Source organism: Lentzea tibetensis, from assembly GCF_007845675.1.
Classification (GTDB): domain Bacteria; phylum Actinomycetota; class Actinomycetes; order Mycobacteriales; family Pseudonocardiaceae; genus Lentzea; species Lentzea tibetensis.
In genome coordinates this window covers 167579-223525 of sequence record NZ_VOBR01000015.1, presented here as the reverse complement: position 1 = coordinate 223525, position 55947 = coordinate 167579, and the positions used below count along the sequence as shown (strand labels likewise).

At 70.4% G+C, this 55947-nt stretch carries 57 protein-coding genes and 1 pseudogene (2 of these 58 only partly in view); 30 read left to right on the top strand and 28 right to left on the bottom strand.

Annotated features, from left to right (window positions below):
- The 4 genes from FKR81_RS24215 to FKR81_RS24200 all read right to left on the bottom strand — a co-directional run.
- Nucleotides 1-94, bottom strand: the beginning of a protein-coding gene (locus FKR81_RS24215) for a GGDEF domain-containing protein (protein ID WP_235921734.1). 1160 nt of this gene lie to the left of the window's left edge; 94 of the gene's 1254 nt are visible here — the first part of the coding sequence; the start codon lies at nt 92-94; its stop codon lies beyond the left edge, outside the window.
- A 204-nt stretch (nt 95-298) separates the two neighbouring features.
- Complete coding sequence (locus tag FKR81_RS24210; protein ID WP_146354648.1) at nt 299-1504, bottom strand: MFS transporter; 1206 nt, start codon at nt 1502-1504, stop codon at nt 299-301.
- Nucleotides 1505-1507: 3 nt separating this feature from the next.
- A complete protein-coding gene (locus FKR81_RS24205; protein WP_146354646.1) occupies nt 1508-2995 on the bottom strand; it encodes a carboxylesterase/lipase family protein in 1488 nt (495 codons plus the stop codon).
- Nucleotides 2995-4467 (bottom strand): carboxylesterase/lipase family protein, encoded by a 1473-nt coding sequence (locus FKR81_RS24200; protein WP_146354644.1) that lies wholly within the window; start codon nt 4465-4467, stop codon nt 2995-2997. Before FKR81_RS24200 ends, FKR81_RS24205 begins: the two co-directional genes overlap by 1 nt.
- A 154-nt stretch (nt 4468-4621) precedes the next feature.
- Here FKR81_RS24200 and FKR81_RS24195 point away from each other — a divergent pair, with 154 nt between their 5' ends.
- The 3 genes from FKR81_RS24195 to FKR81_RS24185 are packed head-to-tail and all read left to right on the top strand — an operon-like array spanning nt 4622 to nt 7478.
- Nucleotides 4622-5269, top strand: coding sequence for an HAD family hydrolase (locus FKR81_RS24195; RefSeq protein WP_235921733.1), 648 nt, complete (start codon nt 4622-4624; stop codon nt 5267-5269).
- On the top strand, nt 5266-6267 hold the full coding sequence (locus FKR81_RS24190) for a phosphotransferase family protein (RefSeq protein ID WP_146354642.1): 1002 nt from the start codon (nt 5266-5268) through the stop codon (nt 6265-6267). Before FKR81_RS24195 ends, FKR81_RS24190 begins: the two co-directional genes overlap by 4 nt.
- A 2-nt stretch (nt 6268-6269) precedes the next feature.
- Entirely contained in the window at nt 6270-7478 is a 1209-nt protein-coding gene (locus tag FKR81_RS24185) for an acyl-CoA dehydrogenase family protein (protein ID WP_146354640.1), read from the top strand.
- 53 nt (nt 7479-7531) lie between these two features.
- Here FKR81_RS24185 and FKR81_RS24180 read toward each other — a convergent pair whose 3' ends face one another.
- On the bottom strand, nt 7532-8038 hold the full coding sequence (locus tag FKR81_RS24180) for a hypothetical protein (protein WP_146354638.1): 507 nt from the start codon (nt 8036-8038) through the stop codon (nt 7532-7534).
- Nucleotides 8039-8137: 99 nt separating this feature from the next.
- Nucleotides 8138-8779: a poly-gamma-glutamate hydrolase family protein gene (locus tag FKR81_RS24175; protein ID WP_235921732.1), complete on the bottom strand. Its 642-nt coding sequence runs from the start codon at nt 8777-8779 to the stop codon at nt 8138-8140.
- Nucleotides 8780-8998: 219 nt separating this feature from the next.
- Here FKR81_RS24175 and FKR81_RS24170 point away from each other — a divergent pair, with 219 nt between their 5' ends.
- Nucleotides 8999-10540, top strand: coding sequence for an outer membrane protein assembly factor BamB family protein (locus FKR81_RS24170; RefSeq protein ID WP_146354634.1), 1542 nt, complete (start codon nt 8999-9001; stop codon nt 10538-10540).
- A gap of 65 nt (nt 10541-10605) precedes the next feature.
- On the opposite strand, the gene rph is transcribed toward FKR81_RS24170, so the two are convergent.
- The 3 genes from rph to FKR81_RS24155 all read right to left on the bottom strand — a co-directional run bounded on the left by rph (nt 10606) and on the right by FKR81_RS24155 (nt 16245).
- A complete protein-coding gene (gene rph, locus FKR81_RS24165; RefSeq protein WP_146354632.1) occupies nt 10606-13200 on the bottom strand; it encodes a rifamycin-inactivating phosphotransferase in 2595 nt (864 codons plus the stop codon).
- 170 nt (nt 13201-13370) lie between these two features.
- Nucleotides 13371-14228, bottom strand: a complete 858-nt coding sequence (locus FKR81_RS24160; protein WP_146354631.1) for a S66 peptidase family protein — start codon at nt 14226-14228, stop codon at nt 13371-13373.
- A 130-nt stretch (nt 14229-14358) separates the two neighbouring features.
- Nucleotides 14359-16245, bottom strand: a complete 1887-nt coding sequence (locus tag FKR81_RS24155) for a dipeptidyl-peptidase 5 (protein ID WP_146354630.1) — start codon at nt 16243-16245, stop codon at nt 14359-14361.
- A gap of 79 nt (nt 16246-16324) precedes the next feature.
- Between FKR81_RS24155 and FKR81_RS24150 the strand changes: the two genes are divergently transcribed.
- Both FKR81_RS24150 and FKR81_RS24145 read left to right on the top strand, forming a co-directional pair.
- Nucleotides 16325-16891, top strand: coding sequence for a DUF3090 domain-containing protein (locus tag FKR81_RS24150; protein ID WP_146354629.1), 567 nt, complete (start codon nt 16325-16327; stop codon nt 16889-16891).
- 3 nt (nt 16892-16894) lie between these two features.
- The gene (locus tag FKR81_RS24145) at nt 16895-17680 is read left to right on the top strand and encodes an SCO1664 family protein (protein ID WP_146354628.1); all 786 of its coding nucleotides are present in this window, start codon (nt 16895-16897) and stop codon (nt 17678-17680) included.
- Between the two features lie 38 nt (nt 17681-17718).
- Here the strand turns inward: FKR81_RS24145 and FKR81_RS24140 are convergent, their stop codons facing one another.
- Nucleotides 17719-18129, bottom strand: coding sequence for a hypothetical protein (locus FKR81_RS24140; protein WP_146354627.1), 411 nt, complete (start codon nt 18127-18129; stop codon nt 17719-17721).
- A 296-nt stretch (nt 18130-18425) separates the two neighbouring features.
- On the opposite strand from FKR81_RS24140, the gene FKR81_RS24135 reads away from it, so the two are divergent.
- The 6 genes from FKR81_RS24135 to FKR81_RS24110 all read left to right on the top strand — a co-directional run bounded on the left by FKR81_RS24135 (nt 18426) and on the right by FKR81_RS24110 (nt 23231).
- The gene (locus tag FKR81_RS24135; protein ID WP_222598384.1) at nt 18426-18803 is read left to right on the top strand and encodes a hypothetical protein; all 378 of its coding nucleotides are present in this window, start codon (nt 18426-18428) and stop codon (nt 18801-18803) included.
- A gap of 5 nt (nt 18804-18808) precedes the next feature.
- On the top strand, nt 18809-19546 hold the full coding sequence (locus tag FKR81_RS24130; RefSeq protein WP_186763142.1) for an aminoglycoside phosphotransferase family protein: 738 nt from the start codon (nt 18809-18811) through the stop codon (nt 19544-19546).
- 66 nt (nt 19547-19612) lie between these two features.
- The gene (locus tag FKR81_RS24125; protein ID WP_146354624.1) at nt 19613-20422 is read left to right on the top strand and encodes a DUF3097 domain-containing protein; all 810 of its coding nucleotides are present in this window, start codon (nt 19613-19615) and stop codon (nt 20420-20422) included.
- A gap of 42 nt (nt 20423-20464) precedes the next feature.
- Nucleotides 20465-20890: an NfeD family protein gene (locus tag FKR81_RS24120; RefSeq protein WP_146354623.1), complete on the top strand. Its 426-nt coding sequence runs from the start codon at nt 20465-20467 to the stop codon at nt 20888-20890.
- 17 nt (nt 20891-20907) lie between these two features.
- Nucleotides 20908-22059, top strand: coding sequence for an SPFH domain-containing protein (locus tag FKR81_RS24115; RefSeq protein ID WP_235921731.1), 1152 nt, complete (start codon nt 20908-20910; stop codon nt 22057-22059).
- 101 nt (nt 22060-22160) lie between these two features.
- The gene (locus FKR81_RS24110; RefSeq protein ID WP_146354621.1) at nt 22161-23231 is read left to right on the top strand and encodes a hypothetical protein; all 1071 of its coding nucleotides are present in this window, start codon (nt 22161-22163) and stop codon (nt 23229-23231) included.
- Between the two features lie 57 nt (nt 23232-23288).
- Here the strand turns inward: FKR81_RS24110 and FKR81_RS24105 are convergent, their stop codons facing one another.
- Nucleotides 23289-24728: an amidase gene (locus tag FKR81_RS24105; RefSeq protein WP_146354620.1), complete on the bottom strand. Its 1440-nt coding sequence runs from the start codon at nt 24726-24728 to the stop codon at nt 23289-23291.
- Nucleotides 24729-24779: 51 nt separating this feature from the next.
- Between FKR81_RS24105 and FKR81_RS24100 the strand changes: the two genes are divergently transcribed.
- The gene (locus tag FKR81_RS24100; RefSeq protein ID WP_222598383.1) at nt 24780-25280 is read left to right on the top strand and encodes a hypothetical protein; all 501 of its coding nucleotides are present in this window, start codon (nt 24780-24782) and stop codon (nt 25278-25280) included.
- Here FKR81_RS24100 and FKR81_RS24095 read toward each other — a convergent pair.
- Entirely contained in the window at nt 25267-25773 is a 507-nt protein-coding gene (locus FKR81_RS24095; RefSeq protein WP_146354618.1) for a CGNR zinc finger domain-containing protein, read from the bottom strand. The genes FKR81_RS24100 and FKR81_RS24095 overlap by 14 nt on opposite strands.
- A gap of 219 nt (nt 25774-25992) precedes the next feature.
- On the opposite strand from FKR81_RS24095, the gene FKR81_RS24085 reads away from it, so the two are divergent.
- Entirely contained in the window at nt 25993-26613 is a 621-nt protein-coding gene (locus tag FKR81_RS24085; RefSeq protein WP_146354616.1) for a TetR/AcrR family transcriptional regulator, read from the top strand.
- Here FKR81_RS24085 and FKR81_RS24080 read toward each other — a convergent pair.
- Genes FKR81_RS24080 through FKR81_RS24070 form a run of 3 tightly spaced genes read right to left on the bottom strand, consistent with a single transcriptional unit; the run spans nt 26597 to nt 28395 of the window.
- Nucleotides 26597-27463 (bottom strand): sucrase ferredoxin, encoded by an 867-nt coding sequence (locus tag FKR81_RS24080; RefSeq protein WP_146354615.1) that lies wholly within the window; start codon nt 27461-27463, stop codon nt 26597-26599. The two genes, FKR81_RS24085 and FKR81_RS24080, sit on opposite strands and share 17 nt — an antisense overlap.
- Nucleotides 27464-27811: a hypothetical protein gene (locus tag FKR81_RS24075; RefSeq protein ID WP_146354614.1), complete on the bottom strand. Its 348-nt coding sequence runs from the start codon at nt 27809-27811 to the stop codon at nt 27464-27466. It lies immediately after the preceding gene.
- Nucleotides 27808-28395, bottom strand: a complete 588-nt coding sequence (locus tag FKR81_RS24070) for a PadR family transcriptional regulator (protein ID WP_146354612.1) — start codon at nt 28393-28395, stop codon at nt 27808-27810. Before FKR81_RS24070 ends, FKR81_RS24075 begins: the two co-directional genes overlap by 4 nt.
- 41 nt (nt 28396-28436) lie before the next feature.
- On the opposite strand from FKR81_RS24070, the gene FKR81_RS24065 reads away from it, so the two are divergent.
- Nucleotides 28437-29132, top strand: a complete 696-nt coding sequence (locus FKR81_RS24065; protein ID WP_146354610.1) for an SDR family NAD(P)-dependent oxidoreductase — start codon at nt 28437-28439, stop codon at nt 29130-29132.
- Here the strand turns inward: FKR81_RS24065 and map are convergent, their stop codons facing one another.
- Nucleotides 29133-29897, bottom strand: coding sequence for a type I methionyl aminopeptidase (map, locus tag FKR81_RS24060; RefSeq protein ID WP_146354608.1), 765 nt, complete (start codon nt 29895-29897; stop codon nt 29133-29135).
- A 19-nt stretch (nt 29898-29916) separates the two neighbouring features.
- Between map and FKR81_RS24055 the strand changes: the two genes are divergently transcribed.
- Complete coding sequence (locus FKR81_RS24055; RefSeq protein ID WP_146354606.1) at nt 29917-30537, top strand: class I SAM-dependent methyltransferase; 621 nt, start codon at nt 29917-29919, stop codon at nt 30535-30537.
- Between the two features lie 56 nt (nt 30538-30593).
- Nucleotides 30594-31130 carry a hypothetical protein gene (locus tag FKR81_RS24050; RefSeq protein ID WP_146354604.1) on the top strand — a complete coding sequence of 179 codons (537 nt, stop codon included), beginning with the start codon at nt 30594-30596 and terminating at the stop codon, nt 31128-31130.
- On the opposite strand, the gene FKR81_RS24045 is transcribed toward FKR81_RS24050, so the two are convergent.
- Complete coding sequence (locus FKR81_RS24045; protein ID WP_146354602.1) at nt 31127-32047, bottom strand: isopenicillin N synthase family dioxygenase; 921 nt, start codon at nt 32045-32047, stop codon at nt 31127-31129. The two genes, FKR81_RS24050 and FKR81_RS24045, sit on opposite strands and share 4 nt — an antisense overlap.
- 110 nt (nt 32048-32157) lie before the next feature.
- On the opposite strand from FKR81_RS24045, the gene FKR81_RS24040 reads away from it, so the two are divergent.
- Genes FKR81_RS24040 through FKR81_RS24025 form a run of 4 tightly spaced genes read left to right on the top strand, consistent with a single transcriptional unit; the run spans nt 32158 to nt 34824 of the window.
- Nucleotides 32158-32583 (top strand): YbaB/EbfC family nucleoid-associated protein, encoded by a 426-nt coding sequence (locus FKR81_RS24040; protein WP_186763141.1) that lies wholly within the window; start codon nt 32158-32160, stop codon nt 32581-32583.
- Nucleotides 32580-32882, top strand: a complete 303-nt coding sequence (locus FKR81_RS24035) for a hypothetical protein (RefSeq protein WP_146354598.1) — start codon at nt 32580-32582, stop codon at nt 32880-32882. The genes FKR81_RS24040 and FKR81_RS24035 overlap by 4 nt, the downstream gene beginning before the upstream one ends.
- Nucleotides 32879-34207: a WXG100-like domain-containing protein gene (locus tag FKR81_RS24030; protein WP_146354596.1), complete on the top strand. Its 1329-nt coding sequence runs from the start codon at nt 32879-32881 to the stop codon at nt 34205-34207. The genes FKR81_RS24035 and FKR81_RS24030 overlap by 4 nt, the downstream gene beginning before the upstream one ends.
- A complete protein-coding gene (locus FKR81_RS24025) occupies nt 34207-34824 on the top strand; it encodes a hypothetical protein (RefSeq protein WP_146354594.1) in 618 nt (205 codons plus the stop codon). The genes FKR81_RS24030 and FKR81_RS24025 overlap by 1 nt, the downstream gene beginning before the upstream one ends.
- Here FKR81_RS24025 and FKR81_RS24020 read toward each other — a convergent pair.
- The gene (locus tag FKR81_RS24020) at nt 34801-35211 is read right to left on the bottom strand and encodes an HIT family protein (protein ID WP_146354592.1); all 411 of its coding nucleotides are present in this window, start codon (nt 35209-35211) and stop codon (nt 34801-34803) included. The genes FKR81_RS24025 and FKR81_RS24020 overlap by 24 nt on opposite strands.
- A complete protein-coding gene (locus tag FKR81_RS24015) occupies nt 35211-35372 on the bottom strand; it encodes a hypothetical protein (RefSeq protein WP_328593155.1) in 162 nt (53 codons plus the stop codon). The genes FKR81_RS24020 and FKR81_RS24015 overlap by 1 nt, the downstream gene beginning before the upstream one ends.
- Nucleotides 35373-35382: 10 nt before the next feature.
- Between FKR81_RS24015 and FKR81_RS24010 the strand changes: the two are divergent.
- A pseudogene (locus FKR81_RS24010) lies at nt 35383-35916 on the top strand (WYL domain-containing protein); the annotation flags it as partial.
- Here FKR81_RS24010 and FKR81_RS24005 read toward each other — a convergent pair.
- The 3 genes from FKR81_RS24005 to FKR81_RS23995 are packed head-to-tail and all read right to left on the bottom strand — an operon-like array spanning nt 35900 to nt 37936.
- Nucleotides 35900-36586 carry a class I SAM-dependent methyltransferase gene (locus FKR81_RS24005; protein ID WP_146354588.1) on the bottom strand — a complete coding sequence of 229 codons (687 nt, stop codon included), beginning with the start codon at nt 36584-36586 and terminating at the stop codon, nt 35900-35902. The pseudogene FKR81_RS24010 and the gene FKR81_RS24005 overlap by 17 nt on opposite strands.
- A gap of 10 nt (nt 36587-36596) precedes the next feature.
- Entirely contained in the window at nt 36597-37142 is a 546-nt protein-coding gene (locus tag FKR81_RS24000) for a cadmium resistance transporter (protein ID WP_146354586.1), read from the bottom strand.
- Nucleotides 37139-37936, bottom strand: coding sequence for an LLM class flavin-dependent oxidoreductase (locus FKR81_RS23995; protein ID WP_146354584.1), 798 nt, complete (start codon nt 37934-37936; stop codon nt 37139-37141). Before FKR81_RS23995 ends, FKR81_RS24000 begins: the two co-directional genes overlap by 4 nt.
- 72 nt (nt 37937-38008) lie before the next feature.
- Between FKR81_RS23995 and FKR81_RS23990 the strand changes: the two genes are divergently transcribed.
- Nucleotides 38009-39277, top strand: a complete 1269-nt coding sequence (locus tag FKR81_RS23990) for a glycosyltransferase (RefSeq protein ID WP_146354582.1) — start codon at nt 38009-38011, stop codon at nt 39275-39277.
- Nucleotides 39278-39745: 468 nt separating this feature from the next.
- Here FKR81_RS23990 and FKR81_RS23985 read toward each other — a convergent pair whose 3' ends face one another.
- The gene (locus FKR81_RS23985; protein ID WP_146354580.1) at nt 39746-40243 is read right to left on the bottom strand and encodes an HdeD family acid-resistance protein; all 498 of its coding nucleotides are present in this window, start codon (nt 40241-40243) and stop codon (nt 39746-39748) included.
- 104 nt (nt 40244-40347) lie between these two features.
- On the opposite strand from FKR81_RS23985, the gene FKR81_RS23980 reads away from it, so the two are divergent.
- The 7 genes from FKR81_RS23980 (at nt 40348) to FKR81_RS23950 (ending at nt 50717) form a co-directional block, all read left to right on the top strand.
- Nucleotides 40348-41337, top strand: a complete 990-nt coding sequence (locus FKR81_RS23980; protein WP_146354578.1) for a tyrosine-type recombinase/integrase — start codon at nt 40348-40350, stop codon at nt 41335-41337.
- A gap of 62 nt (nt 41338-41399) precedes the next feature.
- A complete protein-coding gene (ku, locus tag FKR81_RS23975) occupies nt 41400-42212 on the top strand; it encodes a non-homologous end joining protein Ku (protein WP_146354576.1) in 813 nt (270 codons plus the stop codon).
- A complete protein-coding gene (gene ligD, locus FKR81_RS23970) occupies nt 42213-43670 on the top strand; it encodes a non-homologous end-joining DNA ligase (protein WP_146354574.1) in 1458 nt (485 codons plus the stop codon).
- A complete protein-coding gene (gene ligD, locus FKR81_RS23965; RefSeq protein ID WP_146354686.1) occupies nt 43657-44514 on the top strand; it encodes a non-homologous end-joining DNA ligase in 858 nt (285 codons plus the stop codon). Before ligD (FKR81_RS23970) ends, ligD (FKR81_RS23965) begins: the two co-directional genes overlap by 14 nt.
- Before the next feature lie 36 nt (nt 44515-44550).
- Entirely contained in the window at nt 44551-45633 is a 1083-nt protein-coding gene (locus FKR81_RS45165) for a GrpB family protein (protein ID WP_235921730.1), read from the top strand.
- Nucleotides 45634-45916: 283 nt separating this feature from the next.
- Nucleotides 45917-47410, top strand: a complete 1494-nt coding sequence (locus tag FKR81_RS23955) for a SulP family inorganic anion transporter (RefSeq protein ID WP_146354572.1) — start codon at nt 45917-45919, stop codon at nt 47408-47410.
- A gap of 16 nt (nt 47411-47426) precedes the next feature.
- Complete coding sequence (locus FKR81_RS23950; RefSeq protein WP_146354570.1) at nt 47427-50717, top strand: GNAT family N-acetyltransferase; 3291 nt, start codon at nt 47427-47429, stop codon at nt 50715-50717.
- On the opposite strand, the gene FKR81_RS23945 is transcribed toward FKR81_RS23950, so the two are convergent.
- The 5 genes from FKR81_RS23945 to FKR81_RS23925 form a co-directional block, all read right to left on the bottom strand.
- The gene (locus FKR81_RS23945) at nt 50662-51354 is read right to left on the bottom strand and encodes a hypothetical protein (protein ID WP_146354568.1); all 693 of its coding nucleotides are present in this window, start codon (nt 51352-51354) and stop codon (nt 50662-50664) included. The genes FKR81_RS23950 and FKR81_RS23945 overlap by 56 nt on opposite strands.
- Nucleotides 51351-52883: a dipeptide ABC transporter ATP-binding protein gene (locus tag FKR81_RS23940; protein WP_146354566.1), complete on the bottom strand. Its 1533-nt coding sequence runs from the start codon at nt 52881-52883 to the stop codon at nt 51351-51353. The genes FKR81_RS23945 and FKR81_RS23940 overlap by 4 nt, the downstream gene beginning before the upstream one ends.
- Nucleotides 52884-52888: 5 nt before the next feature.
- Nucleotides 52889-53764 carry an ABC transporter permease gene (locus FKR81_RS23935; protein WP_146354564.1) on the bottom strand — a complete coding sequence of 292 codons (876 nt, stop codon included), beginning with the start codon at nt 53762-53764 and terminating at the stop codon, nt 52889-52891.
- Between the two features lie 100 nt (nt 53765-53864).
- The gene (locus tag FKR81_RS23930; protein WP_407936544.1) at nt 53865-54815 is read right to left on the bottom strand and encodes an ABC transporter permease; all 951 of its coding nucleotides are present in this window, start codon (nt 54813-54815) and stop codon (nt 53865-53867) included.
- Nucleotides 54816-55947, bottom strand: the 3' portion of a protein-coding gene (locus FKR81_RS23925) for an ABC transporter substrate-binding protein (RefSeq protein ID WP_235921729.1). 563 nt of this gene lie beyond the right edge of the window; 1132 of the gene's 1695 nt are visible here — the last part of the coding sequence; the start codon falls outside the window, past its right edge; its stop codon occupies nt 54816-54818.

The following is a 55947-nucleotide window of genomic DNA, read 5'->3' as shown; positions in this document are numbered from 1 at the left end:
CGGCGACTTCCACCACCGCGATGTAGGTCAGCACCGGCAGGGAAAGCGACCATAGTTTCCACCGGCGCGGGTCGACCCGACGCAACGTTGCCACCCCACCTCCACAGGAACCAACAACTGTAGCTACCAGTACACGGAGTGTCGTGGCTCCATGTGGGGGACGTCACGACCATCAAATCGAGGAGAAACACCATGCGTAACCGCACGTCCAACGAGTGGAGCCTCATCTCTTCCAACGAGTGGTCCTACCGGGCTTGCTCCAACGAGTGGTCGTTCGCGTCGTCCAACGAGTGGTCGTTCACGGAGTCGAACGAGTGGTCCTTCCGCTCGGCTGGTCACTGAGCCTCCACAGCCACGCCGTGCCGCATGCCGCGAGCACTCCGAGTGCTCCGGCGGCGGCGACGACGGTGTGGACGGGGACCCGGTCCGCGGCGACGCCCGCGAGTGCGATGCCGAGGCCCTGGGAGACGCGCAGTGCGGTGACCGCGAGGCCGAACGCCTGGCCGCGCTGGTCGTCGGGGACGGTGGCGACGAACGTCGTGGCCGTCACCAGGTGGTAGGAGCTGGCCGCACCGGTCAGCGTGAACAGCAGGAGCGTCACGGCGAGCCCCGGGTTGAGCGCGCACAGCGTGAGCGGTGCGCAGGATGCGACGACGAGGGCCGGCATGGCGCGCAGTCGTGCGCTGTCCGGGAACCGGGCGAGCACGAGCATGCCCGCGGCGGTGCCTGCCGCGTAGGCGGCGAACATCAGTCCGACGGCGATGGGGCCGTGGCCGAGTTCCACGGCGTACGGGGCGGCGAGCGCTTCGCCCGCGATGTAGAAGCCGGAGACGCAGGCCATCGCGACGAGTGCGCGCAGGCGTGGCTGGGTCCAGACCAGGCGGGCGCCGTCGAGCAGTGGCCACGTGCGTTGCGTCGCCGCTTCGGGCGCGGGGCGGGCAGCCACGAACCGGGCCACCAGGAGAGCTGACGCGAGGAAGGTTGCCGCGTCGGCGAGGATCACGGCGTGGGCGCCGGTGAAGGCGACGAGTGCGCCGCCCGATGCGAAGCCGGCGACCTGGGCGACCTGGTTGACGGCGTTCATGGCGGCTTGGCCGACCGGGTACTGCTCGCCGGGCAGGACGTGGGGGAGCAGTGCGGCGCGGGCGGCGTTGCCGGGTGCGCCTGCCAGTTGGACGACGACGAGCAGCGTGCAGGTGAGCCACAGCGGCATGGCCGGGATGGCCATGAGCACGAGGACGGCGGCGCGGGCCAGGTCGGTCACGATCATCACGGTGCGGCGCGGGAAGCGATCGGCGAGCCCCGACAGCAGGGGCCCGCCGATCAGGTCCGGCAGGAAGGACAGTGCGTAGGTGAGTGCGCTGAGCCCGGCGGATGCCGTGCGCGCGTAGACGAGCACGGTGAGCGCGACGCGTGCGTACTGGTCGCCCGCGACCGACACGAAGTAGGCGGTGAACAGGGCGCGGAACTCACCGACCCTGAAGACCTCGCGAAAGCCGGGCACGGATCACAGGATGGTTGACCAGAACCCGCAGTGGTGATCACTCACGAAATCGACAGGTCCGATTGCTCCGGCTGCGAGTGACTGCACGCCCGAATGACGCCAGCCGGGGTCGCCGGTGCGTGCGAAGCGTCCCCACGCGGAGATCATGTAGGCGCCGAGTTTCTCCTGTTCGGGGGTGAGGGGGACGCCGAACCCGTAGATGGGCACGAGCTCGGAGCCGTGGTAGGCGCCGTAGGGGAACGGCGGGAGGCCGGGGAAGAGCATCGGGATGGTCTTGTCGTTGAACTCGTAGCCGTGCACGCGGGTGCGGCGGTCGAGCTGGGTGCGGGCCTGCGCGGCGGGGCAGGACCACGAGCGGTCCGTGAGCGCGGTGGCCAGCTCCGGGCGCGCGTCACCGTCGTTGTCGAGCGGGTAGCGGGCGGCGATCTTGGTGGCGTTCGCCGCGCCGAACAGCGTGGTGAGCTCCGACCGGTAGGTCGCCGGGTCCATCGCCTCGGGGTAGGTGAGCGAGGTGAACAGGGTGTGCTCGTCGTGCGTGGTGCCGACCATGACCGGTACCCGGTGGAAGCGGCCGTCGCGCAGCGCCGCGATCGGGTCGCCCGGTAATGCGCGCGTGTCGTAGGCGGGCCGGTTGAACGTCTCGGCGAGCGGCAGCAGCTTCTCCGCGGGCAGGGCGCGCAGGCACGCGACGTCCTTGCAGCCCAGGCCGGCGCTCGCACCGACCTGCTGGATCTCCTTGCTGGGCGCCCAGAATCTGAACCGCTGCCCGTTCGGTTCGGGGTAGGTGGTCTGGCAGGCGCCGCTCTGGATGATCGCCCGCTGGAACAGTCCGGCCGTGCGCGGTGTGGTGAGCTGGGCGCACACGCTCAGCCCGCCTGCGGACTCGCCGAAGAGCGTGACGTTGTGCGGGTCGCCGCCGAACGCGCGGGCGTTGCGCTGCACCCACCGCAGCGCGGCCTGCTGGTCGGCCAGCCCGTAGCCGCCGGAGCCCTCGAGGCCGGGGAAGCCGAAGTTGCCGAACGCGCCGAGCCGGTAGTTGATCGTCACGACCACGGCGTCGGCACCCGAGACGAGCTTGCGCGCGTCGTACTCGTTCGCGGACCCCGTGGTGAACCCGCCGCCGTGGATCCACACCATCACCGGCCGCGGGCCGCCGGACCGGGCGGGCGTGGTGACGTTGAGGTAGAGGCAGTCCTCTTCACTGCTGCTGGGCTGGCCGAGGAACCCGGTCTGCGCGCACATCGGCCCCGGCTTCGTGCCGTCGCGCGGCGCCGACCACGACGCGGCGGGCTGCGGGTCGCGCCACCGCAACGCGCCCACGGGCGGTGCGGCGTACGGGATGGCCTGGAACGTGCGGTGCGTCGCGGTGACCGTGCCGCGCACCGGGCCCTTGTCGGTGCGGACCAGGTCACCGCGGCCCGCCTGTGCGGCGGGGACGGTGAGCAGAGTCGCGGCGAGCGCCGCGATCACCGCTGTCGAGACCTTGCGCATCAGAGCTGCCCCTTCCAGAACGCACACTGGTGCTCGGCCGCGAAGTCGACCGGCGCGGTCTTGCCGGGGGCCAACGATCGCACCACCGACTCGCGCCAGCCTGGATCACCGGTCGACGCGAACCGGCCCCAAGCGCCGATCATGTAGTCGGACAGTTTGCGCTGCTCAGGGGTGAAGTTGACGGGGAAGTCGAACAGGTAGGTCAGCTCGGAGGCGTGGTAGGCGCCGTAGGGGAACGCGGGCATGCCGGGGAAGATCATCGGTGCCGCGCGGTCGGCGAACTCGTAGCGGTGGACGTCCGTGCGCTTGGCGAGGAGGCGGCCGCTGGTCGCGGTCTGGCACGCCCACGCGCTGTCGGTGCCGATCGCGGCGACCTCGGGACGGATGTCCGCGTCACCGTCGAGCGGGTACTTCGCGATGATCGCGTCGGCCCGCTGCTCGCCGTACAGGTCGGCGATCACAGTGCGGTACAGGGGCGGTGGCACGGGCTGCGGTGCCTGCAGCACCACGAACAGCGTCGCTTCGTCGCGGGTGGTGCCCAGCAGGACGGGGACGCGGTGGAACCGGCCCTCGCGTTCAGCGGCGGCGGGGTCGCCGGGCAGTGCGCGGGTGTGGAACGCGGGCCGGTTGAACTGCCCGCCCACGGCCGGGGCGACGAGCTTGGCGACGTCGACCTTGCGCAGGCACTCGATGTCCGTGCAGCCCAGGTCGACCTTCGCGCCGGTGGCCTGGACGGTCTCGCGGGGCGCGAACAGCGACTCGAACGTGCCGCCGCCCGCCGGGAACGTCAGCGCGCAGGCGCCGCTCTGGATGATCGCCTTGTGGAACAGGCCCGTCGTGCGCGGCGTGGTGAGCTGGGCGCACACGCTCATGCCGCCCGCCGACTCACCGAAGAGCGTGACGTTGTGCGGGTCGCCGCCGAACGCGCGGGCGTTGCGCTGCACCCACTTCAACGCGGCCTGCTGGTCGGCGAGGCCGAACGCGCCGGAGCCCTCGAGGCCCGGATAGCCGAAGAACCCGAGCGCGCCGAGCCGGTAGTTGATCGTCACCACGACCGAGCCGGTCTTGGTGGCGAGGCTGTGGGCGTCGAAGATGCTGCCGGAGCCGGTGAGGAAGCTGCCGCCGTGGATCCACACCATCACCGGCCGCGGCCTGCCGGGGTTCGCGGGCGTGGTGACGTTGAGGTAGAGGCAGTCCTCGGTCGTGACGCCGGTCTGCGCGCACTGCGGCCCCGGTTTCGTGGCGTCGCGCGGCGCCGACCACGCCTTGACCGGTTGCGGGTCGCGCCAGCGCAGCTCACCCACGGGTGGTGCGGCGAACGGGATGCCCTGGAACGTGCGGTGCGTCGCGGTGACCGTGCCCTTCACGGGGCCCTTGTCGGTCCGGACGAGACTCGGGTCTTTCTCCGCCGCTGCCGCGTGCGCGGGCAGGGCGAGCAGGACAACAGCCAGTGCTGCCAACAGCTTTCGCATGTGTGAACCCCTCTCGGCACCGACCGTAGCGGTGGGCGCCAGCGGTTTTCGGCCTGCGAAAGAGTGGTTCCACCCGCGACCAAAGTTGACCTCCATCCGGACGAGTGACGGCCGCACTGTTGCCGACATACCGACCGGTCGGTACCCTCGCTGCGTGGGTGACGACCAGGAGCAGCGCGTTGACGCACTCGTCTTCGACTGGGGCGGTGTCATGACCGTCTCGGTTCTCGAGTTCGTCGGCCAGTGGCTGCACACCGAAGCGATAGACCGGGACAACTACGGCCGCGTCATGCGCGAGTGGATGGGCCGCACCGCGGCACCGGACAACCCGGTCGCACGGCTCGAGACCGGCGAGCTGACCGTGGCCGGGTTCGAGCGGCTGCTGGCCGCCGAGCTCATCACCACCGGGGGCGACCCGGTGGTCGAGCAGGGCCTGCTCAAGCGCATGTTCGGCTCCGCGACGCCCGACCCCGCGATGGTCGGCCTCGTCCGCAAGGCCCGCGCGGCCGGCCTGCACACCGCACTGCTGTCCAACAGCTGGGGCGAGGGCTACCCGGCCGACCTGCTCGTCGAGCTGTTCGACACCGTCGTGATCAGCGGCCGCATCGGCATGCGCAAGCCCGACGAGGCCATCTACCGGCACACCGTCGACCAGATCGGCCTCCCGGCCGAACGGTCCGTCTTCTTCGACGACATGCCCGTCAACGTCGAAGCGGCCAAGGCGGTCGGCATGCACGCCTTCCGCCACACCGACGCGGAGAGCACCCGCGCCGCCCTGTCCTCTCTCGGAGTGAACCTGTGAGCGAACTTCCCGGCTTGGACCTCGACAAGCTCGCCGAGCACCTGAAGGTCGAGAAGCTCTCCGGCGAGCTCATCCCCGGCGGCCGGTCGAACCTGACCTACCGCGTCACCGACGGCACGAACCGCTGGGTGCTGCGCCGCCCGCCGCTGGGCCACGTGCTCGCCACCGCGCACGACATGTCCCGCGAGCACCGGGTCATCTCCGCGCTCGGCCCCACCAAGGTGCCCGTCCCGCACGCCGAGCTGCTGTGCGAGGACACCGAGGTGATCGGCGCGCCGTTCTACCTGATGGAAGAGGTGCGCGGCACCGCGATCCGCGAGCAGGACCAGGCGCGGTGGATCACCCCGGAGAAGGCGACCACCCTGTCGCACCAGCTCGTCGACGTGCTCGCCGACCTGCACGAGGTCGACCCCAACGAGGTGGGACTGGGTGACTTCGGCCGCCCGGACGGGTTCCTCACCCGCCAGGTCTCCCGCTGGGGCAAGCAGCTCGACAACTCCCGCAGCCGCGACCTGCCCGGCATCGAGGAACTGCGCGAACGCCTCGCGGGCACCGTGCCGGACTCACCGAGGCCGACGATCGTCCACGGCGACTACCGGCTCGACAACTGCCTGGTCACCGAGGAACCGCTCGGCATCAGCGCCGTGCTGGACTGGGAGATGTCCACCCTCGGTGACCCGCTCACCGACGTCGGCCTGATCTACGTCTACTGGGCCGGGCTGAACATCGAGGACGACCCCATCACCGGCACCGTGCCGTCGCTGCCGGGGTTCCTCACCGCCGACGACCTGGTCCGCCGCTACGCCGACCGCACCGGCACCGACGTCAAGAACCTCGGCTGGTACATCGCGTTCGGCTACTTCAAGCTCGCCGTGATCCTCGAGGGGATCCACTTCCGCTTCACCACCGGCAAGACCGTCGGCGCCGGTTTCGAAAAGCTCGGACAGTTCACCCTGCCGCTCGTCCAGCAGGGCCTCGCCGCATCCAAGGAGCAGTAGAGATGGACTTCGCGTACGACGCCAAGACCGAGGAACTGCGGGAGAAGCTCCTGCGGTTCATGGACGAGCACGTGTACCCGGCGGAGGCCACGCTCGAGCGCGAGCTCGCCGAGGCCACCGACCCGTGGGCACGCACTCCGGTCGTCGAGGTGCTCAAGGCCGAGGCCCGCAAGCAGGGCCTGTGGAACCTGTTCCTCCCCGGCGAGCACGGCGGCGGTCTGACGAACCTGCAGTACGCGCCGCTCGCCGAGATCACCGGCCGCAGCCCGCACCTCGCCCCCGAGGCGCTCAACTGCGCCGCGCCCGACACGGGCAACATGGAGGTGCTGACGATGTTCGGCACCGAGCAGCAGAAGAAGCAGTGGCTCCAGCCGCTGCTCGACGGCGAGATCCGCTCGGCGTTCTGCATGACCGAGCCCGACGTCGCCTCCTCGGACGCCACGAACATCTCCACCCGCATCGAACGCGACGGCGACGAGTACGTCATCAACGGCCGCAAGTGGTGGTCCTCCGGCGCCATGGCGCCCAACTGCGCGATCTTCATCGTGATGGGCAAGACCGACCCCAGCGCCGACCGGCACCACCAGCAGTCGCAGATCCTCGTCCCGCGCGACACCCCCGGCATCACCATCAAGCGCGGCATGCACGTCTTCGGCTACACCGACGGCGCGCACGGCGGGCACGCCGAGATCGAGTTCACGAACGTCCGCGTCCCCGCGGAGAACCTCATCGCCGGTGAGGGCGAGGGCTTCGCCATCGCGCAGGCCCGCCTCGGCCCCGGCCGCATCCACCACTGCATGCGCCTCATCGGCATGGCCGAGCGCGCACTCGAGCTCATGTGCAAGCGCGCCAACGAGCGCGTCGCGTTCGGCAAGCCCATCGCCGCGCAGGGCGTCGTGCAGGAGTGGATCGCCGAGTCCCGCGTCCGCATCGAACAGGCCCGCCTGCTCGTGCTCAAGACCGCGTGGCTGATGGACACCGTCGGCAACAAGGGCGCCCACACCGAGATCCAGTCCATCAAGATCAGCGTGCCCGCGATGACCGAGTGGATCATCGACAAGGCCATCCAGGCGCACGGCGCCGCCGGCGTCAGCCAGGACACCCCACTGGCTGACCTGTGGGCCAACACCCGCACCCTGCGCCTGGCCGACGGCCCGGACGAGGTGCACCGCATGTCCCTCGCCAAGCGCGAGCTCAAGAAGTACCTGTAGCCGCAAACCGAGCGGGGCCTGCCGAACGTCCGGGTTCGGCAGGCCCCGTTGCGCTATCCGACGGTGATGCTCACCAGGTCGCCGTTGAGGTAGCTGAGCGAACCGGTGTAGCAGTCGGTGACGGCCTCACCGGGCTCGTCGTCCTGGCCGCCCACGACGGTCAGCCGCTGGCCCGCGAACCGGCCCTCGCTGATCGTCCCCGTGGCCTGCGAGCCCGTGAGCATCAACCTGAAGGTGGCGGCGAACCTGCTCGTCGTGCCGTCCGACCACCGCACGACCCCGGCGCCCTGGGCGTCGGGCACGCCGAGCGGTGAGCACCGGCCGTTGCCGGTGGTGCTGAGCGTGATGTTCGCGCGGGTGAGCCGCGAGCCGCGGCACGTCGACGAGAACCCGTCGGTGCTGATCTGCTGCGTCCGCTCCTCGACGATCAGTCCGGGGGAGAGCAGTGACTTGATCACGCCTCCGGTGCAGCTCACAGCCGGTTCGGCGTGCGCGGCGGGGACGGCGGTGAAGGTGATCGCGGCAGCGGATAGAGCCGCGATCAGACGGGTGATGCGCATGGTGTGCGTTCTCCGTGGGTTGACCTGATCCCGGCGGCGGTGAACCCAGTCAACGGCGGCCTGCCCCAGGCCACAACCCGTTTGTGGCCAAAGCAACGCCTACGAGTTCGCCACTGCCTCGCGCGCCGAGATCGCCGTCCGCACGGCGACCACGAAGTCCCAGAACACGGCGTTCGTCGAGTGCCTGCGCTCCGAACGCGAGTGAGCGGTGAACATCGCCGTCCGCAGCGGCGTCGTCAGCTCCAGCTGCGCGCCACGCCGCGTCGCGGTGCGGTTCGCGATGTTCGTCCGGTCGTAGCCGCCCAGATCGGGGTGGTCCGCGGCGTCGATCGCCTGGAAGCCCGCCCGCCGCAACCTCATCAGCAGCATCGAGCGGAACGCCCGGTCCCGCCCGCCCACGAGCACCGCCTTCGCCTGCTCGGGTAAGCCCGCAGCGAGTGGTGTGCAGCCGTGCAGGCCGAGCGCGAACCGGGCGCCGCGGACCAGTTGCAGCGCGAGCCGGTCGTCGCAGTTCGACGACGTCACGTGCAGCACGTCGTTGGCGTAGGACCGCAGGCCCTCGAACATCCAGTAGTCGTGGGCCTGGCCGATCGGCACCCGCGTGCCGGGGTGGTACCCGGCGATGGCCAGGCAGAGCTCGGACGTGCCGAACTCGATGCCGCCGCCGTGTGGTGCGAGCACGACGGTGGAGGTGCGGGGACGGTGGCGCTTGAAGCGGCGCCGGTAGTCCACCCGCTCCACCAGTCGGGGGTCTGCATAGAGATCGGAGTTGGACGGATAGACGTCCAACTCCGACCATTGAGGCTGGGGTCTCATGGCGGCCGGAATACTAGCCGGTGCGCATCAACCGATCGGCTGGGGAACAGTCCACCTTCGGTCGCCGCGAAGCAGAGCTTTGGAGGATCGCGGGCGCCCCCGCCCCGCTGCCAGGGTCAATGGCGGGAAAGGGGGAAACCACCGATGTTCACCCGAGCACTGCCGTTACTCGCGGCAGCAACGATCCTCGTCACCACCGTCCCCGCGAGCGCCACCCAGTCAGCCGACTGGCCGGGCTGGCAGAAGGACCTCGCCGGATCACGCCACAACGCGGCCGAGTGGAAGATCAACCAGCACAACGTCCGCGGCCTGAAGGTCAAATGGGCGTTCACCTACGAACCTTCCGCGAACCCGTCCGTCCGCAGCCAGCCCGCGGTCGTCGGCGACACCATCTACTTCGGCGGGCCCGACGGGAAGTTCCGCGCCCGCGACGCCCGCACCGGCGCCGAGAAGTGGACCTTCACGCTCCCCGCCGGGCTCACCAACTCCGACGGACCCACCGTCGCCAGGGGCAAGGTGTACTTCGGCACCGTCGGCGGGTACTTGTTCGCGCTCGACCAGCGCACCGGCCGCCAGGTGTGGCAGCGCCGGATCGACGACAACAACGCCTCGATCGTCACCAGCTCGCCGATCGTCCACGACGGCCGCGTCTACGTGGGCGTGTCCAGCGGCGAGAACACCCTGCCGCGCGACCACCCGTGCTGCACCTTCCGCGGCCACCTCGACGCCATCGACGCCGACACCGGCGTCCAGGCCTGGCGGTACTACACGGTGCCCGAACCGAAGGAGGTCGGCACCTGGCCCAACGGCGTCAAGCGCTACGAGCCGTCCGGTGCCGGGGTGTGGAGCTCACCGGTCATCGACCCGCGTGAGGACATCCTCTACGTCGGCACCGGGCAGAACTACACCGGCGTCGGCGGCGACTTCGACTCGCTGCTCGCGCTCGACACCCGCACCGGCCGTCCGAAGTGGCGCAACCAGGTGACCAAGGCCGACACCTGGCGCACCGCGTGCAACGAACCCGACCCCGACGGCTACTGCCCAGGGCTCAAGGACGGCACCAACCTCGACTACGACATCGGCGCCACCCCCAACCTGTTCACCGCGGGCGGCCGCAAGCTCGTCGGCGTCGGCCAGAAGTCCGGCGTCTACCACGTGTTCGACGCCCGCACCGGCGAGGTCCTGTGGCGGCGCCAGCTCGGCGTCCCGCTGCCCAGCGGCGGCATCTCCGGCATCCAGTGGGGCTCCAGCTACGACGGCAAGCGGCTGTACATCGCCACCTACTACGCCGAACCCGGCAAGCTGTTCGCCGTCGACCCGCTCACCGGCAAGGTCTTCTGGGAGACCCCGGCACCCGAGGACGGCTGCACCACGGGTGGGGCGGCCGGAAAGCCCGGATGCGCCCGCGCACACGGAGTTCCGGTCAGCAGCACCCCAGGTGTGGTGTTCCTCGGCGGCGTGGACGGCAAGTTCCGCGCCTACTCCGCGCACACCGGCAAGATCCTGTGGACCCACGACACCGTCCAGGACGTCGTCGGCGTCGACGGGCGCACCGGCCGCGGCGGCTCCATCGCCGGCACCGGCGGCGGCGCCGTGATCTCCCGCGGCATGGTCTACCTCCAGTCCGGCTACTTCCCGGACTACGGCAGCCCGCACCCGCACGTCCTGCTCGCCTACGGCCTCTAGAACACCATGAGGGGAGCTTTCCCAGCGCAGACCGCTGGGAAAGCTCCCCTCATGGCACCAGGTATCTAGGTGAGGATCTCGATGTAGCCGTCGGTTCCGTTCACCCTGATCCGCTGCCCGTCCCGGATCAGGTGCGTGGCGTGTTCCACCCCGACGACCGCCGGCAGGCCGTACTCCCGTGCGATCACCGCGCCGTGGGTCATCAGGCCACCGACCTCCGTCACCAGGCCCGCGATCGCGACGAACAGGGGAGACCAGCTGGGATCCGTGTGCGCCGTGACGAGGATGTCGCCCGGTTCGAGATCGGCCTGCGCCACGTCCAGGATGACTCGGGCCCGCCCTTCGACGGTCCCGGCGGACACCGGCAGGCCGGCCAGCGCACCGGGCGGCAGATCGTCGCGCCGGTACGCGCCGGCGACGGCCTCGCCATCCGACGTGAGCACCCTGGGTGGCGTGAGCGCCTGATACGACCTGAACGCTTCCGCGCGCCCACGGATGAGCTCGTCATCGACCTGCCGCGTGCGTACGACGTCCTGCAGTTCCTGGAACCTCAGGAAGAAGATGTCCTCCTTCTCCCGAAGCACACCGGCCGCCACCAGGCGCTCGGCCTCCTCCAGCAAGGCCTGCTTGTAGACGAAGTAGCGACTGACCATGCCGTACTTCGGGTACTCCCGGTACCCGATGAACGTCCGGAGGCGATCGATCATCCGCTTGGTCTCCTCGGCCTTCGGCTCCCCGTCCGGCAGGGCTCGCAGGCGCTCCAGCAGCTCCTCTTCCTTGTTCGACGCCTCCTGCCGCCCCTGCTCGAAGCGGCGCGCGCCGGCGCCCGGCTCGAAGTTCTTGATGTTGGTGAGGATCATCGGCAGGAGCGTGGCGGGACGTTCGCTCCACCGCGGCCTCGTGATGTCGATCTCGCCGACGCAGCGCATGCCGTACCTGTCGAGGTAAGCCCGGATGGCGTCTCGTGCTTCCGGCCCGCCCTCGAGGTCGGCCAGCTCGTCCAGAAAGCCCTCGCCCGCGACGTCCTGCAGAAACGCGACGACTTCCGAATGCGGGCGGATCACGTCCGCGACGTCGAGCAGGGCCAGCCCCATCTCCGACGTGACGTTGTGGGCGACGGACTGCGAGAGCGTGTCGGCCGCGTTCTTCTCGCCCAGCCACTCCTGCAGATTCTCGTTGAGCCACCACGTCGTCTGCATCCCCGCCATGATCACCTGATGGCTCCGCGGGTCGAACAGGATCCGGCGCAGCTCCTGCAGGTCCGCCAGGACGAAGTCGAGCAGCCCCGACCCGGACTTCGCCCGGATGTCGCGCTTCAACGCGGCGACGGAAGCCTCGCCGAGCCCGATCAGCTCGGTGACGACGTCCGGATCGGTCTCGATCGTGGCCGGCGCGACACCGGGAATCGACTCGCCGGGACCCTCGTCCGGGAGCGACGGGATGAAGCCGTCGCGGTCGAGGACGGCCCGCAGCGCGTCCCTGATCAGCGGATCGGACTTCCCCAGCACCTCGACGAGGCCGTCGCGGCTCGCGGGCGAGGCCAGGATCCGGGTGACGTCGACGAACAGGCGCCCGCCTGCCTCGGCCATGGGCCGGGAGGTCGTCAGCTGCCACAGGGAGAGCCCCAGGGGCTTCATCGGGTCGGTCATCATCTGCTGATGACCGACGGAGACGTAGACGTGGTTCTCCTCGTCGCCGCTCTCGGGGATCGGGAACAGCGTGGTGATCGGCCTGCTCTGGACGATCTGGAAACCGTCGTCGACCAGGCACCATTCGATGTCCTGGGGACGGCCGAAGTGCGCCTCGATCCGCCTGCCGAGCTCCACGAGCCGCACGACCTGCGCATCCGTCAGCGCCGGTTCCTCCCGCCGCGCGGGATCGATCGCCTGCTCCTCCGTCCCGCCGGTCGGCAGGGCGTGGATGGCGAGCTCCTTGGTTGCGACTGACTTGGCGACGATCTCGCCGTTCCGCACCTGGTAGGCGTCCGCGTTCACCAGGCCGGACACCAGGGCCTCGCCGAGACCGAAGCTCGCCTCCACGGAGGCGAGCTTCCGGTTGGACGTGACGAGGTCGGCCGTGAACAGGACGCCCGCCGCGTGCGGGAAGACCATCTGCTGCACGACCACGGCCATGTGGACCTTGCGGTGGTCGAAGCCGTTGCGCAGCCGGTAGGTCACGGCCCGCTCGGTGAACAGCGAGGCCCAGCACCGGCTGACGTGCTGGAGGACCGCCGCCGGCCCGACGACGTTCAGGTACGTGTCCTGCTGGCCCGCGAACGACGCCGTCGGCAGGTCCTCCGCCGTCGCACTCGATCGGACGGCGCAGGCGGCTCGCTCGCCGAGCCCGGCGAGTGCGCCCGTGATCGCCGCCGCGACGTCGTCGGGAACGACGATCCCTTCGAGGATCCGCCGGATCTCCGCGCTGCCCGTGCGAATCGCCTCCCGGTCGTCCGGGTTCAGGCGCGACAGCCGATCCAGCCGATCGTCGATTGACGGCGCGTCCTCCACGATTCGCCGGAATGCGTCCGTCGTCACGCAAAAGCCGGCCGGCACGCGGACACCGTCGATCCGCGAAAGCTCCCCCAGGTGCGCGCCCTTGCCACCCACGACCGCGACCTGCGTCTGGTCGATCTCCTGAAGACCGAGCACATAGCTGCCCATGTTCTTACCGACACCCCATTTCGGCAGGTTCTGGCTTCGGCCGGAGATTCTGCGGCACGACCGGGGCCTTGCCGCAAGGCCCCCGGTGCGCTATATGTTGAAAGAGGCAAGGAGTGAGTGAACTCCTTGCCTTCGCCTTTTGCAGGCCGCATTCCTCGACTGGGTGAGCCCTAAAGAACAGTCAGCGTCCGCAGATCCGCGTCCAGCTCGGCCTGGACACCGAGCGGCAGGCTGAGCTGGCCAGCGCAGTGCCCGAACCCGAAGTCCGCCAGCACCGGCACACCCAGCTGCCCCAGCCGGTCGCGCAGCACCGGCAGCACGTCACCGCAGTCCGTCCACGACCCCAGCACGATCCCGGTGACCCCGTCGAACCCGCCGGCGCGCACCAGCTGCGTCAGCATCCGGTCCACCCGGTACGGCTCCTCCGCGACGTCCTCCAGCAGCAGGATCGCCCGGTCCGGCAACATGAACCTCGGCCCGCCCACCGCGGCGGCGAGCAGCGACAGGTTCCCGCCCACCAGCACGCCCCGCGCCACCCCGCCCACCAGCGGCGCGCCACCGCGGAACGTCCACTCCGGCGCGAACAACGCCCGCCGCAACCGCGCCTGCGCCGCCGGGTCGTTCACGAACGCCTCGGTGCCCGGCATCGGCCCGAAGATCGAGATGCGCCCCAACGCCCACAGCTCGGCGTGCAGCGTCGTCACGTCGCTCGACCCGACGAACAGCTTGTCCGGCAACGCCGCCCAGTCCACCTGGTCCACGATGCGCAGGCACCCGTACCCGCCGCGCGAACACAGCACCGCGCTCACCCGCGGGTCACGCCACGCCGCCGTCAGCTCACCGGCGCGCGCGGAGTCCGGGCCAGCCAGGTACGGCAACGCGTCCACCCCGGCGCCGAGCACGGACTCCTGGACGTCCAGACCCCACGACCGCAGGATGTTCGCCCCGGCCGCGACCAGGTTCGCCGGGGCCGGACCCGCGGGCGACACCAGCGCCACCCGGTCACCCCGGCGCAGCGTCATCGGCATCGGCGGCCAGCCTGTGGACAACTCCGCTCTCGCGGCCCGGAACTGTCGGTGTCTCGTGGCAGAGTGAAAAACAGGGGTCCCCCTGCGCGGGGGACCTCTGCACAAGATCGTCGTAAGAGCGGGCCGGAGGTCACCGGCGCAGCTCCAGCACCGGCACACCGGGCGGCACGAACCCGAACACCTGCCCGTAGAACGAGAGCTCCGCCTCCAGCGCCGCGATGATCGACGCCGCCATGCGGAACCCGTGCTGCTCACCCTCGAACGTCAGGTACGCGTGCGGGATCCCGCTGCCGTCCAGCGCCGCGACGAACCGGTCCGCCTGCTCCGGCGGGCAGATCTCGTCCTCCAGGCCCTGCAACAGCAGCACCGGCCCGGCGAGCTTGTCCACCTTGTTCGACGGCGACCGCTCCGCGTACCGGGCCGCGGCCGCGGGCAGCGGCCCGACCAGCCCCTCCACGTAGCGGGACTCGAAGTCGTGCGTCTCCCCGCCGTCACCGGTCCACCCGGCCAGGTCGAGGATCGGGAACGCGATCATGCCGCCCCGGTACACGTCGGTCGACGTCATCGACGCCGCCGAAGTCCACCCACCGGCGCTGCCGCCGCGGATGCCGAGCCGGGCCCGGTCCGCGGTGCCCTCCTTGGCCAGCCCCAACGCGACCGCGGCGCAGTCGTCGACGTCCACCACGCCCCACTGCTCGCGCAGCCGCTCGCGGAACGCCCGCCCGTACCCCGTGGAGCCGCCGTAGTTGACCGCCACCACACCGATGCCGCGGCTGGTGAAGTACGCGATGTCCATGTCCAGCGTCGGCAGCGCCCGCCCGGTCGGCCCGCCGTGCACGTGCACCACGAACGGCGGCAGCTCGTCTGCGGGCCCCGCGAAGTCGGGGTTGCTCGGCGGATACACGTAGGCGGGCACCTCGCCGAACATCCGCTCCACCGGCACCGGCAGATAGGGGGCGAACGAGTGCTCGCCACCGGTCAGCCTCGTCAGCTCACCGTTGGACAGGTCCAGCTTCACCACCGCGAACTCCGCCGCGGGCCCGGCGGCGGCGTCGACCACGATCCCGTCGTGCACCGCGAGGTTCGCGCTCCACGTCGGCAGGTCGGTCTCCACGTCGGTGACCGTGCCGCTGCGCTCGTCGAGCACCGCGAGCCTGCCGCTGCGCAGCACCAGGTACCGGCCCACGCCCAGCGACGCGAACCAGCGGTTGCCCAGCCGCCACATCGGGCCGCCCAGCTCCTCCGCGCACGGCGCCAGGTTCTCGCGCGACCCGTCGAGCGCGACGCGGAACAGGTTCCACCAGCCATCGGGATCGGTCAGCGCCAGCAGTGACGAACCCTCCCACTCGAACTGGCACACCGCCTCGGACTCACCACCGGCGAGCACCTCGAAGTCCGGCGAGCCGACCGTCGCGACGCACAACTCCGTGCCGTCCCACGGCATCTGCGGGTGGTTCCAGCCCAGCCACGCGAACCGCGTGCCGTCGGGCGAGATCTTCGGGCCGGACATGAAGTGGTGCGACGCGGCCAGAACCCGAGGCTCGCCACCGGAAACGGGCAACGCCACCAGCTCGCGCCGGACGTCCGTGCGCGCCTCACCGGTGATCGTCTCCCGCACGCACCACACCTCGCCGTCCGGGCCGGCGGTCAGGTCGGCGTAGCGGATGCCGTGGTGGCGCGCGGGTTCCGGCGAGATCGGCCGCGGCTGCGGCGCCGCCGGGTCGAACACGTAGACCCGCTGGTCGTCCCAGTTCGTGAACGCCACCACCGAGTCCGACAGCACCACCCACGGGCGCCCGCCGTACTCGTGCACGCGGTTGCGCGCGTTCCACGGGGCGGGCAGCACGTCGACGCCGTCACGGACCAGAACCACCCGGCCACCCTCGGCTGGACGGCTCTCCGCCCACCACACCGATGCGCCGTGCAGGTCGACCCATTGCAACCCGCCACCGGCCTCTGCGGCCTCGGCGGAACCGATCGGAGACGTCCACGTGCCGTACGAAGCGATCTTCACCACACGCCGACCCTATACGCGCGCACCTATGCGGGGGGAGGAACTGCCGACGATCTCCACGTGGCCTAGGGTCGTACCTGCCATGGCTCGTGTCATTCACGTATTCCGCCAGCCCGACCGGTTCGTCGCCGGGACAGTCGGGCAACCAGGCGACCGCGTTTTCTACCTGCAGGCCTCCGAGCAGAGCAGGTTGATCAGCGTCGCGCTGGAGAAGCAACAGGTCGCCGTTCTCGCCGAGCGCATCGGTTCGCTGCTCGAGGAGGTGCACCGCAGGTTCGGCGCGGACGTGCCCGACGAACCACCCGCGGACGACCTCGACGTCGACCCGCTCGACGTGCCCGTCGAGGAGGAGTTCAAGGTCGGCACCATGGGACTGGGCTGGGACGCCGAGTCCAAGGCCGTCGTGATCGAGCTCCTCGCGATCTCCGAGGAGGAGGTCGACGAGGCCGTCGTGCTCGACGACACCGAGGAGGGGCCGGACGCGGTGCGGGTGTTCCTCAGCCCCACGGCCGCCCGCGCGTTCGCCCAGCGCGCCGACCGGGTCGTGAACGCGGGCCGCAAGCCGTGCCCGCTGTGCGCCGAGCCGCTCGACCCGGAGGGCCACATCTGCCCGAGGCAGAACGGCTACCGGCGTTCCGACGAGGAGTAGAGCGTGATCGACGATGCGGTGGAACTGCTGACGCACGGCCGCATCGAGGTCGAAGGCAGGCTCGTCGACGCGTCGAACGCCACGCTGTTCGGCAAGATCACCCACGAGGGTGTCGACGCGCACTGCGTGTACAAGCCGGTGCGCGGTGAGCGTCCGCTGTGGGACTTCCCCGACGGCACGCTCGCCGGCCGCGAGGTCGCCACGTACCTGATCTCCGAAGCCGCCGGGCTGGGCCTGGTGCCGCCGACCGTGCTGCGGCCGGGACCGTTCGGCACCGGCATGGTCCAGCTGTGGATCGACACCCGCGAAGAGGACGAGCTCGTCGACATCGTCGCGCAGTCCGAGGTGCAACCGGGCTGGCGCACCGTCCTGCACGCGCACGACCGCTACGGCGAGCCCGCGGTGCTGGCGCACGCCGACCACCCGCGGATGCGGCTGATGTCCGTGCTGGACGTGGTGGTCAACAACGCCGACCGCAAGGGCGGCCACGTGCTGCACGCGCTCGACGGCGCGGTGTACGGCGTCGACCACGGCATCTGCCTGCACACCGAGAACAAGCTGCGCACCGTGCTGTGGGGATGGCTGGGCGAGGCGATCCCCGGTGAGGCGCGGGAGGCGTTGCTGCGGCTGCGTTCCGCGCTCGACGGTGACGTCGGTGAGGTGCTGCACGAGCACCTGACCCGCGCTGAGGTGCGGGCCGTCGCGGAACGCACGGACAAGCTGCTGGCCGCTGGCGTGCACCCGGAGCCGTCGGGGGACTGGCCGGCGATTCCCTGGCCGGCGTTCTAGCGGCTGACTTCTGGCGCCTGGGTTCCAGCGCCGGCGTTCTAGCGGCTGAAGGTGCGCATGGCGGCGAGCAGCGTCGCCAGCGCGGGCACCGGGTTGGGGCTGCGGCGCGGCGGCACGACCCAGGTGACGGGACCCTCGCTGGTCTGGCTCGGCGGCAGCGACACCTCGACCAGCGGCCACGGCGCGCTGGAGATCGTGTGCGTGGTGCCGAGGAAGACGACGTCGTCCGGACGCTCGGGCAGGCGGACGACGGGGTAGGACAGCCGGTGCGCCGCGAGGTGCGCGACGATCGGGGCCGCCTCGGTCTCGGGGACGGCGATGCCGACGACGTGGTCGGTCCTGGTGAACACCAGGCGGGTGCCGACCACCTCGGTCGTCCAGCCGTAGTCGATGGCGTATTGCAGCGAGGTCCGGGCCAGTCGCAGGTCGAACCGTTCGAGAGTGGTCATGAAGATCCTCGAATCGCTGATGGCGGAGTAGGTAACCGTGACCACGCACACCTTCCGGGAGTGGTTCAGTTTTTCCTGTCGCAGCGTCTCGATCGGGTCCGAATGAAATATTCCTCACGGAATGTTATAGACCTATTGAGATCACCATTGTTTGGGCGATTGACGCCTAGATGATCAGTCGTTTACGTTGCTCTGACCAGCGAAAACGCAATTGAAATGCTTAATGCGGAAATGCGGGCAACATGGCTTACACCGAACGGGTCATCGTCGTCGGAACGGGGCAGGTGGGAGCCGTTGTGGCATCCCACGTGGCGCGGCGGTTCGGCCGGGTCGATCTCATAGGCGATGTCACCGAAACGGATCTGGGCGAGATCGGCGTCCGGGTGTACCGCGATGTGGTGGTCAAGTCTGTCGACATCGACACCCCCGCGTTGATCGTGGACAAGGACGGTGGCCGCACCCAGCGGCTCGTGTGCGACCGGCTGGTGCTGGCAGTCGAGACGCGCGGTGTCCTACCCCCTGGCACGTGGGTCCACGAAGGCAAGGTCGTCCTGGTCGACGGCGAACGTGACCTGCACGTACTCGACGAGTGCTTCGACAACAACGCGGGCTGGCGCAACGCGCTCGCCGCCTACCAATGGCGCAGACAGGCGGAGGCCGACCAGCTAGCGTGACGATCATGCTGGTGGACGAGCTCGCGCGCGGTCGGCTGATCAGGCGCTTCGGTCAGGACGTGACCACCTGGATCGACGGCCTGCCCGAGCTCGTCGACCACCTCTCCCAGCAGTGGGAGCTGCGGGTCGAGAAGCACATGCCCGGCGGCACGTCCGCCACGTTCTACTGCTGGCGCGACACCACACCGGTCATCCTGAAGCTGACCCCCGAGATCGACATCGCGCTGTCGGAGCACCGCGCGCTGAAGGCGTGGGACGGCGTGCCCTCCATGGTGAGCCTGCTCGACCAGGACCTCCCGGCGGGCGCGCTGCTGCTGGAGGCGGTCGAACCCGGCACCCCGGTCGACGACTTCTTCCTGCCCGACCTGCTCGCCGAGCTGCACATCGACGCCGAGGGGTTCCAGCCGCTCAAAGACCGCGTCGACTTCGTCTTCGCGCTGCTGCGCAAGCGCACCACCAAGGACGTCGACGCCTACCACCGCGCCGCCGCCGACCTCGCGCTCGACCGGGTCGAGCCCAAGCTGCTGCACGGCGACCTGCACCTGGGCAACGTGCTCGACGGCGGCGACCGCGGGCCCATCGCCATCGATCCCCGGCCCTGCATCGGCGACCCGGCCGTCGACGCGGTCGACATGGTCTACGCGGGCACCGACCACGACGAGCGCATCGAAGCGCTCTCCGGTGTCGTCGACGGCGACCGGCTGCGCCTGTGGTGCGACGCCTTCCGCCCCTTCTTCCCCTGACCTCCGACGAACACGGGCGGCGTGGCAGCCCGTCAGCCGGACGGGTGACGATTAGGGTCGCGGGTCGTGCAATCCCACGACTACGGCCGCGACGTCCTCGCCCAGGCCAAGCGCAAGAAGGTGCCCGAGGTGCCCGCCGAGCCGGGCCTGGTGGTGGAGGACCCCGCGTCGGGGTTCTGCGGCGCGGTCGTCCGGTTCGAGTACGGCCAGGTCGTGCTGGAGGACCGGCACGGCGGCCACCGCGTCTTCCCGCTGCGCCCCGCCGCGTTCCTCATCGACGGACAGCCCGTCACGCTGGTGAAACCCGCACCGCAGCCGCAGAAACCCCAGGCGAGCGCGTCCGGTTCGGTGCGCGTCGAAGGCCTGCGCGCGCGGACCGCCCGCGACAGCCGCATCTGGGTGGAGGGCAAGCACGACGCCGAGCTCGTCGAACGCGTCTGGGGCCACGACCTGCGCGTCGAAGGCGTCGTCGTCGAACCGCTCGACGGCGTCGACGAGCTCGCCGCCCGGATCGCCGAGTTCGGCACCGGACCCGGCCGCCGCCTCGGCGTGCTCGTCGACCACCTCGTCGACGGCTCGAAGGAATCCCGGCTCGTCGCCGGTATCCGCGACGAGAACGTCCTGGTCACCGGCCACCCCTACGTCGACATCTGGCAGGCGGTGAAGCCGTCCGCGGTGGGGATCGCGGCGTGGCCGGTCGTGCCGCGCGGCGTGCCGTGGAAGGAAGGCGTGTGCGCCGCGCTCGGCTGGGGAGAGACCTACGAGGGCTGGGCGCGGGTGCTCGGCGCGGTCGGCGGGTTCCGCGACCTGGAGTCACCTCTGCTCGGCTCGGTGGAGCAATTGATCGATTTCGTCACGACTGGCGCGGACCGGTGAATTTCGGCTCAACCGCTCACCCCGTGGTGTAAGACTTTCCGCATGGCCGCGCTGATCTGGCTGATCGTCGGGATCCTGCTCGTGATCGCCGAAGTGCTCTCCGGTGATTTCGTGCTGGTGATGCTCGGCGCGGCAGCGCTGGCCGCCGCGGGTGCGTCCGCACTGGGTGCCGCCGACCTGGTGAGCGTGCTCGTGTTCGCCGCGTCGTCGCTCGGACTCATCGTCGGGGCCCGTCCGGTGATCAAGCGGAGGCTGCAGCTCGGGCAGCACATCCCGATGCACCACGAGGCACTGCTCGGCAGCAAGGCCGTCGCGTTGTCGCTCGTGGATGAGAACGGCGGGCAGGTGAAGATCGGCGGCGATACCTGGAGCGCACGCACCCTCGAAGGGCTCGTGATCGAACCGGGGACCGCCGTCACCGTTGTCGAGATCTCGGGTGCGACCGCAGTGGTGCTGGCCGAGTCATGAGTGGAGGGGTACTTCTGTTGAGCCCGACGATCATCGTCATCGCGGTTCTCGCGTTGTTCGTGCTGATCATCGCCATCAAGGCCGTGCAGGTCATCCCGCAGGCCCAGGCGGCGGTCATCGAGCGGCTCGGCCGCTACCGCAGCACGGCCGCACCCGGCCTGAACGTCATCGTGCCGTTCATCGACCGCGTCCGGGCGCGCATCGACCTGCGCGAGCAGGTCGTGTCCTTCCCTCCCCAGCCGGTGATCACCAGGGACAACCTGACCGTGTCCATCGACACCGTCATCTACTTCCAGGTCACCGAACCGCGCTCGGCGGTGTACGAGATCTCCAACTACATCGTCGGTGTCGAGCAGCTGACGATCACGACGCTGCGCAACGTCGTCGGTGGCATGAGCCTGGAGGAGACGCTCACCTCGCGTGACTCGATCAACCAGCAGCTGCGCGGCGTGCTCGACGAAGCCACCGGCCGGTGGGGCATCCGCGTCGCCCGCGTCGAGCTGAAGTCGATCGACCCGCCGCCCTCCATCCAGGGCTCGATGGAGCAGCAGATGCGCGCGGACCGCGAGAAGCGCGCCATGATCCTCACCGCCGAAGGCCAGCGCGAGTCGTCCATCAAGACCGCGGAAGGCCAGAAGCAGAGCCAGATCCTCGCCGCCGAGGGCGCCAAGCAGGCCGCGATCCTCACCGCCGAGGCCGAGCGCCAGTCGTCCATCCTGCGCGCGCAGGGTGAACGCGCCGCCCGCTACCTGCAGGCGCAGGGCCAGGCCAAGGCCATCGAGAAGGTCTTCGCCGCCATCAAGGCGGGCAAGCCGACGCCGGAGGTGCTGGCCTACCAGTACCTGCAGACGCTGCCGCAGATGGCGCAGGGCGACGCGAACAAGGTGTGGATGGTGCCCACCGACTACGGCAAGGCGCTCGAGGGCTTCGCCCGCATGCTCGGCGCACCCGGCGACGACGGCGTCTTCCGCTACGAGCCGCCCGCCGCGCCCGACGAGCAGCCCCGTCCCGAGGACGACGACGCCTCGATCGCCGACTGGTTCGACACCGCGCCGGACCCGAAGGTCGCCGAGGCCGTCGCCGCCGCGGAAGCCGTCGCCCGCAAGGAAGTGCCCAGCCCGCTCGCCGCCGACGCGCCGCGTTCGCTGCAGCAGCCGGACCAGTCGTAGCCGTTCCGCGGTAACGATTCCGAGCCCAGGGGCCATGTTCCAGTTGGAACGTGGCCCTTTTGGTTCATGGAAAAGCTCCAGCGGTGAGGTTGGATGTTCTGATGGTCCCACTGCCTGCCGTCGTGGCCAGCGCGCTGCTCCCGGACGACGAGGAGTCGTGGCAGTCGCGGTGGCAGGAACTGGTGGGCGTGTCCGTCGAGCTGCAGTCGCTGCTGGTCACCGACCCCGGTCTCGAGCTCGTGCTGCTGTCCGAGCAGATCGTGGAACAGCTCGCCGACGCCGTGCTGGCCTCGCGCGGCCACCGCGTCGAGCTGGCCGAGCTGGCGCACCGGGTGCTGGAGACGCACGCGCGTGCCTGCGCGGTCGCCCCGCCCGACCCCGTGCGACTCGCGGACTGGTTGCTGCGCCTGCAGATGGACCATCCCGAGGCGCCCGAGGTGAGCCTCGCGATGTACACGACGGCGCTCAACGACGACGGCCTCGCCTACTACCGGGACGTCGCGGTGGCCCGGTTCTCGCGGCTGCCGGTGATCGAGTTCGGGGAGACCGGGCGCTACGACCGCAACCGGTGGGCGTTGCTGCGGATCATGGAGGAGCTGGCCGAGTACACCGAGGACGTCGACCTGCAGTTGATGGTGCTGACGCGCGACCTGTCGTCGGGCTGGCACTTCCTGCAGGTGGCGACGGTGCTGCAGGACGCGGGCCGGTCGGCCGAGGCGCTGGAGTGGGTGGAGCGCGGGCTGCGGGCCACCGGCGGGCGCGGCGCCGCGGCCCGGTTGATCGACCTCGCGGTGGACGAGTACCTGCGGATGGACGCGCCGGAGCGGGCGACGGCGTTGTGCCGGGACGCTTTTCTCGACCACCCGAGCCTCGACGTCTACCTCAAGCTGCGAACGCTCGTGGTGCACACACCGGACTGGCCGCCGCTGCGGGCTTCACTGCTCCAGCACCTCGTGGGGGACGGGTCGCCTCTCGCGGTGGAGGTGTACCGGCGGATCATCGAGGTCGAGCTCGCCCGCCGCGGGTCGGCGGAGGGCGACGAGATGATCGGGTGGCTGGAGCGGTTGCGGGAGCTGCAGCCCGACGCGTTCGGCGACTACCTCGACCACATCAAGCTGCGGCACATCGCGGACCGGCAGCTGCTCGACGACCTGACCCGCAGGGGGCTGTAGGCGTCGTTTCCCGGCACCCGAGAACGACGGTTTCGGATAGTCCGCTTTCGCAGTATCCTAGTTCGTATGACCGAAGCCTGGGGGCACCCGATCGGCCCAGGGACGTGCGCGTTCCAGCTGCGCGGACACCTGCAGCAGGGTGCACTCGTCGTGCTGACGCCCCACGAGCTGCACCGCGAGCGGCAGCCCGGACGCGGAGAACCCGGCGGGCACGGCGGCCGCGGGGTTGCCGACGATGTTCCACAGCGGCAGGAACGTCGTGTAGCGGGACGCGGCCAGCAGCGCGGTGAACGTCGAGCGGCCGTCCCACTCGCCCACCCGGATCGGCGGGCGGGTCAGCGCCGGGGTCAGCAGCACGTCCACGTCGGTGAAGATCCGGTTCGCGTGCGCGGTGAGCGCGCGGTCGCCGGACAGCGCCTTGCGCACGAGCGCGCGGGGGAGCCGCCTGCCCAGCTCGCCGGCCTGGCGGGTGCGGGCCTCCACGTTGTCGGGCAGTTCGAGTGCCATGCGGGTGTCGTAGGCGTTGTTCAGGTACCTGGCCGAGAACAGGTTCGGCGCGGTGTAGTCGCGCATCGGCGGGTCGAGGCGCACCACGTCGTGGCCGAGGTCGCCGAGCAGCGTCGCGGTGTCGAGCACCGCCGTGCGGACCTCGGGGTCGATCGGGATGCCCGGACCCCACGGCCGCAGCGAGACGCCGATCCGCAGGGCACCCGGCTCGGTGGCCGCGGCTTCGACGAACGACGTGCGCGGCGGGTGCGCGACGTGGGCGTCGCCGGGGCGCGAGCCGCGGATCTGGTCGGCGACCAGCGCCCAGTCGGCCACGGTGCGGGCGAGCGGGCCCGCCACGACCATGCCCGTCCAGCCCTCGCGGTCCGGGTAGAGCGAGACGCGGCCGCGCTGCGGCTTGAGACCGAACAGGCCGCTCACCGCGGACGGGATGCGGATCGAACCAGCGCCGTCCGTGCCGATCGCCGCGGCCGCCAGACCCGCGGCGACGGCGCTCGCCGAACCACCGCTCGAGCCTCCCGACGAGTGCGTGAGCGACCACGGGTTGCGGGTCGGACCGGCCCAGGCGCTCTCGGTGTAGGGCCACAGGCCCAGCTCGGGCATGCGGGTGCGGCCGATGATCACCGCGCCGGCCTCCCGCAGGCGCTGCACGACGTGCGAGTCGTCCGGAGCGGGGGTGCGCACGGCGTTGGTGCCCTTGGTGGTGGGCAGGCCCTCGATCGCGAGGTCCTCCTTCACCGCGATCGGCACGCCCAGCAGCGGCGCGTCCTCGCCGCGGGCCCGCCGCTCGTCGGCCTCCGCGGCCTGCGCGGTGGCCTGCTCGGCGAACACCAGGCGGAACGCGTTGAGCTTCGGATCGAACCGGTCGATGCGACTCAGGTGCTCAGCGACGAGTTCACGTGACGACAGTTCGCCCGCGCGCATGAGCTCGGCCTGGCGCGCCGCGCCCGCGAAGCACACCCCGGTCAAGTCCGCTGGGGTCAGATCCATGAACCGCACCCTAAGCGCCGACAGGTGATCTACGGAATGGGAGTAACCCCGATGAGAGTCCTAGCGTTTCTCGCCGCCCTGCTGGTCGGCATGACCACACTGGTCGCGCCCGCGTCGGCCGCGCCGGTGAGCCGCTCGGAGCTGATCAACCGGGCGGCGAGCTGGCTCACCGCGAACAACGGCGGCCGGGTGCCCTACAGCCAGGAGACCAACTGGACCGACGGCTACCGCATGGACTGCTCCGGCTACGCGTCCATGGCCGCGAAGCTCAGCACGCCCGGCCCGAACACGGTGCAGCTCAACACCGACACCTACACGATGCGCATCGAGGTCAGCGCCATGCTGCCCGGCGACCTGATGATCGACTCCATCGGTGACGGCAACACCCGCCACGTCGTGATCTTCCACAAGTGGTCGAACCCCGGGAAGTCGGCGTACATGGCCTACGAGCAGCGCGGCGGCTACGGCACGAGCTACCGGGCGATGACCTACGGCCTGTTCGGCAGCGACGAGTACGTGCCGCGCAGGCTGAAGAACATCAGCGGCTGGTGACCGCGCGGACGCGGTGCTCGGCCACGTGCACCCGGTTCGCGCACCTGGCCGAGCAGAACCGCCTCCGCCCGTTGCGCGAGGTGTCCACGTAGACGACGCCGCACCCGTCCCGGTCGCAGTGCCCGATGCGGGACGGGTCCTCGCAGTAGAGGGTCGCGAGCCCGGCCGCCGTGTAGGCCTTGACCCGCTCGTCGGTCGGCGCGTCGATCTTCGCGAAGTGCAGGTGCGGGTCGCGCCCGTCGTGGGTGGAGATGTACGGCTCGGTCGTCGTCTCGGCGAGCAGGCCGTTGAGCAGGTCGACCGTCGGCGCGGTGAACGCCTCCCGCAGCCGCCGCGACCACCGCCGCAGCTCGGCCGCCTGCGCGTCGGTCAGCTCGCCGAGCGGCTTGTAGCCGGCGTCGCGCAGCAGCCCCAGCAGGTCCTCGGTGCCGTCGGCGTTCACGAGCCGCACGGCCAGTTCCGCCGCCGCCCCGCCGTAAGGGTTGAAGTGCATAGAACCATTACAGCAGGCTCGGAGGCATGTGTCCTTCCTGCGGCTGGCCCGATCCCGCGCTCGTCTCCTCGCACGGCTCCGTCTCGTACCTGCGGTGCGTGTGCGGGCAGTGGCTCGTCGTTGATCACGGCGAGGTCGTCGCGACGGCGGGGACCAGCGCGTTCACAAGATCCACCCCGGTGCACCACGGGTGTGGTGGTCCGATTACGATCATGGTTGATGACGAACCGTCGTGATCTCCTGTGCGACACCGCGATCCAGATCCTCGCCGTCGAGGGCGGCCGCGGTCTGACCCATCGCGCCATCGACCGCGAGGCGGGTGTGCCGCTGGGGACGGCGAAGAACTACTTCCGCACCCGTGAGTCGATCCTCGAGGCCGCCGCGCACCGGATGACCACGTTGCACAAGGACGCGGTCGAGCGGCTGCGCGAGACCACCCCCGCCGACATCAGTCCCACGGACGTCTCCGAGCTGTACCCGGCGTTGCTGCGCCGCGCGGTCGCGGACGACCCGACGCAGATGCTCGCGATGATGGAGTTGTACCTGGAGGCGGTGCGCCGGCCGGGTGTGCGGGAGGCGCTGAGCGGCATGGTCGTCGCGAACGCCGAGGCCGGTGCGGCGCTGCACCAGGCGGCCGGGCTGCCGAGCACCGTGCGCGACGCCGGCCTGCTCGACGCGTACTTCCTGGGTGTGGCGATCTCGCTGCTGGCGCTGCCGGTGGACACGCTGCGGACGGTCGGTCTGGACGACCCGTACGCGCTGGGCATCGGCCTGTTCGCGGCCGCCGCACCGGCGCAGGCGGTACCGGCTGCCGCGCCGGGGCTCAGCGCAGGCGGATGAGCTCGTCCACGGTCGTCGCCACGAGCGCGATCGCCGTGTCCGGTGACTTGCCGCAGGACGCGGGCCGGGCGGGCACCGGTTGTTCGCGCAGCGCGACCCGCCACTCCCGGCCGTCCGCGTGGTGCACGACCACTGTGCCGGGCGACTCGGCGCCGATCGTCAGCACATCGGCGGTCTCGCCGATCTCCGCGCGCACCGCGTTCTCCGCGACCTGCGCCTGCGGTGACCAGCACGAACGGCCCCGGCAGCGCTCGGCGACGATGCCGCCGGTGGTGACCCGCCTCGCCAGGTCGGTGTCGAGGCGGCCGTAGAGGTAGCCGGTCGGCAGCAGCACGCCGGTGGGTGCGAAGCGGTGCCCACCGGTGTGCGTGCACTCCCAGAGATTCAGTTCGGTTGCGATCGGCCTGCCGTAGAGCGCGCAGCACACGTCGCGCTTGCTGTTGGTGCACACCATCAGCAGCGGATCGGCCACCGGCGTCCCGAACGCCGTCGACCGGCCCGCGCCGAGTGCGGCGAAGTCGAGTTCCAGCAGCTCGTCCGGTGCGGTGAGCATCGCCTGCTCCAGCCACGACGCGCCGGGCGTGGTCGCGGCGAGGAACACGCGGCGCCGCGTCGGCACGCGGGTGTCGGCGTGCCGTCCGGGACGGCGGATCAGCAGCACCCGCACCGCGGACGCCGACGCGCGGCGGGAGAGCTCGGCGCCGAGCACGGGGTCGAGGTGGCTCTCGACGAGCGCGTCCCGCCCCCACGGGCCCGGTTGCTCCAGGCACAGCCAGGCGGTCGCGGACGCGGCCGTGCCCGCCAGCGGCTCGTCGAGCGCTGAGGAGAACACGGAGCACCGCTGTGTCACTCAACCAGAGTAATCAAGCTTGGCCTGGTAGTCGGCGACCCGGTCCCTCATGCTCCGTTCGAGAGTCGCGCGGTAGCCGATGAACAGCTTGTTGGCGAGGTAGGCCGCCCAGTTGCCCTGCGGCGCGATGTTGTAGACGCGGTGCACCAGGCGCGCGCCGTCGGGGTGTTCCTCGACGGAGTCCTCGCCCCGGTACCACCAGTTGCCCCAGTAGGAGATCGTGTTGGTCGCGCGGTCGGCGTCGGTGTGCACGCCGCTCGGCGGGCCGGACGCGAACATCAGCTCGGCGACCTTCTCGACCGGCGCGTTGACCACGCCGGTCACCTCGAACAGCAGTCTCTTCCTCATCTGTGCGCCTCCACCCAGAACTGGTGCCCGTCGACGGTGCCGTCGCGGGTCGCTTCGGTGAACGACGTGAGCCACGCGTGCTCGGCGCGCAGCATCGTCATCCGGTAGTCGAGCTCGATCCACGCGAGCCGGGGGAGTCCCCGCTCCTTGAGCTGGGCGGTGAGCGTGGTCAACGCGGTGATGTGCTCCTCGACCGCGGCCGCGCGCCGGGTGAGCAGCAGCTGCGCCTCGTCCGGAGGGAGCAGGCCGACCATCGAGATGCCCGCCTCGAACTGCGGGTACTCGCGGGCGGGTACCGCGATCAGCTCGCGCAGCCACGAGTCCAGCTCGGCGCGACCTTCCGGGGTGAGCGCGTACACCGAGCGTTCGGGCCGCTTGCCCTCGCGGCTGAACTCGACGTGCCTGATCAGCTCGGCTTTCGCGAGGCCGTCGACCACGGTGTAGAGCGAGCCGTAGTTGAGCTTGATGACGTTCTCCTGGTGCCGTTCCCGCATGGTCGCCGCCAGCTCGTAGGGATGCATCGGCCGTTCCCACAGCAGTGCCAGCACCGCGAGTGCCAGCGGGTTCGTCCTGCGATACTTCATATCCGCTCCCGTATATCCGGCCACGAGTATATGCTCGGATCATGACGACTGTCATCACCGGCGCAAGCAGGGGCATCGGCGCCGCCACGGCACGCAGGCTCGTCCGCGACGGGCACCGGGTCGTGATCGGCTACCACCGCGACGAGGCCGCGGCCCGAGCGCTGCACGAGGAGCTCGGCGTGCCCTTCGTGCAGGTCGACACCAGGTCCGAATCGGACGTCGAACGGCTCTTCGACACCGCCGGGGAGGTCACCGGCGTGGTCAACAACGCGGGCATCACCAGCCCCATGGGCCCGCTCGCCGAGATCAGCCCGGACGACATCCGCCGCGTCATCGACGTCAACGTCGTCGGCGCGCTGCTGGTCGCCCGGCACGCCGCGCGCGTCATGACGTCCGGCTCCATCGTCAACGTGTCATCCGGTGCGGCGACCACGGGCAGCCCGAACGAGTACGTGCACTACGCCGCGTCCAAGGCGGCCGTCGACACCCTCACCATCGGCCTGGCGAAAGAGCTCGCGCCGCGCGGCATCCGGGTCAACTGCGTGGCGCCCGGCCTCACCCGCACCGACATCCACATCGCATCGGGCATGCCCGATCGCGCCGACCGGGCCGCGTCACGCGTGCCGATGGGGCGCGCGGGCGAGCCGGAGGAGATCGCCGCCGCCATCGCGTGGCTGCTCAGCCCGGACGCCTCCTACACCACCGGCGCCATCCTCCGTGTCGGCGGCGGCCTGTAGTCAGGCGGTCAGGACGCGCGGGCCGTCCTCGGTGATCGCGACCGTGTGCTCGGTGTGCGCGGCGCGGCTGCCGTCGGTGGTGTGCAACGACCAGCCGTCCGCCGCCGCGTAGTGCGTGTCCACGCCACCGGCGATGAACATCGGCTCGATCGCGATCACCATGCCCGGCGCCAGCAGCAGGCCCTGGCCGGGCGTGCCCTCGTTCGCGACGCTCGGCGCCTCGTGCATCGCCCGCCCCACGCCGTGCCCGCCGAAACCGTGCAGGATCCCGTACCCGGCGCCCCGCCCGATCACACCGACCGCGTGCGACACGTCCCCGAGCCGCCCACCGGCCTGGCAGCGTTCGATCGCCGCGTCCAGCGCGCGCTCCGTCACCGCCACCAGCTCCAGGTCCTCCGGCGCGGCCGCACCGACGACGAAGCTGATCGCCGAGTCACCGTGCCAGCCGTCGACGTGCGCACCGCAGTCGATGCTGACCAGGTCACCGTCGGCGAGCAGGTAGCCGTCCGGGATGCCGTGCACGATCACGTCGTTGACCGACGAGCAGATCACCGCCGGGAACGGCGACGGCGCGAACCTCGGGTGGTAGTGCTGGAACGACGACCCGGCCCCCGCGGCGGCGATGACCGACGCGGCGACGTCGTCCAGCTCCAGCAGGGACACCCCGACAGCGGCGTGCGCGCGCACCGCGGCGAGTGCGGCGGAGACGACCTTCCCGGCCTCGCGCATCGCGTCGAGTTCGGCGGCGGATTTGAGCTCGATCACCGCGCCTTACTATCACGGGATGTCCGCTGAGTTCGTGTTGGCGCACACCACTCTCGCCCCGGTACCGCTCGTACCGGAGATCGTGCTGCACAGCGCGGCCGAAGCCATGGACCTCTGGGCGCTCACCGAACGCGAGCAACCACCGTTCTGGGCGTTCCCCTGGGCGGGAGGCCAGGCACTGGCCCGCTACGTGCTCGACCACCCGGCCGCGGTGGCGGGTAAGCGCGTGTTCGACCTGGCCTCCGGCTCCGGGCTCGTCGCCGTGGCCGCCGCGCTCGCCGGCGCCTCCCAGGTCACCGCCAACGACGTCGACCCGCTGTCACTGGCCGCCGTCGAGCTGAACGCCGCCGCCAACGACGTCGTCGTGGAACGGGTGCTGGGCGACGTGCTGGACGGCGACGCCGGGGGAGCGGACGTCGTGCTCGCCGGGGACGTCTTCTACGACCGCGAGATCACCGAACGCGTCCTGCCGTTCCTGCGCCGCGCCGCCGCCCGCGGCGCGGCCGTCCTGGTCGGCGACCCCGACCGCGCCCACCTGCCGCGCTCGAAGTTCGTCGCGCAGGCCCGCTACGCCGTGCCCGTCCCGCAGACGCTGGAATCGACCGACACCCGCGCCGCGACGGTGTGGTCACCGCTGTGACCCCGTTGTCCCGCACGTGATCCGCTGCCAGACTTCCACCGGACCTGGGGGAGATCATGAGGCGGTTCACGCGGTACCTGCTGGGAGCGTTGGCGTTGACCACGGCGGTGGTCGTGACCCGCGACGTCGCGGGCGGCGTCGCCGTCGCGGGCACACCACAACCGATGTCGCGGGAGACGATGCTGTCCGTCGCCGCCGAGTCCTGCGCCTTCCCGCCGGGCTACCGGCCGGGCGTCGCGCGGATGTTCGGCTCGACCGTCGTCCACGTCGGCACCACGGACGACCAGCTCTACCTGTGCGACGTGTACGACCACGGGCACGGCGTGGTGTCGGGCGAGGCCCCGCCGCCGGGTGACCAGTACTTCCGCGGTGGCACGGGCATCGGCCCGCACGACGACTTCGTGCAGGTGGGCAGGCTCAGCCCCGAGGTCGCCGCACTCGAAGCCGTCCTGCCCGACGGCCGGGTCGTGCCCGCCGAGATCGAGGGCGACACCTACCTCTACCGGGCAGGTCTGCCGTCCACCGCAGACCTGCTGAAGGTCCGGCTGCGCGCCTACGACGCCACCGGGAAGCTGCTGCGCGAAGGTGCCTAGCCCACCGTGATCGAGTCCAGCTTCTCCTTCAGGTACTCCGACGCCACCACCTCGGGATACCGCCCGTCCAGCGACGCGATCCGCGCGTCGTGGTCGCACTCGTAGAAGAAGATCAGCGACACCAGGTCCTCATCCGGCGCCGACGCGTCCGGCGGCAGCACCCGGTGCCGCGTCGACCGCCACCGGTCCGACACCCACCGCGCCATCAGATCCCCGATGTTGATCGTGAACGCGGCCGGGTCGAACGGCGCGTCCTCCCACTCGCCGTCCTTCGTGAACACCTGCAACCCGCCCACCCCGTACTGGCGGTCGAGCACCGTCACCGTCCCGAAGTCCGTGTGCGGCCCGATCCGGAACTGACCTGGCTCCGGCGTCCCCGTGTGCGTCATCGGCGGATACCGGTTGATGTTCATCGTGTACGTCGGCTTGCTCGTGTGCGCGGTGAAGAACGTCTCCGGCAGCCCGAGCGCCACCGCGAAGATCGTCAGCAGCTCGTCCGACAACGCCCGCATCCGCCCCAGGTACTCGGTCACGGTCTCCCGCAGGTCCGGCACCTCGTGCGGGAACACGTTCGGCTGGAACCAGAACGGATCCCCATCGCCCTCGGCCCCCACCGAGAACGACTCCTTCAGGTCAGGGGGAGTGGGCGTGCCCTCCGCGTACCCGTTGGCCTCCACACCGGGCGGCAACCAGCCCCGCCCGCCGACCGTCACCGCGTACGCCCGCTTCTCCTCAGGCGTGAGCGCGAAGAACCGCCGCGCCAACTCCCGCGTCCGCGCCCGCAACCCGTCCGGCACGCCATGCCCGGTGACCAGCAAGAACCCGGACTCGCGCAACGCGTCGTCCACCTGCTTCGCCACCTCGGCCCGCCCGGAGCCGTCGAACCAGGGCGTCAGATCAACCAGCGGTACCGCCATGACCCCATTGAACCCGGCAAATGATTCAATTCGCACCCGCACGGAACCGATCGACCACTCAGCGGGTCGAAAGGTGCGGCTCGACAGATCAACATTGGGGGGATCAACCGGTGGACCCGGAGCGCATGATCGCGGACTTGGAAGCCCGCTCACAGGACATCCTGCGCAGATCGCAGGAGATGCAGGACCAGATCCGCCAGACCGCGGCCACCGCGTCGTCCACCAACGGCGCCGTCACCGCCACCGTCGCCCCCAACGGCGCACTCCAGAACATCGAGTTCACCCCCCGCGCGGTCGGACTCACCCACGTCCAGCTCACCCAGGTCGTCATGGAAGCCGTCAGCCGAGCCCAGCAGCAGGCGGCCCAGCAGGTCGCCGCCATCGTCGACCCCGAGTTCGGCGGCACCGAGGCCATGGACTTCCTCACCAGCTTCCTGCCCCAGCCCGAGGACGAACCCCAGCCCCCGACGGGCCGCCGCCGCGCACCCCAGCAGCCCGGCGACGACGAGGACGGCTTCGGGTCGGTGCTCCGATGAGCGGCTTCCGCGTAGACCCCGCCGAACTCCACAACTTCGCCCGCACCCAGCTCGACCGCCAGACGGCCATCGAACAGGCCGCCCAGCAGGCGTCCGAGGTCAGCCTCGGCGGCGACACGTTCGGCCAGCTGCTCGCGTTCTTCGCCGACAGCGCGGAGCAGTTCGCCCAGGAGACGGTGGAAGGCATCAAGGAGCTCGCCAAGGCGGTCGGCACCGCCGCGGAGGACACCTTCGAGACGGCCATCACCTACGAACAGCAGGAAGAGGCAACGCGCCAAGGCTTCGGGGGAGACCGATGAGCTGGACCGGATTCGACGACGGCGGCTGGGCCAAGCCCGACAACTTCGCCGGCGCGGGCCCGGCCGAGTCCGTCGCCCAGCTCGCCGACTCCATCACCAGGGCGGGGGAGGGCGACTTCGCCGAGATCGGCCTCAACGCGCTCGCCACCGGCCTGGACGTACTGAGCCTCGTCATGGACCCGCTCGGCACCTTCGCCACCGCGGGCATCGGCTGGCTCATCGAACACGTCAGCTTCCTGCGCGAGCCGCTCGACTGGCTCGCCGGCAACGGCGACAAGATCAAAGCAGCCGTCGCGTCGTGGAACGCGACCGCGAAGACCCTCGCCGACGTCGCCACCGAACAGCGCACCGCCGTGGACAACCAGGTCCGCGGCTGGGAGAAGTCCGCCGCCGACGGGTTCCGCCAGAGCCAGGGCGCACTCGCCGGCGAGATCGACGCGATGAGCAAGACCTGCATCGCCGTCGCGGGCGACATCTCCACCGCGGGCACCATCACCGCCGCCATCCGCGGCATGATCCGCGACCTGATCTCCCTGTTCGTCTGGGAGGTCATCCGCAACGCCGCCATCGCGCTCGCCACCTCCTGGTGCTCCTTCGGCGCGTCGGTGGCCGCCTTCGCCGCTTGGACCGTCGGCCGCGGCGCCGTCGTCCTCGGCAAGATCACCCAGATGATCGCCAAGGTCATGCGCGCCGTCACCAAGATCCTCGGCCGCCTCAAGGGCCTGTTCAGCAAGGTCGGCGACATGCTCAAGGGCCTCGGCCGCTTCGGCAGGGCCGGACGTGGCGGCGCACCGAACGCACCCCACGCCCGCACCCCGGACAGCCCCGCCACCCCACCCCGCAACGCGGGGGACAGCACCTCGACCTCGGCCGCCAACACACCGGACGCACCCAGCACCCCACGCGCCGACAAGGTCGAGAACGCCGGACGACGCATGGAGGACTGGGGCAACACGCGACCCTCCTGGGCGGATGTCACCACCAAGGGCAAGGAGTTCCGCGAACAGTTCGGCAAGAACTACGGCGACGCGGGCAACACCTGGAAGCGCGTGTACTCCGACAAGGTCGACAACGCCGTCAACAAGGTCCCCGGCGCCGAACAGGCGAGAAAGGCCGTCGACGCGTACACCCCCTACTCGCCGCGCACCCGACCCGACGGCACCGTCAGCCCGCACTCCTCACCGAACGCCGTCGGCTTCCCGGTCAAGGCGGGCGCCGACTTCTCCCGTGAGTTCGCGAAGCAGGACGAGCTCGAGAACGAAATGCCCAAGACATGGTCCGAGACCGACAAGAAGGCCTTCGAGCAGTGGAAGGGCACCCTGTGATGCAGCAGCCCGGACCCGAGCAGCAGACCCAACTCACTCGCAAGCCGCTGTGGATCGCCATCGCGCTCATCGGTTTCCTCGGCGTCGCGGGCTTCGGAATCTTCTACTCGGTAGACGGCGGCTGGGGCGCTGTCGGATTGCCGCTCGCCATCGGGGGACTGGTGCTGCTCCCGATAGCCATCGTGATGATGCGCCCCAAGAGCGCGCTCTTCTGGGCGGCCTTCCTGCTCGGACTCGGTCTCCTGGGCGCGTCGCTCATCGGCGCGCCCTCGGCGTGGCACACGGTCTTCGGCACCCGAACCACCTGCGAGGTCACCGAGCACCACTACTCGTCCTCCCGCAGCGGCTCGCCCTCCTACCACCACACCCTGCGCTGCGCTGGCCGCACCCTCCAGTACACCGACCGCGCCCGCAACATCGGCGAGACGGGGGAGAAGGTCGACATGATCGTCGACCGCACAGGCGCGATCCAGCCGATCACACCCAGCACCCTCTCGACCGCGAAAGTCCTCGCGTTCGCCGGAACCGCCCTCTCGCAGCTCCTGATCCTCGTGCTCGCGCTGACCATGCCGCGGCTCAACAAGCACGCCCGCTCAGCCAGAAAAGTGACCACGTAGCCGCTCGCACAACGCATCGATCTCGGGCTCGGACACGACGGGCGCCTCGGTCCACGTCCAGTCCACCTCCTCGGGCGTACCGGGGTGGCGCACGAACACGTGCTGATGAAAATGCGCCACCCCACGCCCGGCGATGAGCGAGAACACGAACAACGGCGACAACTCCGCCCGCAACGCCCGCCCCGCCGTGTGCACAGCACGCGCGACGGCCACCACCTCATCGCCCGACAACCCGTCGAAGAACGGCACGTGCCGCACCGTCTCCACGAACAGGTAACCGGGAAACCCGCCAAGCCGGTGCGACACCACGACCAGGGAGTCCCGCCAGACCACCGGCCCGGCCAGCTCACCCGCACCGCGGTGCTTCGCGCAGATCAAGCACCCCATCAAGCCAGGCTACGGAAGAACTTCCGCAGATCACCCACCAGCAGATCCGGCGCGTCGTGCCCCGAGTAGTGCCCGCCCCGGTCGAACTCCGACCAGTGCACGATGTTCTTGTGATCCCGCGCGGCGAACGAAGCCGTCCCCGGCAACCCAAGCCCCGTCATCGACCCAGCACTGCTCACCACACTCGCCACCGTCTGCCGCGACCACGAACGCGTCCGCTTCGACTACCGAGCCCACAACGGAGACCAGACCCGCCGCGCCGTCGAACCGCACCGCCTCGTCAACTGGGGCCGCCGCTGGTACCTCGTCGCCTGGGACGTCGACCGCGCCGACTGGCGCTCCTTCCGCGTCGACCGCATCACCCCGGTCACCCCCACCGGCCCGCGTTTCACCTCGCGCGACATCGACGCCACCGCCTTCGTCGCCCGCGGCGCCTCCTCAGCCGCCTGGCGCTACCACGCCCGCGTCACCGTCCACGCGCCGGCACACCACGTGGGGGAGCGCATCACCCCCGCGGTCGGCACCGTCGAAGCCGTCGACGACACCACCTGCGTACTGGTCACCGGCGCCGACACGGTCGAGTCGCTAGCGGTCCACCTCAGCCTGCTCGACACCGACTTCGAGGTCGCCGAACCACCGGAGCTCGTCGAGCACGTCCGCAAACTCGCCACCCGCTACGGCCACGCCGTCACGCCACCGCCCTGAAGTACAGGAACCGCGGCTTCGTCGTCAGCGACTCGTACGCCTGCGGGTTCACCTCCGCGCACTCCGGCACCGGCATCGGCTCCACCACGTCGTCCACCCGGAAACCGGCCTCCCGCAACGACGAGAACACCGCGGACAACGGCCGGTGGTAGTACTGCACCTCCATCTCCTCACCGGCGACCGTCCACCGATCCGTGACGAGCGACGTCGCGAAGTAGTTCGGCAGGTCGAACCACCGCCAGTCCTCACACGGGTGATGCACCGACACCACCAGCACACCACCCGGCACCAGCACCCGGCGCAGCTCGGCCAGGGGAGAGGTCCAATCAGGCAAGTAGTGCAGCACAAGAGAAGCAGTCACCACGTCGAACGACGCGTCCGGGAACTCGAGCGGCTCAGCCAGATCCGCGCACACGAACGACGCCGGCCACAACGACCGCGCGATCTCCACCAGCACCGCGCTGTTGTCGATCCCCACCACCGACGCACCCCGCGCCGCCAGCAGCCCCGACAGGTGACCGGCCGCGCACCCCACGTCCAGCACCCGCTTCCCGGCCACATCACCCGCCAGCGACAACACCGCAGGCCGGTCGTACAGGTCGTTCCACGGGTTCCGCGCCGCGTGCTCCGCGTACGCGGCCCCCTTCTCGTCGTACACCCCAGTGCTCATGAAGATCAGGCTAAACCCCGAACAGAATCAGCACGCCGATACCGATGAACACCACCGGAAGGATGACGTGCCCCCACTTCGCCAGCATCCGAGCCACCAGCGGCCGCGTGGCGAGGAACCGGCCCGCCACGCACCACACACCCACCAGCACCAGGAACACCGCGACGAACACCCACAACCGGCCCGATGTCGCGAACACCGGCACGTACACGCCGACGTTGTCCCCACCGTTCGCCAGCGTCACCCCGGCCACCGCCAGCACACCCGGCTGAGCCGACGGCTCGTCCTCGTCACCACCGCGCCACAGCTGCCACAACGCTTTCAGCCCCAACGCCAACGGCAGCAGCCCCAGCCACGGCCGCACCTGATCCGGCAACAGGTTCGCACCCAGCGCACCCAGCACCGACACGACCAGAATCCCGGCGAACCCCACGTACTGGCCCACCACGACCTGCCACGCCCGCATCCGCGCGAAGTAGATCGCCAGCACCACCAGGTCGTCCACGTTGGTGATCGCGAACATCCCCGCGGCCTGACCGACCACGCCGAAACTCAACGCGGGGGACCAGCCGCCACAAGCGCACGCAGCTCGTCCACCGACATCTTCCAGCCGTCACTCAACAACCACGTCGCACCCGCGTCCGCGTACTCCGCCACCAGATCCACCGACGGCCGCGCCCCGCCACCCCAGATCGCCAGATCACCGTCAGCCGGACCACCCGACTCCACGAAGTCCTTCTTCATCGCCGCCGCCTGCTCCGGTGTCGGCACCGCGAAACCCCCGTTGCCGTCCTGCATGATCGGGAACAACCCCGACGCGTCCCGTGCGCTCAGGAACGGCACCTTCCGCGGCCACAACCCACTCGCCCAGATCGGCACGTCCACCGGCGCGAACCGCACACCGGACGCCTGGAACTTGTCACCCGAGTGCTGAACTTCCTCACCGGACAACAACTTCCGCACCAACGACACACCCTCGGTCAACCGCGCCGCACGCTCCTTCGCCGACGAAGGCTCACCGAAGCTCTCGTAGTCGCGGGGGACACCCATGCCCACACCCAGGACCAACCGCCCACCAGACAACCGCTGCAACGTGCTCGCCTCGAGCGCCAGCTTCCACGGACGACGCCGGGGGACCGGCGTGATCATCGGCCCCAGCACGATCGACGACGTCCGCGCCGCGATCGCACCCAGCGTCACCCACGGATCAGCCACCAACGGCTCCGCGACGACGTGGTCCCACATGAAGAAACCGTCCCAGCCCGCCGACTCCGCCGACACGGCCAGCTCGCTCAGCACCGCGGGGTCACCGTAGGCGCCGTAACACGGCACGTAGATCGCAAAACGCATGCGGGGGAGTCTGCCCGCTCACCTGCCACCGCACCAATCAGTACTGTGACCAGGGTAGGCATTGGGGGTTCGATGGCGAGGATTCTCCTGACGTCGCTGCCCTTCGCCGGGCACGTCGGAGCGATGACCGCGGTGACAGGGGAGCTGGCACGACGCGGCCACGACCTCGTCGTGCACACAGGGGAGAAATACCACCAACGCTTCGACGCGACCTGGCTGCCCTGGACCCGCGCGACCGACTTCGACGACAGCGACCTGGCCGCCACCTTCCCGCGAGTCGACGGCGGCACCGGCTTCCGCAGCGCCAAGGCCAACGTCGAAGACGTGCTCGTCGGCACCGGCGCCGGCCAGGCCGCGGACATCATCACCGCCGCACGACGCGAGCCCTTCGACCTGATCATCGCCGACCACCTGGCCTTCGGCGGGGCACTCGCCGCCGAAGTGCTCGGCACGCCGTGGGCCACGATCGCGGTCACCCCGCTGTCCTTCACCAGCCGCGACCTGCCACCAGCCGCGATACCCGTGTCACCGGGAACAACTCGCGTCGGGAAACTGCGCGACGCAGCGCTCCGCGGCGCCACCAGGGCACTCCTGCCCAGACTGGCCGACCCGATGTTCAACGCCATGCGCGCCGCCGCGGGACTGGGCCCTGGCTCCGTCGGTGGCGGCCTGGAGAGCCTGTACTCACCACACCTGGTCGTCGCACAGGGAGTACCCGGCCTCGAGTACGAACGCAGCGACCTGCCGGCACACGTCCACTTCGTCGGACGACTGGCACCACCCACCCGCGCCGGGCGACTCCCGGCGTGGTGGCCCGACCTGGTCGCCGCGCGCAACGCGGACAGGCCGATCGTGCACGTGACCCAGGGAACCCTCGACGTCAGCGCGGACGACCTGCTCAAACCGGCCATCGCCGCACTCGCCGGCCACGAGGCGCTCGTCGTGTGCACCACAGGCGGCGCACCGACCACCGTGCTCGGACCACTGCCGGACAACGTGCGCGCGGCACCGTTCGTACCGCACGACCAACTGCTGCCGATGGTCGACGTGATGGTCACCAACGGCGGATGGGGCGGCGTGCTGGCCGCCGTCCAGGCGGCGGTGCCACTGGTCGTCGCGGCCGGAACGCTGGACAAGCCGGAAGTAGCGCGGCGCGTGGCGCGGTCGGGAGTCGGCGTGAACCTGCGCACCGGCAAGCCGACCGCCCGTGCGGTGCGGCGTGCGGTGGAGCAAGTGCTGAGCGAACCGCACCGTCAACGACGAGCGCACGAGCTGTCGCGTGCGATGGTCGAGGCAGGGGGCGTCGGCAGGGCCACCAACCTGCTACTTGACATAATGTAGATTATCGGCGCAATCTACGACCTGCGAAGATCGTTCGGAAGTGGCTCCACAGAGCCGTTTTTGGCCGTTTCGGACGTTCCGCACGCCGCCGTGCGCTCACATCTGCCGTCAGCCGCCGACCGTCCGAGGCGAAACGCTGTGAGGATCGTTCTGGACGAAGCCGGCGGGCGCGAACGACCGAAAATGCGTGCCGCGGAGCCATTTGTCCCCTGAATCCGTCGAGTCCGTTCTGCTGGAGCAAAATCGGGCGAAACGGACGTTTCATGCATAATCGCTATTATCCAGCAAAGAACGAGCAAGTCCCTGCGCAACGAAGGTTCTGACGCGCGGGCACCCATGAAGATCTGAGCCTCACTCCCCTCCATCAAGATCCACATCTCGACAGCGGGGGGTGTGCCTGCTCCGAACTGGCAGCCCCCGGCGGGCAGGACGAATCCGCGCCGCTCCCCCGTGTTCGACCCTCCTGGCTCAGGTGACGTCGGCGGCGATGAGCAGCGCTCCGTGCAGGACGAGCCAGGCGCCGAACGTGATGGTCAGTGCGAGCAGGGAGATGCCCGGCTGGAGCAGCACGAGGATGCCGCCGAGCAGTCCGACCACACCGCTGGCCCCGGTCCACGGGCGGTTGGGGGCGGGCGAGATGGACATGGCGGTGACGAGGTGCAGGACGCCGCTGATGAACAGCCACCCGCCGACCAGGAGTGCGACGGAGGTGAACGAGCCGAGCGGTGAGCGGAACAGGAGGACGCCGCCCACGACGGCGATGGCGCCGAGCACGCCGAGCAGTGCGCGTCGGCCGGTTGAGGCTGCGGTCTCGCCGATGGCCATGGCGATCTGGACGAGGCCGGTGGCGGCGAGGTAGGCGGCGAACAGGTATGCGGTGATGACGAGGGTCGGTTCGGGCCACGCGAGCGCGACGAGTCCTATCAGGATGCTGGTCGCGCCGGTGAGCCTGAGCACGTGGATCATCCTGCGGCGCTGGTCTCGTCCGCGCTTCGCCCGTGCTGGGCGGGGTGCCCAAGATGATGATCTTGGCTTCACCCACGCGGGTGAGGCCCCGGATTGTCGGTGCCGTGCGGTACAAGATCGGAGTGCTAGTGCTCTCCGCCCAGGACTCGTTCTTCCTCGCCCGCAGGCCGAGGAAGGACTCCCCTCCCACGACCTCGGCCTACCAGCGTGATCTGGCCGGGGTGAACACCCTGCTGGCGTCGTGTCTGGAGACACCGGTGGCCGAGCTGCGGATCGAGGATCTGACGGGCGCGAACCTGCGGTCGGCGTTCGGTGTCTTCGCGGACACGCACGCGAAGAGCTCGGTGTTGCGGGCGTGGTCGACGTGGAACCAGTTCCTGACGTTCTGCGTGGCCGAGGACCTGTTGGCAGGCAACCCGATGGGTGCGGTGGCGCGTCCGAAGACCCCTCCCCTGGTCCCGAAACCGCTGCGCGGCGAGGACACCCCGGAGCAACTGCTGTCCGCGGCCGCCGAGGGTGCGCGCAAGGGGCGTGACCCGTGGCCGGAGCGGGACGTGCTGGTGCTCGCGCTCGGCCTGGTCGCGGGCCTGCGGTCGGCGGAGATGCGGACGCTGACGCTGGCGTCGATCGTGGGCCGCTCCGGCGACCGGCGGTTGCACGTGCGGGGCAAGGGAAACCGCGACCGCTCGGTGCCGATCGAGCCGCCGATGGAGCGGATCATCGACGCGTACCTGGCGTCGTGCCGCGCGAAGTTCCCGCAGGGCCGGTTCGACCGGGACTCGTCGTTGCTGCGCGACCGGCACGGCGAGCCGATCGGCCGCGGCGGGCTGGAGTACCTGGTGAAGTCGTGCTTCCGCTGGGCGGGTCTGCACGACCGGGTTCCGACGGGTGCGAACCTGCACGCATTGCGGCACACGTTCGCGACGCGGCTCGCGGAGGACGGCGCGTCGGCGTCGGAGATCATGGCGTTGCTGGGGCACGCGAGTTTGGCGACGAGTCAGAACTACATCGAGGCGACCGCGCGTGAGCGGCGGGCGGCGGTGGCGTCCAACCGGACGTACCGGGCGCTGGGTGAGATGTCCGCGGAGGACTGATCACTAGTCCATGTGGGTGACATGGTAGTGCGAAAACCGCATTTCAGGGGTACCCAGTTGACATGAGATCCGTGTGGCGCGGGGCCATCTCCTTCGGTCTGGTGACCATCGCCGTGCGCCTGTACTCGGCGGTCGAGGAGCATGACTTCCGGTTCAACCAGGTGCACCGCGAGGACGGTGGGCGCATCAAGTACAAACGCGTCTGCTCGGTGTGCGGCAACGAGGTCGAGTACGCGGACATCGCCAAGGGCTACGAGCTGGACGACGGCCGCATGGTGATCATGGACAACGAGGACTTCGAGAAGCTGCCGGTGAAGACGGACCGGGCGATCGACGTGCTGGAGTTCGTGCCTGCCGAGGACATCGACCCCATCTACTTCCAGAGCACCTACTACCTGGAGCCGGACAAGGCGGCGGCGCGGCCGTACGTGCTGCTGCGCGACGCGCTCACGAAGACGGGTCAGCTGGCGGTCGTGAAGATCACGATGCGGCAGAAGGAGAAGCTGGCGACGATCCGGGCGCGTGACGACGTGCTGGTGCTGCACACGATGTTGTGGCCCGACGAGATCCGCAAGGTGGACTTCGACTTCCTGGACCAGGACATCGAGGTGCGGCCGCAGGAGCTGAAGATGGCGACGTCGCTGGTGGAGAGCATGGCCGGTGACTTCGAGCCGGACGAGTTCACCGACGACTACCGCGAGGCGCTGGAGAAGGTCATCGCCGCGAAGGCCGAGGGTGCCGAGCTGCCCGAGCAGCCGGAGGCCGAGGAGCAGGGCGACGTGATCGACCTGATGACGGCGCTCGAGCGGAGCGTGGAGAAGGCCAAGGCGGGGCGGAAGAAGAGCGCGTCGAAGAAGAAGGCCAGCTCGGCGTAGATGGCGGGACTCGACGAGTACCGCCGCAAGAGGGATCCGGCGAAGACGCCGGAGCCCGTGCCTGCCGACGACAGCGTGCTGCCCAAGGGCAACAACGACACGTTCGTGATCCAGGAGCACCACGCGCGGCGGCTGCACTGGGACGTGCGGCTGGAGCGCGACGGGGTTTTGGTGTCGTGGGCGGTGCCGAAGGGGCTGCCGCCGACGCCGGGGACGATCCGGCTCGCCGTGCACACCGAGGATCACCCGCTGGAGTACGCGTCGTTCCACGGTGAGATCCCGAAGGGCGAGTACGGCGGCGGGTCGATGTTCATCTGGGACCGCGGCCGCTACGAGACCGTGAAGTGGTCCGAGCGCGAGGTCGACGTCGTGCTGCACGGTGAGCGTGTGCAGGGCGAGTTCGTGTTCTTCCAGTCCGGGCGCGGGTCGAAGGACTGGATGGTGCGGCGGCGGCACGAGGCGGCCCGGCCGGACTGGGTGCCGCTGCCCGAGTCGCTCAAGCCGATGCTCGCCACGCCGGGTCCGTTGCCGTCGGACGACGATGATCAGTGGGCGTACGAGTTCAAGTGGGACGGGGTGCGGGCGATCCTGCGGGTCGAGGGCGGCCGGGTGCAGGCGTTCAGCCGGGTCGGCAACGACGTGACGGCGGCGTATCCGGAGTTGCAGGGGGTCGGTGAGCAGCTCGGGGTGACCGAGGCGGTGCTCGACGGGGAGATCGTGGCGTTGCAGGACGGCAGGCCGAGTTTCGCGGCGTTGCAGCAGCGCATGCACGTGCAGAACGCGGCGCAGGCGCGGCGGGCGGCGAAGCAGGTGCCGGCGACGCTGCTGGTGTTCGACCTGCTGCACCTGGACGGACGGTCGTGCCTGCAGGTGCCGTACGGGCAGCGGCGCGAGTTGCTGGAGGCGCTCGAGCTGCGGGGGCCGCAGTGGCTGACTCCCCCGTCGTTCACCGGTGACGGGGCGGCGGTGCTGGCGGCGAGCAGGGAGCAGGGGCTGGAGGGCGTGGTCGCGAAGCGGCTGGACTCGCACTACCTGCCGGGGCACCGGTCGCCTGGGTGGCGGAAGGTCACCGACCTGATGGCGCAGGAGGTGGTGATCGGCGGGTGGCGTCCGGGTGAAGGCAAGCGCAGCGGTGTGATCGGTGCTCTGCTGCTGGGTATCCCGCGGGGTGACGGGCTGGCGTTCGTCGGCAGCGTCGGGACGGGGTTCAGCGATGCCGAGCTCGGGGTGTTGACGCGGCGGCTGACGAGCTTGGACCGGGCGCGGTCGCCGTTCGTGACCGAGGTGCCGCGGGAGCGGGCGAAGGGGGCGCGGTGGGTGCGGCCGGAGTTGGTGGCCGAGGTGGTGTTCCGGCAGTGGACGCCGGACGGGCGGCTGCGGTTTCCCGCGTGGCGGGGGCTGCGGCCGGACAAGACGCCGGAGGAGGTGTGTCGCCGTGACGACCATGGTGAAGGTTGAGGACCGGCTGCTGAAGCTGACGAACCTGGACAAGGTGTTGTATCCCGAGCTGGGGTTCACCAAGGGCGAGGTGATCGACTACTACACGCGGATCTCGGCGGTGATGTTGCCGCACCTGAAGGACCGGCCGGTGACGTTGCGGCGTTATCCCAACGGTGTGGACGGGACGTCGTTCTACGAGAAGAACGTGCCGCAGCACGCGCCGGACTGGGTGCGGACGGTGCGGATCGAGACTCCCGGTAGCAGCCGCGGCAACGACTACGCGGACTTCGTGATGGTCGACGACCTGCCGACGCTGGTGTGGCTGGCGAACCTCGCGGCGCTGGAGCTGCACGTTCCTCAGTGGACTTCGGGGCCGCGCGGCGGGCGGCGTGATCCCGACCTGCTGGTGTTCGACCTCGATCCCGGTGCGCCCGCGACCGTGGTGGAGTGCAGCCGGGTGGCGGTGCGGCTGCGGGCGGCGCTGGAGGACGACGGTGTCGACGCGTGGGCGAAGACCAGTGGTTCCAAGGGGATGCAGGTGTACGCGTCCGCTCCGGTCGGGGACACCTCCGCCTACGCGAAGGAGCTGGCGCAGCGGTTGGCCAAGGAGACGCCGCGCGAGGTCGTGTCGACCATGGCGAAGGCCGCGCGCACCGGGAAGGTGTTCATCGACTGGAGCCAGAACAGCCAGGCCAAGACCACTGTCGCGCCGTACTCGCTGCGAGCGCGTGAGCGTCCTTCGGTGTCGACGCCGGTGACGTGGGACGAGGTCGAGGAGTGCCGCTCCCCCGACGACCTGGTGTTCCTCGCGGACGAGGTGCTCGACCGGGTCAACTCGCTCGGCGATCTCTTCGGTGCTTGATATTCTGGCCGACTGCCTACTGAGGGGACATGTGGCATGTCGGAGATCTTTGTCGGTGGCCGGCCGAAGCTCGGGTCGACCGTGCTGCTCGCGGACTACTCCGCTGAGTGGCCCGCGTTGTTCGCGCGTGAGGAGGCCCGGATCCGGGGGCTGATCGGCGGTGCCGTGCTGCTTCTCGAGCACGTGGGGTCGACGTCGGTGCCGGGGCTCGCGGCGAAGCCGATCATCGACATCCTGATGGTCGTGCCCGACACCGAGGACGAGGCGTCCTACGTCGTGCCGCTGGAGGCGGCCGGCTGCCGGTTGACGATCAGGGAGACCGACTGGCACGGGCATCGGCTGCTGAAGGGGCCGGACACCAACATCAACCTGCACGTGTTCCCGCTGGGGTGTGCGCAGATCCCGCGGCACCTGAAGTTCCGCGACTGGCTGCGCACTCACGATGACGACCGGGCGCTGTACGAGCGGACGAAGCGGTCGCTGGCCGCGCGCGAGTGGGAGTACATCCAGGACTACGCGTCGGCGAAGAACGACGTGGTGATGGAGATCCAGGAACGCATCGCCGCCGCGTCGGTGCCGCTGGTGAACGACGTCGAGTACGTGCAGGAGCGGGGGAAGCGGTCCGGGCAGGTCCGGCTGGACTCCTACGACCCTTCCTGGCCCGGGTTGTATGCGCGTGAGGAGTCGCGGATTCGTGCGGCGCTGGGGTCTTCCGTGCGGATTGAGCACGTCGGGTCGACGTCCGTGCCGGGGCTCGCGGCGAAGCCGATCATCGACATCCTGCTCGTCGTGCCGTCCAGTGCGGACGAGGCTTCGTACGCGCCCGCGCTGGAGTCCGCCGGGTACGTGTTGCGGCTGCGGGAGCCGGGATGGCAGGAGCACCGGCTGTTCAAGGGGCCCGACACCGACATCAACCTGCACGTCTTCTCCCCCGGCGCGGAGGAGATCGACCGGATGATCTCGTTCCGCGACTGGCTGCGGACCTCGGAGACCGATCGCCTCGAGTACGAGCGGACGAAGCGGTCGCTGGCCGCGCGGGAGTGGGAGTACGTGCAGGACTACGCCGACGCCAAGACCGTCGTGGTGGAGCGGCTCCTCATGCACGGCCTGTGCGCCTGAGCCCAGGCATCTGAACCCCGGCTTGAAGCCTGGGCGCCATGAGCCTGAGTGCCTGGAGCCTGAGTCCGGCCACCCGGATCGTTGAAGCAGGGGTCCCCCTCAGGGGGTCCCCTGCTTTCATTTTTCCACGTGACACCGACAGTTCCGGGCCGTGAGAGGCCTCGAGGACGGAGTTGTCCACAGGCCGGTTTGGGCCGTTCGGAGCACGGGAGCATACTGCGCGTGCCGCTTCGTACGCGGAGCGTGGTTACTCCTAGGAGATGAGTCCGAAGTGTTCTTGCCCATGAAGTCCGACTGGGCCACAGCCACCCGCAGGGACCTGCTCGCCGGTGTGACGGTCGCGATCGTCGCGCTGCCACTGGCGCTCGGGTTCGGTGTGGCGTCCGGTCTCGGCGCGGCCGCCGGCCTGGTGACGGCGATCGTCGCCGGCGCGGTCGCCACCGTGTTCGGCGGGTCGAACCTGCAGGTGTCGGGCCCGACCGGCGCGATGACCGTGGTGCTCGTGCCGATCGTCGCGAAGTACGGCCACACCGGCGTCCTCACCGTCGGCCTCCTCGCCGGGCTGATGCTGCTCGCGCTCGCCTTCGCCCGAGCGGGCCGCTACGTCCGGTACGTGCCCGCACCCGTGATCGAAGGCTTCACGCTCGGCATCGCAGGCGTGATCGCACTCCAGCAGCTGCCCGCCGCGCTCGGCACCCCGGTGCCCGGCCACCACGTGACCATGAACGCGGTGCGCGCGGCCGCCGAGTTCGCGCGGCACCCGCACTGGCAGCCGATCGCGCTCGCCACAGGTGTGGTGGTGATCGTCCTCGTCGGCGGCAGGTGGCGTCCCGGCGTCCCGTTCTCGCTGGTCGCGGTCGTGACGATGACGCTGGCGGCCACTGGTATGGACGTCGCCCGCATCGGCTCCCTGCCGTCCGCGCTGCCCGCGCCGTCGCTCGAGTTCCTCGACCTGGGCGCGATCACCGCGCTGCTCCCGTCCGCTGTCGCCGTCGCGGCGCTGGCCGCGCTGGAGAGCCTGCTGTGCGCGACCGTCGCGGACGCCATGCACGGCAGGCAGCGGCACAACCCCGACCGCGAGCTGTTCGGTCAGGGCCTCGCGAACGTCGTCACTCCGCTGTTCGGCGGCGTCCCCGCCACCGCGGCCATCGCGCGCACCGCGGTGAACGTCCGCACCGGCGCCTCGTCCCGCCTCGCCGCGCTGACCCACGCCGTCGTGCTCGCGTTGATCGTGCTCGCCGCCGCACCGCTCGTCGCGCACATCCCGCTCGCCGTGCTCGCCGGTGTCCTGATCGCGACCGCGATCCGCATGGTCCAGTTCGCCGCCATGCGCGCACTGATGCGCGGCGGCAAGGCCGACGCGCTCGTGTTCTTCCTGACCGCCGTCACCACCCTCGCGCTCGACCTCGTCACCGCGGTGATCGTGGGTCTGGTCGTCGCGAGCGCGCTGGCCCTGCGCGCCGTCGCCCGCTCCGTGCAGGTGTCGCGGACGGTCCTCGACGAGCACACCGTCGAGTTCCGCCTCAACGGGCCGCTGTTCTTCGGTGCGGCGCAACGCCTGCTGTTCGCGCTGGCCGACGTCACCCATGCCCGCGTGGTCGTCCGTATGTCCGAGGTCACCACGGTCGACGGCACCGGCGCGCAGATGCTGCGCGACGCCGTCGACCAGCTGCGCGGCCGCGGCGTCGAGGTCGAGATCGCGGGCGTGCGCCCGGAGCACTGCAACAAGCTCGCCGTGTACGGAGTGCCCATTCCGCAGCCGACGGTGCTCGCGTAGGGGAAGAATCAGCCCGGTGCGTTTCGGAGTACTGGGTCCGCTCGAGGCGCGGCTCGCCGACGGGACACTCGTCCCGATCGGCGCCCCGCGCCTGCGAGCCCTGCTGGCGATGCTCGTCCTCGACGCGGGCCGCATCGTCGGCCAAGACCGTCTGATCGACGGCCTCTACGGAACAGACCTGCCCGCGAACGCGGCCAACGCGCTGCAGTCCCAGGTGTCCCGCCTGCGCAGACTGCTCCCCGGCGCCGTGATCGAGCACAGCCCGGCCGGCTACCGCCTGCTCACCGATCCGTCCTCAGTGGACGCCTCGCTCTGCGCGGAGCTCGTCGCCCAGGGCCGCGGTGCCGAAGCACTGGCGTTGTGGCGCGGCCCGGCACTGGCCGATGTGGACACCCCGTTCGCCGCCGCGGCCCGTGCCCGCCTGGAAGAGCTGCACATCGACGCCGTCGCCGTCGAAGGCGACGTGGCCGCGCTGCGCGACCTGGTCACCGCGCACCCGCTGCGCGAGAACCTGCGCGCCGCGTTGATGCACGCCCTGCACCGCGACGGCCGCCAAGCCGAAGCGCTGGAGGTGTTCGAGTCCGGCCGCCGCCTGCTCGCCGAGGAACTGGGCGTGGACCCGTCACCGGACCTGGCGGCCGCGCACCTGGAAGTCCTGCGCGCCGAACGCCCCCGCCGCCTCCCGGCGCAGCTGACCAGTTTCGTCGGCCGCACCGACGAGGTCCGCCGCGTCACCAAGTGGCTCGGCGAGGCCAGACTGGTGACCCTCACCGGACCGGGCGGCGCGGGCAAGACCCGTCTCGCCGTGGAAACCGCAGGTCAGTGGCCTGACGAGGTGTACTTCGCCGACCTCGGTGCGGTGAACGGGCCGTTCACGCGACCAGTCGTGGCACCAGAAGCAACCTCGGACGTCCCGCAAAGAGGAAGCGCGGGGGGCGGGGCAGGTGCCGAGGTGGCGCAGGCGGTGCTGACCGCGGTCGGCGCCCGCGAGACCGGCCTGCGTTCCCCGGCAGGCCAGGTCGACGCCGTCGACCGGCTGGCCGCGGCACTGGCCGACCGTCCTGTCCTGCTGGTTGTGGACAACTGCGAACACGTGATCGCGGATGCCGCTACCGTGGTGGGGAAGCTGCTCGCCGGGTGCCCGAACCTGCGTGTGCTCGCCACGAGCCGTGAACCGCTCGCCATCACCGGCGAGACGCTGTGCCCCTTGCCTCCGCTGGAGGCCACCAGCGCGGCCCGCCTCTTCATCGACCGGGCCCTGGCCGTCCGCCCGGACCTCGAACCCGACGCCCGCGTGGTCGCCACGATCTGCGCCGCACTCGACGGCATGCCGCTGGCCATCGAACTCGCCGCGGCCCGCGCCCGCGCGCTCCCGCTCACCGAGATCGCCACGCGCCTCGACGACCGGTTTCGCCTCCTGACCCGCGGCAGCCGCACCGCCGCACCCCGCCACCGCACCCTGCAGGCCGTGGTCGAGTGGAGCTGGGACCTCCTCGACGACGCCGAGCGCGACCTCGCGACCCAGCTGACCGTGTTCACCGGCGGCGCCTCGCTCGACGCCATCCGAGCCGTGTGCGGCCTGGCCGACGTCGACGTCCTCACCGGTCTCGTCGACAAGTCCCTCGTCGAGATCAGCGACGACCGCTACCGCATGCTCGACACCATTCGCGCGTTCTGCGCGGCCAAAGCGCGCGAGGACATCCGGCCCCGTCACGCCGCGCACTTCCTCGCGCTCGCCCGCGAAGCCGAGCCCCACCTGCGCCGCACCGAGCAGCTCACCTGGCTGCACCGGCTCGCCCGCGACAACGACAACCTCACCGCCGCCGTGCGCTGGGCCATCGCCGCCGACCACCGCACCGCGCTCGAGCTGATCGCCGCGCTCACCACGTACTGGTGGTTCCGCGGTCTGCGCACGGACGCGGCCCGTCTCGCCGACGACCTCCTGGTCGCCACCGGCGACACCCCGGTTCCCGGCATGTCCGAGGAGTACGCGATGGCGCTGCTGATCGCGTGGCCCGTCGCGACCGGCGACCAGACCGCCCGCATGCGCCTCACCACCCGGCTCACCGACGCGCTCGACGCCCCGCCGCGCTACCCGATCATGACCATGATCTGGGGCATGGCGACCGGCGCGCCCACCGGCGTCGGACTGGACCACATGGAACGCCGCTACGGCCTGCTCGGCGCCGACCCGTGGAGCCTCGCGCTCGCGCGGCTCGGTGAGGGGTTGATGGCGTTGCAGCAGCAGGACATCACGGCCGCCGAGCGTCTGCTCGCCGACGGGGTCGTGCAGTTCCAGGCCGTCGGCGACCGGTGGGGCACCTCGCTCGGTCTCGCGCAGCTCGCCGAGATCGCCCTGCTCACCGGACATCCCGAGCGGGCCGTGGAGCGCGCGGACCAGGCGCGGCACCTGATCGAGGAGCTCGACGCGGCCGAAGACCTGGCCGACCTGCTGTGCGTGCGAGCAACGGCACTGGCCACGCTCGGCGACCTCGCGGGCGCCGAAGCCGACTACCGGCGCTCCATCGGGCTCGCGCGACAGGCCGGGTCGAGTGCGTCGCTCGCCAACTGCCACCTCGGCATGGGCGAGCTCGCGCTGCGGCGCGGACACCTCGACGAGGCGACGGAGCTGTGCGACCAGGCGTGGGACGAGTGCCCGTCCGGGTGGTACGGGCCCGAGCAGACCCGCTGCTACATCCAGTTCACGCGCGGCCGCATCGCCGCCGCACGCGGTGACCACGACGGTGCGCGCGCCGCGTTCACCGACGCCGTGCGCAGGGCGCGGGCGCAACGCGACCAGATCGCGATCAAGACCGTCAGCGGCGAGGCCGGCGTGGTGGACCTCGACGTCACCGACGACGAGACAGCCGAGCGGGTGCACCAGGTCGCGCAGCGGGCGTACCGGGTCGAGGCCGGCCTCATCGGCGCGGACAGCATCCCGCCGCTGCACGAGACGCTCGACGAGATGCGCGCCCAGCCGCTGACGTGGCTGGGAGTTCCCGGCGACGACGGGCTGCCCGTCGCGTTCGTCGCCTACGAGGACGCGCAGGAGCTCGACATCAACCGGCTGTGCGTCGACCCCGGCCACTTCCGCAAAGGACTCGCGCGCAGACTCGTCAGGGCTCTGCCGCCACGTGCGGCCGTCGTGCACACGGGAGCGCTCAACACCCCGGCCACGACGCTCTACGCACGCGAGGGATTCGAACGCACCGGCACGATCGAGCCCGAACCGGGCCTGCTGGTCGCGACGTTCAGGAGACCAGCACCCGCCACCACAGCCACACCGGCAGCTTCCGATGCGGGATGAACGTCCACAGATCGTCTTCGGCGACCGAGTTCGGATGACGCTTCAACACCGCGAGGCACTCGGCGGACACCACGCCGTGGATCCGCGCCACGTGCGCCAAAGCCGTGGCGCCGTGCTCGCGCACCTCGATCCGGTTGTGGTCCAACGCCCGCGCCACGAACGGCAGCACGAGCCAGGGGTCCGGATAGGACAGTGCCAGCCCGATCACGGACACCCCGACCAGCGGCTCGTCGCGGGCGAACGCCGCGGCCACGTCCTCTGGCCGGTCGGTGCCCATCAACGCCGAGAACGACCGCCAGTTCATGCCCTCACCACGCATCGCGCGGTCCAGCAGGAACCGCCGCCGCCCATCGGACCGCTCGCCCGTACCGCACCAGTCCGCGGCCAAGTACCGCCACACCGCCGCCGTGTCCACAGTGGACGTGGCGGCCAGCACCCGGCACAGCTCCATGATGTGCGTGGGATCGGTTGCCTCGGCCAGTTCACCGAGCACGCCCGGTGGCCTGCCGAGGTCGTTCCAGCACAACCACGCCAGCGACGGCACGTCCTCGACGGCGACCCAGCCGTCCGCGCCGCCCCGGCCGATCTCGGCAGGCGTCAGCGCCGCGCGATAACGCGCGTGTTCGATCGGAATCACGCGCGTGTGGTGCTCGGCACGGCGGCCAGCAACTTGCGCGTGTACTCGTGACGAGGGTCCAACAGCACTTGTTCCACCGTGCCTTGTTCGACGATCCGGCCCTGATACATCACCGCAACCCGGTCCGCGATGTTCCACGCCAGCCCCAGGTCGTGCGTGATGATCAATGCTGCCAGCTCGAGTTCGGCGCGCAACCGGAGCAGCAGCGCCAGGATCTCCCCGCGCACCGAGGCGTCGAGCGAGGCGACCGGCTCGTCGGCGACCAGCAGACGCGGGCCCAGGGCGAGTGCTCCGGCGATCACCACGCGTTGCAGCTGACCTCCGGACAATTCGTGCGGAAGGGAAGGCAGAAACAATTCCGCCGGGCGCAGCTCCGACCGTTCGACGGCGGCCGTGACCAGCGATTCCTCGTCACCAGGAATGGCGTGAATGCGCAGTCCCTCGGCCACCGCCTCGTACACCGAATGCCGCGGGTTCAACGCCGAAGTCGGATCCTGCAAAACGAGCTGAACCTGTCGCCGATAAGCCTTGAGCGCCTTGCCCTTCAGCGGGATCGGCGCACCGTCGAAGATCACCCGTCCGGAGGACGGCCGCTGCAGGCCCATGATCGTGCGGGCGAGCGTCGTCTTGCCTGAACCCGACTCCCCCACCAACGCGACGATCTCGCCGCGACCCACCTCCAGCGACACCCCGTCCACCGCGCGCAGGGGGCCGAAGTTCACCTGAAGTTCTTCCGTGCGCAAGAGCGGCTCGCGGACGGGCGCCTGCCCGGCGAAGCGGAACTCGGGCGCGCCGATCGTCGGGAACGCCGCCGCCAGCGCCGCGGTGTGCGGGTGCCGCGGCGAGGAGATCACCGACGTCGCGCGGCCGCGTTCCACAATCTCGCCCTGGTACATCACCGCCAGGTCGTCGCACGTGGACGTCAGCACCGACAGGTCGTGACTGATCATCAACAGGCTCAGCGACCGCTCGTCGACCAGCCGCCGCATCAGCCCCAGCACCTGCGCCTGGACGATCACGTCCAGCGCGGTCGTCGGCTCGTCCGCGACGATCAGCCTCGGGTCGCACGCCAGCGCCATCGCGATCATCACCCGCTGCCGCTGCCCGCCCGAGAGCTCGTGGGGGTACGCGCGCGCCTTCGACGCCGGCAGCTCCACCTGCTCCAGCAGCTCGGCCACCGAACCCGAAACCCCGTGCAGCTCCATGGGTTCCGCGATCTGCGCACCCACCCGGCGCACCGGGTTCAACGCGTGCATCGCGCCCTGGAACACCACCGACGCCTGCGTCCACCGCACCGCGCGCAGCCGGCCCCACGACATCTCCGCGACGTCCTCGCCGTCCAGCAGCACAGACCCGGACAACTCGGCCGAACGCGGCAAAAGCCGCAAAACCGACAAACCGAGCGTCGTTTTGCCCGACCCGGACTCGCCGGCGAGCCCGAGCGTCTGGCCGCGCTCGACGGTCAGCGACACGTCGCGCACCGCGGCGCGCGATCCGTAGTGGACGGTGAGATCCCGCAACTCCAGCATCGAACTCAGCCCCGCAGCCTCGGGTTGATCACCGTCTCCAGCGCGCGGCCGACCAGGGTGAACGCCAGCACCACGGCGATGATCCCCAGTCCGGGCGGCAGCAGGAACCACCACGCCTCCTTCGACACCGCGCCCTGCAGCTGCGCCTGGTGCAACATCGAGCCCCACGACAGCCGCGTCGGGTCGCCGAGGCCGAGGAACGCGAGCGTCGACTCGGCGACGATCGCGTACGCCACCGTCAGCGTGGTGTTCACGAGCACGAGCGGCAGCACGGCGGGCAGCACGTGCTTGCCGGTCACGTGCAGGTGCCCGCCGCCCAGCGCGCGGGCGCGCTCGACGAACGGGCGCGCCTCCACGGCGAGGGTCTGGGCCCGCACCACCCGCGCGGTCGACGGCCACGACGTCAGCGCGATCGCCAGGATGATCGTGCCCATCCCGCGCGGCAGCACCGACGACAGCGCGATCGCCAGCACCAGCGCCGGGATCACCAGGAAGAAGTCCGTGACGCGCATCAGCAGCGCGCCCCACCACCCGCCGAAGTGGCCTGCCGTGACCCCGATCAGCGTGCCGATCGCCACCGACAACCCGGCCGCGGTGAGCCCGACCAGCAGCGACACCGCGGTGCCGTTGAGCACCAGCAGCGCCACCGACCGTCCGGTGTGGTCGGTGCCCAGCAGGTGCCCCGAGCCGGGCGGCTCCCACGCGGGCGCCACCACGCGCGCCACGTTCAGCGCGTCCGCTCCGGTCAGCAGCGGCATCAGCACGGCCACCAGCACCGCCAGCCCGAGCAGCGCCAGACCGGCCACTCCCGAGCGCTGCGCCGCGAACGCCCGCCACCCCGCCGCCCACGCCGTGCGGCGGCGATCCCAGACCACGCTCATGCGACCCGCCCCCCGCGCTTCCTCTTTGCGGGACGTCCGAGGTTGCGTCCGGTGCCACGACAAGTCGAGTCAACGGCCCGTTCACGAGCCCGAAGTGACGTCACGCCGCACGCACCCGAGGGTCGAGCACCCGGTACAGCAGGTCCGCGAACACGTTCATCACGACCACCGCACCCGCCGTCACCACCATCAACCCCTGCAGCAACGCGTAGTCCGGCCCGGTCAGGGCCTCGTAGAACAACAGCCCCAGACCGGGCCAGGTGAACACGGTCTCCGTCGTGATCGCCCCCGCCACCACCAGCCCCAGGTGCAGGAACACCAGGGTCAGCACCGGCAGCAGCGCGTTCGGCACCGCGTGCCGGCGCCGCACCAGGTCGTCGCGCAGCCCCTTCGCGCGCGCCGTCGTCAGGTACGACGCGTGCAGCTCCTCCAGCAACGACGACCGCATCACCATCTGGTACTGCGCGTACACCACGGCGATCAACGTCACCGACGGCAGCACCAGATGGTGTGCCACGTCCACTGCCTGCGAGAAGAAACCCGGCGCGGTGTCCGTGTCCCGCATGCCACGACTCGGGAACAGGTCCCCGGTCGCCATCATCAGCAGCATCCCCAGCCAGAACGTCGGCGTCGACCACAACGTCAGCGCCACGCCCGTCGACACCCGGTCGAAGCGGCTGTCGCGCCGCCACGCACCGCGGATCCCCAGCCACAGACCGAGGAGCACCGCGATGAGCGTGGACGTGCCGACCAGCAGCAGCGTCGGCCCGACGCGCTCGGAGATCACGTCCAGCACCGGGCGGCTGTAGGTGAACGACGTGCCCATGTCACCGCGCAGCAGCTTGCCGAGGTAGTCGAGGAACTGCTGCGGCAGGGGCTTGTCCAGGCCCCACTCGGCGCGCAACGCGGCCTGCATCTCCGGCGTCGTCGGCCGGCCGCGCGTCCACGACACGACCGGGTCACCCGGGATCACCCTGAAGAGGAAGAACCCCAGCACGACGACCATCGAGAGGCTGACCACGGCCCCGCCGAGCTTGCCCGCGATCCTCACCTACTCGCGCTCCTCTGCCGTAGCCCTGCGCCGCCGCGCCACGAACCAGCCGCCCGCGGCGACCAGCACCACGACACCTCCGGCCGCGATGCCCAGCCACGAACGACCGGAACCCGACGACGCGGACTGCGCGGCGGGCTCGGCACCGTAGTAACCCCACACCCCGTTCTGGGCCATGATGACGCCACCGGTCTGGGGCTGAACGGGAAAACGAGAGAACCGGTCGCTGCGATACGCCTCGAGAGCGTTCTCGTAGCAGAGCACCACCGACGGCACCTGGTCGTAGAAGCGGGCCTGCATCGCCTTCACGATCTCCACGCGCTTGGCCTCGTCGAACTCCGACAGCTGCTGGGCGTAGAGCCGGTCGTACTCGGCGTCGCAGAAGTACGAGTCCGTCGTGCCACCCGTGCCGTCCGCGCCCGGCCGCTGCCCGCAGGTGTGCAGGCCCAGGATGAAGTCCGGGTCGACGTTCGTGCCCCACCCGCTGAACGCCAGGTCGTAGGTCGCCGCCGTCGTCGTCTGGTTGAGCTGGTCGTCCGACACCAGCTGCACGTCGATCTTGATGCCGATGTCGGCCAGCGACTGCTTCAGGTACTCCGACGCCTGCTCGTCGTACGCGCGCCCGGCGCGGCCCAGGAGCCGCAACGACAGCCGCACGCCGTCCTTGGGCGGGTAGCCCGCCGCGTCCAGCTCGGCCTTCGCCGCCGCCGCGTCGAACGTCCGGCGCTCAGCGGCCGACGGCTCCCAGTGGTACTTCGGGAACACCGGCGGGATGATCCCGGTCCCGACCTCCGCGTACCCGGCGTTCACGCGCTTCACCAACGCGTCGAGGTCGATCGCGCGGGCGATCGCCCGGCGCACCCGCACGTCGCGCAGCGCCGGGTTGCCGTCACCGATCGGCGTCCCGGTCCGCGTCTGCGCGCCGGGGTTGATCAGCAGCTCGTTGAACCGGCGGCCCTGCGCCTTGTTGCGGGTGACGTTCTCCTTGTCCGCCAACGAGTCGAACTGCGCGGGCGCCATCCTGTTCACCAGGTCGACCTCGCCCTTCGCGAGCGCCTGCACGGCCGCGTCGGCGTTCTTGAAGTACACGAAGTGCAGCTCGTCGTACTTCGCGGCGCCGCGCCAGTAGGAG

Excerpts from the sequence above, each read along its gene's own strand:
- FKR81_RS24185 (WP_146354640.1), top strand. The coding sequence starts at position 6,270 with ATGGACTTCGCGTACGACGCCAAGACCGAGGAACTGCGGGAGAAGCTC.
- ku (WP_146354576.1), top strand. The coding sequence starts at position 41,400 with ATGAGATCCGTGTGGCGCGGGGCCATCTCCTTCGGTCTGGTGACCATC.
- FKR81_RS24030 (WP_146354596.1), top strand. The coding sequence starts at position 32,879 with ATGAGCTGGACCGGATTCGACGACGGCGGCTGGGCCAAGCCCGACAAC.
- FKR81_RS24150 (WP_146354629.1), top strand. The coding sequence starts at position 16,325 with ATGGCTCGTGTCATTCACGTATTCCGCCAGCCCGACCGGTTCGTCGCC.
- FKR81_RS24140 (WP_146354627.1), bottom strand. The coding sequence starts at position 18,129 with ATGACCACTCTCGAACGGTTCGACCTGCGACTGGCCCGGACCTCGCTG.
- FKR81_RS24170 (WP_146354634.1), top strand. The coding sequence starts at position 8,999 with ATGTTCACCCGAGCACTGCCGTTACTCGCGGCAGCAACGATCCTCGTC.
- FKR81_RS24200 (WP_146354644.1), bottom strand. The coding sequence starts at position 4,467 with ATGCGAAAGCTGTTGGCAGCACTGGCTGTTGTCCTGCTCGCCCTGCCC.
- FKR81_RS24005 (WP_146354588.1), bottom strand. The coding sequence starts at position 36,586 with ATGAGCACTGGGGTGTACGACGAGAAGGGGGCCGCGTACGCGGAGCAC.
- FKR81_RS23935 (WP_146354564.1), bottom strand. The coding sequence starts at position 53,764 with ATGAGCGTGGTCTGGGATCGCCGCCGCACGGCGTGGGCGGCGGGGTGG.
- FKR81_RS23985 (WP_146354580.1), bottom strand. The coding sequence starts at position 40,243 with ATGATCCACGTGCTCAGGCTCACCGGCGCGACCAGCATCCTGATAGGA.
- FKR81_RS23990 (WP_146354582.1), top strand. The coding sequence starts at position 38,009 with ATGGCGAGGATTCTCCTGACGTCGCTGCCCTTCGCCGGGCACGTCGGA.
- FKR81_RS24205 (WP_146354646.1), bottom strand. The coding sequence starts at position 2,995 with ATGCGCAAGGTCTCGACAGCGGTGATCGCGGCGCTCGCCGCGACTCTG.
- FKR81_RS24070 (WP_146354612.1), bottom strand. The coding sequence starts at position 28,395 with ATGAAGTATCGCAGGACGAACCCGCTGGCACTCGCGGTGCTGGCACTG.
- FKR81_RS24015 (WP_328593155.1), bottom strand. The coding sequence starts at position 35,372 with ATGACGGGGCTTGGGTTGCCGGGGACGGCTTCGTTCGCCGCGCGGGAT.
- ligD (WP_146354686.1), top strand. The coding sequence starts at position 43,657 with ATGGTGAAGGTTGAGGACCGGCTGCTGAAGCTGACGAACCTGGACAAG.
- FKR81_RS24035 (WP_146354598.1), top strand. The coding sequence starts at position 32,580 with ATGAGCGGCTTCCGCGTAGACCCCGCCGAACTCCACAACTTCGCCCGC.
- FKR81_RS24180 (WP_146354638.1), bottom strand. The coding sequence starts at position 8,038 with ATGCGCATCACCCGTCTGATCGCGGCTCTATCCGCTGCCGCGATCACC.
- ligD (WP_146354574.1), top strand. The coding sequence starts at position 42,213 with ATGGCGGGACTCGACGAGTACCGCCGCAAGAGGGATCCGGCGAAGACG.
- rph (WP_146354632.1), bottom strand. The coding sequence starts at position 13,200 with ATGGGCAGCTATGTGCTCGGTCTTCAGGAGATCGACCAGACGCAGGTC.
- FKR81_RS24120 (WP_146354623.1), top strand. The coding sequence starts at position 20,465 with ATGGCCGCGCTGATCTGGCTGATCGTCGGGATCCTGCTCGTGATCGCC.
- FKR81_RS24020 (WP_146354592.1), bottom strand. The coding sequence starts at position 35,211 with ATGGGGTGCTTGATCTGCGCGAAGCACCGCGGTGCGGGTGAGCTGGCC.
- FKR81_RS23955 (WP_146354572.1), top strand. The coding sequence starts at position 45,917 with ATGAAGTCCGACTGGGCCACAGCCACCCGCAGGGACCTGCTCGCCGGT.
- FKR81_RS24095 (WP_146354618.1), bottom strand. The coding sequence starts at position 25,773 with ATGCACTTCAACCCTTACGGCGGGGCGGCGGCGGAACTGGCCGTGCGG.
- FKR81_RS24130 (WP_186763142.1), top strand. The coding sequence starts at position 18,809 with ATGCTGGTGGACGAGCTCGCGCGCGGTCGGCTGATCAGGCGCTTCGGT.
- FKR81_RS24105 (WP_146354620.1), bottom strand. The coding sequence starts at position 24,728 with ATGGATCTGACCCCAGCGGACTTGACCGGGGTGTGCTTCGCGGGCGCG.
- FKR81_RS24110 (WP_146354621.1), top strand. The coding sequence starts at position 22,161 with ATGGTCCCACTGCCTGCCGTCGTGGCCAGCGCGCTGCTCCCGGACGAC.
- FKR81_RS24075 (WP_146354614.1), bottom strand. The coding sequence starts at position 27,811 with ATGAGGAAGAGACTGCTGTTCGAGGTGACCGGCGTGGTCAACGCGCCG.
- FKR81_RS23995 (WP_146354584.1), bottom strand. The coding sequence starts at position 37,936 with ATGCGTTTTGCGATCTACGTGCCGTGTTACGGCGCCTACGGTGACCCC.
- FKR81_RS24055 (WP_146354606.1), top strand. The coding sequence starts at position 29,917 with ATGTCCGCTGAGTTCGTGTTGGCGCACACCACTCTCGCCCCGGTACCG.
- FKR81_RS24050 (WP_146354604.1), top strand. The coding sequence starts at position 30,594 with ATGAGGCGGTTCACGCGGTACCTGCTGGGAGCGTTGGCGTTGACCACG.
- FKR81_RS23940 (WP_146354566.1), bottom strand. The coding sequence starts at position 52,883 with ATGCTGGAGTTGCGGGATCTCACCGTCCACTACGGATCGCGCGCCGCG.
- FKR81_RS45165 (WP_235921730.1), top strand. The coding sequence starts at position 44,551 with ATGTCGGAGATCTTTGTCGGTGGCCGGCCGAAGCTCGGGTCGACCGTG.
- FKR81_RS24045 (WP_146354602.1), bottom strand. The coding sequence starts at position 32,047 with ATGGCGGTACCGCTGGTTGATCTGACGCCCTGGTTCGACGGCTCCGGG.
- FKR81_RS24025 (WP_146354594.1), top strand. The coding sequence starts at position 34,207 with ATGCAGCAGCCCGGACCCGAGCAGCAGACCCAACTCACTCGCAAGCCG.
- FKR81_RS24100 (WP_222598383.1), top strand. The coding sequence starts at position 24,780 with ATGAGAGTCCTAGCGTTTCTCGCCGCCCTGCTGGTCGGCATGACCACA.
- FKR81_RS24160 (WP_146354631.1), bottom strand. The coding sequence starts at position 14,228 with ATGCCGATGACGCTGCGCCGGGGTGACCGGGTGGCGCTGGTGTCGCCC.
- FKR81_RS24085 (WP_146354616.1), top strand. The coding sequence starts at position 25,993 with ATGACGAACCGTCGTGATCTCCTGTGCGACACCGCGATCCAGATCCTC.
- FKR81_RS24065 (WP_146354610.1), top strand. The coding sequence starts at position 28,437 with ATGACGACTGTCATCACCGGCGCAAGCAGGGGCATCGGCGCCGCCACG.